This is a genomic window from Staphylococcus sp. 231237_7MaSpsaltlick, from assembly GCF_043107035.1.
In genome coordinates, this window is record NZ_JBICNX010000014.1 from 57672 (window position 1) to 115342 (window position 57671).

Consider the following 57671-nt stretch of genomic DNA (forward strand, 5'->3'; position numbering starts at 1 on the left):
GTTTAAATAAATTTTCTGAGAACAATGCTCGAAGTTATTATGCGCAATGACTATTTTCTTATGCATGACTTTATTGTAACTTTGAACTCTAATCGCTTCTTTCGTCATTGGCCCTATAAAGGTATTACGATAAATATTTAAATTTTCGCCTGCCTGCGTATTACATAGTCTCCCTGATAAATCTTGCGCATTTTTGCCATCTTTTACTGCTAAAAAACGAATACCTCCAACACAATTAATAAAATGATTATCATGAATATAAGTATCCTTCGCTTTCAAAGGAGTTAAAGCGTATTGATTCAATCCATCAAATGTATTATATCGTATATGAATATTCTGATAGAATTGATTAAATCGACTGGCATGCGAGCCGATAGCTCTATTCCATGCTTTCATTGTAGGTGTGGTAGAAGCACCAAAGTAACAATGCTCAATAATTACATTTTTAGTAACTGTTCCATCTGTCGCACCAAATTTTGGAAATGCGCCTTTAACTTGTAAATCAATTTGGATTGCCTCAGAAAAACTTCGTTCTCCATTATCATCATTAAATCCAAGAAATTGACACTGACTCATATATAATCCATTTATGCCACATGCATCTATTGCATGACCACCGACAATATCTTTAAAGGTAACGCCTACAATTTGGATATCTTGCGCATGTCCAATACTCATTGCTGTATTATTATATGGATATTCGTAACCATTCATATCAAATGTACCACCCGCAATATGAATATGACTATTTCCGTTATAACCGTAATAACGTTTCAACTTACGACCATTTTTTAACAGTGCATCTTTTCCTATTCGCTTCAAGACCGTTTCATCATCAAGTAACAATGTTGTACCTTCATATATTTTCAAAGATCTACGTATATGATATTCACCTTTTGGTATTTGTATCGTGACCTTCTCCTGTGTTTTTGCAATATCTAATGCATGTTGTAATGCTTTAGTATCAGCCCATTTACGCTTTCCTTTCAATCCAAAATTTGCCGCGTTGATTATCATTGAAAACTTCCTTTCTATCCTAACTACTATATATTAAACAAATTCTATTTAATTTAAACCCTATATATACACCTTTGATGTTTTTACGAGTTAGTATATAATGACTATTAACTTTATAATTAGGGAGTGAAAAAGGTTCATGAAAAATAGTGCACTGATTATCGTTGATTACTCAAATGATTTTGTTGCAGATAATGGCAAATTGACCTGTGGGGAGGCCGGTCAACAAATAGAAAACTATATCGTTGAAAGAATTGAAGCTTACAATAATAAAAAGCAACAAATCTTCTTTATGATGGATTTACATTACGAAGATAATCATTACCATCCTGAGAGTAAACTTTTTCCACCACATAATATTTTAGGTACGATTGGAAGAGAATTGTACGGTAAGGTTAATGATATTTATCAAAATATTCTGTTTAATGAACACGTACATTTTTTAGATAAAACACGTTACGATTCATTTTTCGGAACACCATTAGACATTATGTTGAGAGAACGAGGCGTTACACAACTTGAAATTGTAGGTGTATGTACTGATATTTGCGTCCTACATACTGCAATTTCCGCTTATAATTTAGGCTACGAATTATTTATCTCACATAAAGGTGTGGCCTCATTTAATCCAACCGGACATGAATGGGCGTTAACACATTTTAAAAATTCCTTGGGTGCAGTAGTAGAATAACGACTATTAATCATGATAAAATAAAATTAAATATAAAAATAAGGAGAATTTAAACATGGCAAAAACATATATTTTCGGTCATAAAAACCCAGACACTGATGCAATTTCATCAGCAATTATTATGGCAGACTTTGAACAACAAACTGGCAATACTGAAGCTACACCTTATCGTTTAGGTGACGTTAATGCTGAAACGCAATATGCTTTAGATCACTTTAAAGTAGACGCACCTGAATTATTAAATGATAATTTAGCTGATCAAGAAGTTATCTTAGTCGATCACAACGAATTCCAACAAAGTGCAGATTCAATTGCAGATGCACAAGTGAAGCATGTTGTAGATCATCACAGAATCGCTAACTTTGAAACAGCAGCACCATTGTATTACCGTGCTGAACCTGTAGGCTGTACTGCTACGATTTTATATAAAATGTATCAAGAGCGTGGTTTTGAAATCAAACCACATATTGCAGGATTAATGGTTTCAGCTATTATTTCTGACAGTTTACTATTTAAATCACCTACATGTACTGAAGAAGATGTTAATGCTGCAGAAGCATTAAAAGCGATTGCTGACGTAGATTTAGAATCTTATGGTCTAGAAATGCTTAAAGCTGGTGCTTCAACTTCAGATAAATCTGCAACAGACTTATTAACTGCAGATGCAAAATCATTCAACATGGGTGACTATACTACACGCATCGCTCAAGTTAACACTGTAGATATAGATGAAGTGTTCGAACGTCAAGATGAATTAGAAAAAGCTATGTTAGAAGCAAGCGCAAATGAAAAATATGATTTATTTGTACTTGTCATCACTGATATTATTAACAGTGATTCAAAAATCCTTGTTGTTGGTGCTGAAAAAGACCAAGTTGGCGTTGCATTTGATGTTAAACTTGAAAATGGTACTGCATTCTTACCAGGTGTTGTATCTCGTAAGAAACAAGTTGTGCCTCAAATTACAGAAACTTTAACTAAATAGTTTAATACGTTATATTAATTATAAATTAGCAATTATTGTTGTTATGTTATCAATATAGTAATCCTGGAACATATTTAAATATGTTCCAGTTTTTTATCCAAGTATACTTATCTAGTACTTGTCAGATTAGGAGGATTCCATTTGAATGTGATAGAACAGACTTTCCATAATAGTAAAAAATATTTTGATACTCACGAAACCAAAGATATTAAATTTAGAAGAAAGCAGCTCAAGCTGTTAAGTAAAAGTATACGTAATCATGAAGATGAATTACTCGACGCTTTTCAGAAAGATTTAGGAAAAAACAAAGTAGAGACTTATGCCTCAGAAATTGGTTTCACTTTAAAAAATATTAAAACTGCACGTAAAGAACTTAAAAATTGGGCGAAACCAAAGCAAGTCAACACCCCTATCTTTATGTTTCCAACCAAAAGTTATATTATGAAAGAGCCTTATGGAACAGTATTAATCATTGGTCCGTTTAACTATCCTTTTCAACTATTAATCGAACCTTTAATCGGGGCAATTGCTGCTGGGAATACTGTCATATTGAAACCTTCTGAATATACACCAACTGTTTCAACAGTCATTCAAAGTATTATTGAAGAAGTCTTCGATGCTGAATACGTAAGTATTTGTCAAGGCAACAGCGAAGTCACACAACAACTACTTGAATTGCCTTTTGATTATATCTTCTTTACTGGTAGCGAAAAGGTTGGCCGTATAGTCTATCAGGCAGCAAGTTCACATTTAACACCTGTCACGTTAGAATTAGGTGGTAAATCACCTGTTATTGTAGACGAGACAGCAAATATTAAAGTTGCCAGTGAACGTATTTGCTTTGGTAAATTTGCTAATGCTGGACAAACGTGTGTCGCACCAGATTATATTTTAGTTCATCGTAAAGTTCAAGATGCGCTTATCACTGCACTTAAACAAACGATCACTGAATTCTACGGCAAATCAATACAACAAAGTCCTGACTTTGGGCGAATTGTTAATTCGAAGCACTTCAATCGTTTGCATGACTTACTTACCATTCATCAGCAAGATATTATCTTTGGTGGTCAAACAGACGCGGATGAATGTTATGTGTCACCGACACTTTTAGAAGGCATTACCTTTGATTCCAAAATTATGGAGGATGAAATTTTCGGCCCACTACTTCCTATTATCACTTATGATGATTTTGACGAAGCCGTTTCATTAATCCGTTCTAAACCTAAGCCATTAAGTTTGTATTTATTTAGCGAAGATGAAAATGCTACTGAACGTGTATTAAAGGAAATTTCTTTCGGTGGTGGTGCTATCAATGATACTGTGATGCAACTTGCCAATCCTAATTTACCATTTGGCGGAGTTGGCGCTTCAGGCATTGGTCAATATCACGGCAAATATAGTTTCAATACCTTTAGTCATGATAAATCTTATATTTTCAAATCAACAAGATTAGAATCAAGCTTATTCTTCCCACCATATAAAGGAAAATTCAAATATATAAAAACGTTTTTTAATAATTAACAAGTTCTAAATATATCAATATCCAATCATATATTAGTTGCGCATTGTTATTTCATAATATAAGGTACTTCGTTCATTTAGTAATTATTTATTAAATGGGACGATGTGCCTTATTTTTTTACATTGATACCCTTTTTATAAAGACATCTAAGATAGCATGGCGCGAGTCTATGCCATATCTCAATGCAATACTTAAATCATCGAACAATTACGATACGAGAAATCATCAAAATAAAAAGTCAGTAAATGAATTTTCTGATACGTGTTCTTCAAGGTAGCATTTTAAAAAATGAAACCTTAAAGGATACGTACTATTTCATTTACTGACTTTTTCAGAATTTTTATATCAAACACGTTTGACTATTACTGTAAAAATTGTACACATACACCTTCAGGCGCTTGTTGTTGATGATCGACTTGAGTTAATTCTCCCGTCACTTTATTACGCTTAAACACAGCTAATGCGTAATCACCTTCTTGATGTGCACAAACTAGGTATTCATCTGAATTTGTAATATTAAAATCTCGTGGGAATTCTCCGCCACTTGACACAATATCTACAAATGAAATTGAAGAACCTTTTTCTCCTATTTTAAAGATGGCAATACTATCATGACCTCTATTACTAATATAAATAAATTTTTGGTCATTCGATAATCGAATACCTGCAAGTTTAGTTTCGCCTTCGAATGTAGCAGGTATTGTTGAGTGACGCTCTATTTCAGTAAATTTACCATCGTTATATGCAACAGTGCTTACCATATTAGAAATTTCATGTACTATATATGCATGCTTACCATCTTCATGGAATGCGATATGTCTTGGACCATCACCTGGCTCAAAATCACTAACAGCATATACTTTTAGACCTTCATCTCCATATTCATAAGTCACGACTTTATCTGTTCCTAAGTCTGCCGCCACAACATATTTTTCATCAGGCGTTGTCTTTAGAAAATGTACATGCGAGCTTTCTTGTCGTTCGTCTGGACCAGTAGGATAATCATGAGCTAACTCTTGTATTAAGCGTATGATTTCACCTGTTTCAGGATTCGCCTCATATATTCTAGCTAAGCCTGCACCATATACGGATTCAAAGATATACTTTCCATCTGGTGAAATATCTACATAACAACCAGTTCCCTCTGTCGATGCTAAACATTTATTAATTAATTTTAGTTCCCCATTTTCTAAAATCTCTAAACTAGCTATGCCACAATTTTCACCTTCACGATTAATAGCATATAAGAACTTATTATGTTGATTCACGTAAGTAGATGCTTCTAATTCAAATCCAGTGTCTACTTCTGTGACTTTTCCTGTTTGTTCATCTAATTCAAAGCGATATATACCTTTACCTTCTTTTTTAGTATATGTGCCTATGTAACCAATCGTCCTCATGTAAACCCCTCCATTTTCATATATCTTTATTCTAATAAATATCTACATAATAAACAATCAATTGAAAATATATTCTTTATAAATACTATGTTATTGACATTTTCAGAACGTTTCTTCAGTTAAAATATCACTTGCCAAAAACGAACATATGTTCTATTATTGTGGTGAGGTGATTTTATGATTCCTAAAGAATACCAAGATGAAACGGATTATAGAAAGATTCCTAGAGAGTTTCTCAATCCAAATATTCCCCAAGGACGAGGCATGGTAAAATGGGCGCCGTTTGCCACATTGCCAGAACAATTCGAGTCGATTCAACAATATATTATAGATCAAAATAAAATCGACCGTCCCTTGTTATCAGATGATCAATTAAACGAATTGAACAGCCAACTACATCAAGCATTACATAGAGACATTCCTGTCTCAATAGAATACTTCCAAGATGGTTGGTTAGAAACTGTTGAGCTACGAATCAAGCGTATCAATTTATTACAAATGAACTTGGAGGGTGAGATTACAAATTCAACACGCACGATGACATTATCTTTATTAGACATCACCAAGATACTCACCACTGATGGTCATACATCAATTGAATAGGTTATCTTGGCAGTAATTAACTGCTAAGATAACTACTATTTCCTCCCCTTTTTCGCAATTTTCAAATTCGCAAAAAAAAAAAATAGAACACTTAACGTGTTCTATCAATAAATTAATTATTTGTTTCGATATCTGAAACGATTTCTTTAGTTTTACTTTCGATTTCTTCAAAATCTTTTTTGAAGATATAGGCGAATGCTACAGCACCAACGCCAGCGATTAATGAAACGGTAAAGATTGTACCGAAAACAAATTTAAATAAACCTTTAATAAAATTCCACATTATTCTGTTCACCTCAATAATTTATTAACAATGTCTATACCTAATGATAGCACAATTAAAAGCATCAATAAATATATACCCACTTTTATAGCTTTTATTCTACAAAATTCTAAAGTAATTTTATGTTATTGATGTATAAATGCATCCATGCTTCCATTAAATGTCTCATAAATTTCTCACAACTATATAAGCACAATGTATATAGAATATCAAAATAAAAAAGACTAATAGCAATTGTATTAGCCTTTAATATAGTAAATTTAATTATTCCACCAAGTTGATACGGCGTCTTTAAATGAATCATAGTAGTTTGACATTATAATCACCTCATTAAACTAATTTTATTAGTTATTCGCTGATGTTATTATTATAATAACTATTCTACTTACATAATACAATTAATATGAAGTTACAAAAGAATTACAGTTCTGTAAGTTAATATATAATAAATTAGGAGTTTTGTTTATGCAAAATGTAAAATCAGATATTTTCACGCATCGCGGTTCTCACTTTGATTTAGGTATAGAGACTGCTAAATGGATGCAACAAACCCCACTATTGAAAAATAGAGAAAAAGAATGGAAAAAGCGTGTTCCACGTTTTGACATACATATAAAGGAAACATATGATATATTTCAAGTCTATGCACCACAAATATGGGAAGAGATTAATGGCATGCAAGAAGTATTAAATATCCCAACTAGCCAAATGATATTAAATTTTGCTCATTACCGCTTCACACCACTTAAGAATAGTGGCTGCACAGTGTTTCTAGGCAATGATTATATGGTTAGAAATTATGATTACCACCCTGCTACATATGACGGACGTTATTTATTGTTCCAACCAAATGATGGTGGACTAGCACATGTTGCCCCTACATCTAGAGTAACAGGTAGAATGGATGGCATGAATGAAGCTGGCCTAGCTATGGGTTATAATTTCATGCATAGAAAGCATCCAGGAAACGGATTTGTATGCTATATGATTGGTAGATTAATACTTCAATACTGTAAAGATGTTCCCGAAGCAATAAAATTACTAAAAGAAATACCTCACCGAAGTTCTTTCAGTTATATTGTTATGGATAAGCATTTAAATCATGCAATCATTGAAGTTTCACCACGTTCCATCGAGGTTCGCTATGATCGAACATGTACCAATCATTTTAAATTATTAACACATGAGAATAGAAATTACACCAAAGAATCGAAGGAGCGACTGTCGAGATTGTTAAAAAAAACACCACAACATCTTGATAAAATGGACGCATTCCAGATGTTCAATGATCCAAAATTTGAAATTTATAGTAAATTATTTAAAAGTTGGTCAGGGACGATACACACAAGTATGTATGAGCCCCAGTCACTAACAGCTTATATTGCTTTAGGTGAAAATCAATCCCCACTTAAGGTCGACTTTTCAAAATGGCTGACTGGATCATCATTAAATGAAACACAAATCACTGGAAATATTGATACTGATTTAACATTTGCCACTGAATAAATTATAAAAAGAACCGACAATAACACAAAATGTTAAACTCGGTTCTTTCATTTACGCTCTATTAATCTATATGAATATCACCATGATTGGTATAAAATTCCAAGACATTTTGTCCATCTCCAACTTTACCATCGATAAACATTTTATTGTTTACATGCGCATTGCCATTTTCGGGATTTAACTTTAACAACGTATTGTTCGGTTCTTTGTTATATCTCATGTGTATATTACCGTGTTGTGTAGAGGCTTTAAAATCAGATTTTACATCCATTTTATTCAACTCAATATTCCCTTTGTTCGCAAGCAACACTGAAGATTCAATTAGGGAATCATTAACTATGATGCTTTCATTTTTCGATTTAATATTTGCATGCTTTATATCACTTTTAGTTAAATGAATTGGAGAATTAGTCCCTCTATAAAACATATCATTTATCGTCGAATTTTTTACTGTAATACGCGCACCGCCAGTGTCATTAAATAAAATTTTTGCTGATTTAATATCCACATTATTTATAGTAGTCGCATTTGTTTCGCATGATAGTGTTAACTTATCTAATTGTTTATCTGGAACTATTATTGTCATCCGGTCATTTACTCGTCTAAATGGGTTGAAATTCAAACCATAATGATCTTCACTATTACTATTTTCTTGAATGCTTAATTCTTGATTAGAGTCATCGATGTTCAACTTTTTCTTACCACTATATTTAACTGCAAATTGTTTACCTTGTTTGATGTTGATCGAACTATTTTGACTATCTAACTTAAGACTATTTATCTTTTTAGAATCAAAGGTTTTATTTACAGAATTAAGTTTATTATTTTGTTGCTCAAATCCAAACCAAGTCAAGCAGCCTAAGAGGAAGCATACTATAAATAAGATTAATCCACTTATGAATAACTTCTTCATTCAACTGCACTCCCTCTAATCGTTTTGATATTCCAACGTAAATACTTCAAAATTAAACGATATACAAATTGAGCTAATTTAGCAATAGCAACGAAAAGTACAATGCCTAAGCCAGTATATGATATTGCAAACAAATAATTGCTAACTGCAAAGCTGATATTATGATTAAATATACCATTGATAATCAGTAACACTGGACTAAGTGTAAAGAATAGAGAACATAATAATAAGATAACCATAAAGAAACCTACAAATATCATTGGAATCAAGATAATCACTACAGACAAGATACCCATGCCCAATGATGCCATAATCGCACGAACAATGGTTCTTACATTAGGTTTATATTCAGCTGAGGCTATAGCACTCTTAGCCATAATCTCTTTACCAATTTTCTTTGGTGATTCTAATGCACCAATAATTTGGTACTCATTTCTACCTTCACTTTCTTGCTCGAAAAAGTAATCCTCATATTCATACATTACTTTATCTCTTTCACTTCTTGGTAAATTATCTAACTCTTGTTCTAATTCATTTAAAAAAGTGATTTTATCCAAAATATCTACCGCCATTCAAGTATAGAATTCAATCCACTTTATATGTTCAAATAGAAAAATGACACACCTGTTGGCAATGTCATTTTAAATTGTTATTTATTATGAATTTCAATCTTTTTTATTTTATTATTCTTATGTACAACAAACAACTTTATTTTATGTTTTTTATCAATAAAAATCAAAGACTTAAATCCATTATGTAGTGATTTCTCTCTATAATTTGCGTTTAAACTCGCCTTCACTTTTGAAATATCGTCACCGATTTTCCAACCATAATTTGTCTGTAGACTATTGTCATTTAATAACGACATCCCAACAATTTGATTACTACGCTTATTTACTAATACTATAAATTCAGGATGATCAACCATTGAATAAACATAAACCTTCTTTAATAAAACATCATCATCTAACTCAAATTTATGCTTATTCATTTTTGAACCAATCTTAAATTTATCAATTTTAAAGTTACTCAAATTAGTATTAGCATGTAACCTATTATGATTGACGAATATCACTACGGTGCCAATAGTAATAAGTATGAAAACAACTGTAATTATCCATTTAACATTTTTTAATAACTTCATTTTGTCACCACATTCCATATCACTTAATTAATATAGCATAGGAATTTCATACTTTCATCCATAAACTATACTTTTTAAAACATATTACTTTTATAAGTATTAAAAATTTTCTTTCATTTATATTTATTGATATAATAATACCTAATAAACTAAAGGGGGAAGTACTATGACAAGTTTAGAAACGTATTTCAACAACAGTCAACCACTTGATCAGTATATTGCAGCAATGACAGAAAACAAAGAGAATTTAGAGTCAATATATCATTCATTCTCTTTACCAAATAATGATCAAAGACTAGATCAACTCAAAACATCAAACTACAGCAAAGTCTTAGTAATTTCAGAAGATTGGTGTGGCGATGCTATGATGAACATTCCAATTTTAAAACATATCAGTGAAGCATTAAACTTGGAAGTTCGTGTCTTCCATCGTGATGAAAATACTGATTTAATAGATCAATATCTAACAAATGGAACTGCTAGGTCTATTCCAATTTTTGTCTTTTTAAATGATAATTTTGAACAAGTTTCAGTGTGGGGTCCACGTGCTAAGCAAGTACAGCATTTTGTAGACGAAACGCGTGCAAAGTTACCAGCTAAAGATGATCCTACATATGAAGATAAATCTGCAGAAACACATGTAATTATTAGTAACCGTTATAAGACAGATTCTCAAATGTGGAAACATGTTTATGATTCAATTTTAGACAAACTTATCACAATATAAAAAAGAGACGTATGAATAGGTTTTCTAACCGTTGATTCATACGTCTCTTTTTATTGTGAAATTCGGTTAAATCTTATATATCTTTTCTAGTTGCATAAAATAAATTGACGATAAATAACACAACTATAGATGCTGATGAAATGAACCATTGCCAATGCGTAAATGTATAATCACCTGATGTTGTTTTAGACGTTAAATAGCTAAATGGTACATATTTTAATGAATCTTTAATGTCGTCCCCAATTTTAGGAATCATTGGTAAGAATGGTTCAGCAAAAGGAACAATTAATACTAAAAAGATTCCTAATGTAAAGATTAATGCTGTTTTAGGAACGATTAATGAGAATAAATAAAGCAATAATCCATAGAATAAATGGAAAATAAAGAAAAACCATAAGAGTTCAAAGAATTTATCTGTTTTTACATTTTTACCATCTACAATACCTTGTACAATTAAGACAAATACAACCAGAGCGGCAGTTATCATAATTGAAATCAACAGTATAGAAATCACTTTGGCGATAACATAGCCAGCACGACTTGATTTCTTATTCATATATAATTGAATCGTACCTTGTGAGATATCTCTTGTGATTGTTTTAATAACAAACAGTAAACCCATTAATGAGAAGAACCAACTACCTGCCGATAGTAATGTATTACCATTCATTTGATCTGACTGTTGAACAAACAATACAGTAAACCCTATTAATGGAATAATAGTTAGCAGTAATGCTAAATAAGTCAAAGGACTTTTGAAAATACTATACATATCATATTTTACTAATTGTAAACTATTCATTATTTCCCGCCTTTCTGATTAATATTAAAGTAAGTATCACGTAAAGAACTCTTACGCGTTTCAATAAATTCTGGATAAATGCCGATTTCAGCTAATCCTTTTAATAGTGATTTGTAGTTCTTTTGAGCTTTCAATATTATTTCATTATTTTCTTTTAGTGATTGAATAACTTCATGGTGTTCGTTTAAATGTGCTAATGTTTTATCAAATTCGTCTGTTGCAACAATAACCACTGTAGAATCAGTAGGTGCACCTGATTTCATATCTACATCTTGCACGAAATTACCATCTCTTAAAAATACTGCTCTGTCACAAATCAACTCAATATCTTCTAATTTATGGCTAGAAATTAATATTTTCATTTCCAATTCTTTTACTAATGATTGAATTGTTTTCAATACATCTATAGAACCATCTGGATCCATGCCATTAGTAGGTTCATCTAAAATAAGATATTTGGGTTTGTTCATTAATGAAACTGCTATTGCTAATTTTTGTTTCATCCCCATTGAATATTTTTTAACTTTTTTCTTAATATACGGTCTCATACCAAATGCATCGATAATATAATCTGTATATTTTTTGTCAAAACCTTTTCCTAAGACATGTGCAAATAATTTCAAATTATATAGTCCTGATTTATTATCATATAATTTAGGATGTTCAATTAGATAACCGATATTTTCTTTATTTCCTAATTTTACTTCACCTTTATAATTAATAATATTTCCATTCATTACTTTCATTAAAGTCGTTTTTCCGACACCATTTTTACCAATTAAACCTACAATTTGGCTATGGCCAAAATCAAAATCTATATGATCCAGTACATTATTAGAACCATAGGTCTTAGTTATATCGTGTAATTGCATTAATTTGCCTCCTTTTGTTGGTTACTTATTTTTTTGTATTGTATAAAGTAGTTACTAATAAAGAAAATAATGCTAATAATTAAAAAACCATATTTATAGAGCAATTCTAAGTAATTCAAAAATATAGGTTGATGCCCTATCAAAGATTGTATGCCTACAGCAATGAGAATCATTAAAAATGGTATAAATAAAATCATTATCAGTAAGTAAACTAAGTATGAAATATTCTCGGATTTTTGTTCTAAATTTCTCTTAAATGCGATTGGTACAGCGAATAAATTAATCGCTATATAAGAAAATGGCAAGGTGATACTATACGAAATTCCCGTCTTAGAAACTGTTGAGCTAGGAATATTATATAAAGATAAAATACCTGCACCGATTAAAGTAAATAATAAAATAGTAATATATGTTGAATCCAATAATGCTTTCTTAGACACTGGTAAACTACCAAAGAAGTCTAGTGATTGTTTGTGACCCAATCTACTGTGAAAGCGAAAGGCATGACCAGAATCTAACAATGAAACAAAAAGAATAATCATTGCAACAATAGATGAAAGTATTCTAATGATCAACAAATCATTGTTAATCAGTAATTGAATTGGTGCAAAAATGAGCAAGAGACTATACAACACAATGGTTTTTTTACGTAATTTAAAGTTTCTAATAATTAAATTTTTCATCTAACGTCTCCTTCATTTATTCTCACTTTCATGTTCCAATGTTGTACTGTCACCTTTTTCCAAGTAAACCATTAATTCTTCTATCGTCGGCTTGGTAATTGCAACTTTATTACCAAATATTTCTTTGAAGACATTGGCTTGGTCAGTTAAGGCGACATATCCTGTTTTGTTTTTTTCATAGTAATGCATCAATCCAAACAACTCATCGTCTAGGTGTTCAGAATCACCTTTAACAACTTGATATTGATTCATAATTTGATCTAAATAATCATTCAATACAACTTTACCTTCTTTAAAGTAAATTAAGTAATCTGCAATTTTCTCTAAATCTGAAATAATATGTGTCGATAAAAAGACTGTTTTTTCCTCATTAATCAATTCTTGCTGTATTATATCTAGGACTTCGTTGCGTACGATTGGATCCAATCCAGAGGTTGGCTCATCTAAAATGAATAACTCAGCTTGATGACTGAAGGCAATCGCAATTGATAATTTCATCTTCATTCCAGTCGATAAAGTCTTAATCTTACTGTTATATGCTAAATTGAATTTTCTTAAGTAGCTGTTAAATAACTCATGATTCCAATCGTCATAAAAAGGAGCTACAACCGACTCAACCTTATTAATAGTCCATTTTTCATTTAAATATAAATCCGAGTAAACGAAACCAATTTTATTTTTCAACGCCACAGCATGTTTGCGCATTGACTTATCAAACACAAAGATTTCTCCACTACTTGGCTCAATTAAATCCATTATCATTCTAATCATGGTCGTCTTCCCAACACCATTGGAGCCGATAAAGCCTGTTACATACCCTTTTGGAACTTGAAAGTTAATATCTTTTAATGCAAAGCCACCATATTCGTAATTAACGGCATTAACTTCTATTGCATTCATTCCTCGTCCTCCTCATAAATCATTGCTAGGATATCTTGCAATTCAGAGAGAGACATACCAATCGTTTTAGCTTCTTTGCTAATTGACTTGGCTAAGGATTCAATCACAATAAATTGTTTTTCCTTCAATATCGAACTATCTTGTTCCTTTACAAAGGTGCCTTTCCCTCTAATAGTGAAGACGAATCCATCTTTCTCGAGATCTTCGTAAGCACGTTTGGTGGTAATTACACTAACACTTAAATCTTGTGCTAATTCACGCATTGAAGGTAAGTGTTCGCCGGGATCAACGTAGCCTTTTAAAATATTTTCTTTAATTTGCTGTTTAATTTGCTCATATATAGGGCTCTCACTATTATTTTTTAAAAGTATTTTCATTAACGTCCTCCCTTATCACTGTATATATACAATATACACAATATATCATTAGTTGTAAACATCTTTCTATTAAATATGAGATTAATAGATGGAAAAAGGCTTAATTGAGTATACAGCATATACACAGTTAAGCCTTAAAATTACTTATAAATTATTTTTTGTGGTGTTTATTTCGTTCTTTTCTATTATTATTTCGATTAATAAACGCGCAAATCATAAACATTATTGCAGCTATTAATAATTTAATACCAGATGATTCATTACCATTCGCCTGTAAATAATATCCTACAATAAATGAAATGATTGCTAAGCACACAAAAACTTTAGTTAAATGTCTCACCTAATCACCCCGAACATCGTAATTATAGCAAACAATAATTTAATTTTCTAAATATACTATTAAATTTATTAGTATATGAACAGTTCTAATTCTATTATATACAATAAAATATAATGTTTGCAGAGTTATACCATTGATGATAAAATTGTAAATGTATCCACGAATTATACTACACAACCCCAAGTCTGGTGTCGCAGACTTGGGGTTTTTTGTGTAGGGCCACCTATTTGTCTTTCCAATTATTTTCTAACCAAACACGGAAAATAACAAGTAAGCAACCCGTTATTAGCGTTCCTATAATTTCTTGCCACCACGATATCATACTACACCTCCCACAGTAAAAAGTGCCATGTGGAATTTGATGGCCTGTTCTTATTTTAACACAAATAGAACATATGTTCGATAAAGGTGTCAGTTTTTTTATAAATTTTATTTAAAATGTGGTCAGGACTTTAATTTTAAATGATTTCAAGATAATATAGGAAGTAACAATATGTAAAGAGAGGTAGACCATCCATGAATCCATTAGCTTTAGATTTAAATGAACAATTGTCTAAATCAAATCCAGAAATTGCAGATATGCTTTCAGATTTAGGTAAATTAATGTATTATCCGAAAGGTATTTTATCTCAATCTGCTGAAGCCAAAGCTACAAAATATAATGCCACAATTGGTATGGCAACTTATAGCAATAAAAAGATGTACGCAGACACTTTAAATAACGTTTTTGGCGAATTAGAACCTGATGAAATATTCCCTTACTCACCTCCTCAAGGTATCGAACCCTTACGTGATTTATGGCAAGAAAAAATGTTGAAAGAAAATCCAGATTTAAATAAAACGGATATGACTAGACCTATTATCACAAATGCATTGACTCATGGTTTATCATTAGTGGGCGATATGTTTGTAAACAGTGGTGATACAATATTATTGCCTACACATAACTGGGGTAACTATAAACTTGTTTATAGTACAAGACATAGTGCTGTTTTCGAAACATATGATATTTTTGATGAAAATGGTAATTACACTACTGATGCTTTAGTGAATACTTTAGCGAATTATAATAAAGATAAAGTAGTACTTATATTAAATTATCCAAACAACCCAACAGGTTACACACCTACTAAAGATCAAGTTAATCAAATCGTGACAGCTATCAAAGACTTAGCAGAACGAGGTACTAATGTCATCTCTCTTGTTGATGATGCATATTACGGATTATTCTATGAAGATGTCTATACTCAATCTTTATTTACTGCATTAACAAACTTACAGTTAAAAAATCTACTTCCTATACGTCTAGACGGTGCAACTAAAGAATTTTTTGCTTGGGGCTTAAGAGTTGGTTTCATTACATTTGGTGTAAATGATGAAACAGCAAAAGCTGTATTAGAAGCAAAGGTTAAAGGTATGATTAGAAGTAATATTTCTAGTGGTCCTATGCCTTCTCAAAGTGCAGTGAAATACGTGTTAGAACATAATGAAACGTTCGACCAAGAAATTCAACACAATATCGATACGTTACAAGCACGCTATGAAGTCACTAAAGATGTCGTTTATGATGAAAAATATAAACCATACTGGCAACCATATGAATTTAATTCAGGTTACTTCATGGCTGTACAAGTCAAAGGTGTAGATCCTGAGACACTACGCACACATTTAATTGAAAATTATTCAATCGGTATTATCGCTTTAAATAAGACAGATATCAGAATTGCATTTAGTTGTGTAGAAAAAGAAGACATACCGCATGTATTTGATTCTATCGCAAAAGCAATTGCAGAATTACAAAATTAATTAAACTAAAAAGGAACAAGCACTAAACTACAACGTCACTTTTATTAGTGAAACGTTAAATTAGTGTTTGTTCCTTTTATTTATTGTTGTTGTTTTAATACTCGTGACATTTCTTCAATTTTACCGGCATGTAATGGAATGTGTATCGCATTTAATACAAGCAACTCATCTAATGTATTACAACCTGCAATTGTTTCAGTCAATTCCTGTTCTAATTGTTGATCCGTTAAATTTCTCGCTCTATCAGGTACAGTTTTTAAATAATTAAAAATTTCATCAATTGATGGTATTTCTTTATCTCCCCATTCTGTTGGAGAACTACCATATCCGAATAATTCATTATATTTAACCACATCTACTTCGTTTTGTTCACATAGAGATAAGCCAGATTCAAATATCGTTAATACATGTCCGTATTGCCAATGAATTGTATTTGGAAACAGCTCAAATTTGTCATCTAAAACTTGATCGTTATCCCATTTTTCATATCCAGACAATAGATAATTAATTCCAGTATCAATAACCTCATAAACTGTTTTCTTTGTCATAATTATTCTCCCTTTCGTAAACAAGTTGAAAATCATACAAAGCATTACACCTTTGTAGCGAAACTATTTTCAACTCTACCCTAATATCAAATGTTTATTCAGTGCACAATAAATACTAGAATATTTATAAAATATCAATAGCTAATAAGTAGCATATCAAATTCATTCCTTATTAGAAATTAAATCAACTTATTAACACTAACATATGCTTTAATATTACGATGGAGTTAGACAAAGTATTAACCTTATTCAATAATTATTTCTGTAATATAGCTAATAATTGTAAAAAGGCAGGTGTACCTATATTGTCTTTACGATAAACAAAAGAAATAGGTACATCTTCAAAAATTTCATTTATTTCATAAAAATCAACATCAATATCAGGTCTGTTATGTAAAACAGACAATGGTAACATTGCAATGCCTATGCCAGCTTTCACACAACCTAAAATACCATCTAAAGTATTTAAAGTCATGACACTTTGAATAGCTATATGATTATAGTCCAACCAATGTTCAAAGTAACTTCTATAAAAACAACCTTGTTCAAAGACAATAATTGATTGCGGTAAGTTAGTCTGTAACAAGTCCTCACTACCCTTTTGAGAAATAACAATCATTTTTTCTACGTATAATGGGACTTGTATCAGTTCTTTTTCATTAACCTCTCCTGATAAAAATGCGCCGTCTAGATTTCTAGCTTTAATATACTCAATCAGCTGTTTAGTTGAACCAGTGGTAACATTTAATTTAGTGTTATTATCTGCTTTGCGAAAGGTTTCCAATATTTCAGGTAATCTTGTTGCTGCAATCGTTTCAATTGAACCAATTTTTAATGTGGATTGTTTCACTTTAACAATATCTGCTTCTGCTTTTGCTACAAGAGAAAGTATGTCATTAATATAAGTTAAGAGTACCTGACCTTTTGCTGTAGGTGTAATTTCTTTCTTATCTCTATAAAGTAGTTGCGCATCGTAATGTTTTTCTAAACGCTTAATCTTAGCAGTTACATTTGACTGTACGTAGTTTAATTCAACTGCAGCTTTGGTAAAACTTTTCATATCACATACCGTTTTAAATGTTTTTAAATCCTCAATTTGCATTTTTCATATCACTCCAATTTAACGCATCACGCTATAACTCTTAGCACTACTGATCAAACCAACCAATAAAATAACCGTTGCAAATCCTAAAGCTAAGTTATAATTTCCAGATTCACCTATCAAAACACCTGATATACTAGGCGCAATCATTTGTCCTACACTATAGATTACGGTTAACGCGGCAACAAAATTAGTCTTAGTATTAAAGCGATACATCATAGTTTGACCTTGAGATAAAAAGAGTGTAGTTAGACCTAAGAAAGTACCGCCAAATAATATAGAACTAATAATAATGCTAACTATATTATGGGAAAAGATTGGTAAACAAACACCAATTATCTGCAAAGTAAATGCTAAATATATTGCTTTCTCTCTAGTGATCTTATCAGCAATCATTGACCAAAGTACTGTTGAAGGAATTGCACCTAATCCAACAAACATCCAACTGAGCGAAGCAAAGTCTGCAAATTGCGGTATAGATTTCACAATAACAACTAAAAATGTACCTGTTATAATATATCCTGCCCCCTCACAGAAATATGCAATATAGAAATATCTTTTAAATTTAGCATTGATAGATTGTGTCGTTAAATGATTATGATCTTGTGCACTCTCCTTTTTCAAAGGTGTATTATCTTTCATTGTAAAAAAGACAAACATGGCTATAATCATTGAAAATATACCTAATGTAATCCATAACGTTTGCCATGATACATAATCCGTAGCGAAAAATATATAAATACTACTTACAAAGAGTCCCATTCCAACAGCACTATACAATAGACCAGAAATACTTTCTTTATGTGCTTGTCTTAATGCATCTAACACAATATTAGAAGCCAATACAAACACTGTCCCACTAGTAATACCGCCTATTAAACGTAAGACCAACCATACAACATAATGGTTCGATACTCCCATTAATACTGTACTAGCAATATTAATTAGTAAATATATTTTCAAATCGATTGCTTTTGATTTGAAAACAAACCAAATTGGTATAATAGCGCCAATCAGATAACCTAAATAATTGGAAGTTGCTAAATAACCTGAAGTTTGACTATTTAACGCTGTAGCTGATTGCATAATCGGTAATATTGGTGTAAATGCAAACCTACTGATTGCCATAACTATAAATAAGGCTATCATTCCTGATACTAATTGCTTGTGCGTTCTATCTAACATGCTTTGCCCTCTTTTCGAATCAGAATTATACTTTATATTATACGGCGAAACTACTATCAATAAAAATGATGATTTTTGATTAATTCAATCAATATTATTGATGATAATTCTTCTGATTTAAGTCAATTTCTCCTTATAATTCTATAAATTTATTTTTTCTATTATACGTATTTATCGTGTAATCATGTTAGGTGAATCATTTTATAAATTGGTGCCATAGACATTACAATTCATTCTACACGTTATGATGACGTAACTTAGAGTTAAAAACGATGTCTAAGTGACGTGTAGTTGTGCTTATGATAATATCAAAATATAATCAATAGTATTTAGCAATAGACAATCTTTCGTATAATAGGAGGCATGATCATGACTTCGAAATCGGAGACCAGCAAGGTAATTTTAGATTTGGCTATTACATTAGACGGATTTATCGAAGGAGAAAATGGTGAAGTTGATTGGTGCATCATGGATCCTGAGATGTCCTTTACAACGTTCCTAAATCAAATTGATACAATATTATATGGAAGAAAGAGTTACGCTTTATGGGGACAATTCACGCCAACGAATGACGCAACTGAAGATGAAAAGGAAATGTGGAATATAATTCACAGCAAAGTAAAATATGTATTTTCTAAATCGCAAACCTATCCAGAGGAAAATGTTCACGTTATCAGCGAAGATATTTCCAAAACAGTGAATCAATTAAAACAAGAATCTACAAAAAATCTATGGTTATATGGTGGTTCAAGCCTAATCACTACATTTATTGAATTAAATTTGATTGACGAATATAGACTCTCAATACACCCTGTTGTCTTGGGATCAGGAAAGCCACTATTCGATGATTTAAAGCATAGATTAAATTTAACATTGATTGAAACAAACACCTTTACTTCCGGTGTCGTTCAACTCATTTATCGTACCCACTAGATTTATAGAAATCTTGATGATAATATTATGCCAAACGTTTACTAAAAGTAAAATTAACATCAAAGTAATAAGACTACTAATAGAAATAAAATTACTTAAAAAGTAATGATATCCATAAAAATTTAATTAATGATAGCACTTTCTATTATGACTCATGCTTATAATCAATAAATTAACAACCTAACATCACCATAAACATATTAAATTGGTACAACAATACCACTGTTATTCACTTTATATAAAACAATCTATGCTAAAAATTATTCTAGCAGGAGTGATTTTATGAAAAAAGACGATAAACTAAATGTTTATGAAATGATATTTACTGTTATTGCTATTGTATTTCTAACCTTGGGAGCTTTAATCCTGTTTGATTATATACATATTAATAATCAATTTGGAAATTTATATTTTTTCGCCTTCTTTATAACCATGTTTATTATATATATTAGAAGATCGAAAATCATTGCGTTACTGTATTTAATAGCAGGTATTTTATATTTAATAAGTATAATAAATAATTAATGGCCATCTCTAAATTATAAATAGATGGTTACTTTGCTCTATTGCCAATTTAGTTATGTAAACAAAGACTAAGAGTCAGCGACTATAAATTATCTATTGAAATTTTTTATATTCCGCTACTAATCCAACTATTGCTTAAATACCTTAAAAAGAAATTAATAGTAGATCTTTACTTTTATACAATACAAATTACATTATATTCCATATAACAAAGACGCTTCCCAAAAGTTTAGAATACTCATGGAAAGCGTCTCAAAGGAATAATTTTAATGCCCGACAAGTTCAGCTGAACCTATCGGGCATTTATATTTTAAAATTTCTATGACCAAATTATGACCATTGAATAATCAGTTTAGCGTAATATCAACACTCATTGATTATTTTACATCATACCTGGCATGCCACCCATACCTGCTTGAGCATCATTGCCATTATTTTCTTCTGGAATATTAGCAACTACCGCTTCAGTAGTTAAGAACATTGCCGCAACACTTGCTGCGTGTTGTAATGAAGAACGTGAAACTTTTGTTGGATCAACGATACCTGCATCCAACATGTTAACCCATTCATTTGTAGCTGCATTAAATCCTACACTGACTTCTGCATTTTTCAATCTTTCAACAATAACTGATCCTTCTAAACCAGCATTTTCAGCAATTTGGCGTACAGGTGCTTCTAACGCTTTCAATACGATGTTAACGCCAGTAGCTACATCACCTTCAGCATCAATTTGCGCCACTTTATCATAGATATTCATGAATGCAGTTCCACCACCTGCAACAATACCTTCTTCGACGGCAGCTCTTGTTGAGTTTAATGCATCTTCAATACGTAATTTACGTTCTTTTAATTCAGTTTCACTAGCTGCACCAACTTTGATTACTGCTACACCACCTGCTAATTTAGCAAGACGCTCTTGTAATTTTTCTCTATCAAAGTCTGAATCTGTTTCTTCAATTTGAGCTTTGATTTGACTGACACGTGCATCGATATTGTTTTGGTCTCCATTTCCATCTACAACAGTAGTGTTATCTTTAGTAATTTCTGCTTTATTAGCAGTACCTAACATATCTATTGTCGCATCTTTCAGCTCTAACCCAAGGTCGTCTGTAATCACTTGTGCACCTGTTAAGATTGCTAAATCTTCTAACATTGCTTTACGACGGTCACCAAAGCCAGGTGCTTTGACTGCTACAGCAGTAAATGTACCGCGCATACGGTTTAAGACGATATTTGTTAATGCGTCGCCTTCAACGTCATCTGCAACAATTAAGATTGGTCTGCTTGCTTGCACTACTTGCTCAAGTAATGGCAAGATATCTTGGAATGATGAAATTTTCTTATCAGTGATTAAAATGTACGGTCTTTCAAGATCTGCAATCATTTTATCTGAATCAGTAACCATATATGGAGATTGATATCCTCTATCAAATTGCATACCTTCAACGACTTCTAATTCTGTATTGAAACCACTTGATTCTTCAATAGTTATAACTCCGTCATTACCTACTTTTTCCATAGCTTCAGAAATATATTTACCAATTTCTTCGTCAGCTGCAGAAATTGAACCAACTTGTGCGATTTCATTTTTATTTTCTACTTTTTGAGAAATATCATGTAAAGCCGTTATTGCAACTTCAACAGCTTTATCAATTCCTTGACGTAAACCAACTGGGTTAGCACCACTTGTAACGTTTTTAAGTCCTTCTTGAATCATCGCTTGCGCTAGAACCGTTGCAGTTGTTGTACCATCACCAGCTATTTCATTGGTTTTGTTTGCTACTTCTTGTACTAATTTCGCCCCCATATTTTCGTATGGATCTTCTAGTTCAATTTCTTTAGCGATTGTTACACCATCATTAGTAATAAGTGGTGAAGTATATTCTTTATCTAAAACAACATTACGACCTTTTGGCCCAATTGTTACTTTGACTGCGTTGGCTAATTTATCTACACCTCGTAGCATTGCTTGACGTGCATCTTCTGAAAACTTCAAATCTTTCGCCATAATTTTCTTACCCCCGTGCTGTAATTTTTATTGTTAAAATTTATATATATAAGGTCTTTATTCTTCAATAATTGCTAAAATGTCATCTTCATTAACGATTAAGTATGTTTCGTCTCCACGTTTAACTTCTGTACCAGCATATTGTTGAAACACTACTTTATCGCCTTTATTAACTTCAGGAACAACTCGAGTACCATTTTCTAAAGTACGTCCTGCACCTACTTCTACAACAGTTCCTTCGTTAGATTTTTCTTTAGCGCTATCTGTTAATACGATTCCGCTTTTCGTTGTTTGTTCTTGTTCTGTTTTTTGTATAATCACTCGACTACCTAATGGCTTTAACATTGACTGTTCCTCCTCAAAATAGTAAATCGTTAGCACTTAATGTACTTGAGTGCTAATACACTTTCTATAATAATCAAATTTGGTCAATAATTCAAGTTAAAACTATTCATCGTAAATTTTGTACATGTCTGATATTTACGATAGAATAAATACTATACTTATTATTGGAGGTTCAGCATGTCTCGATTATGGGCGTCAATTTTGACATTATTAATTTATGGACTAGCACAATTCGGCGTAGTCATACTTCAATTGTTAGGCCTTTTTGACAATCTTTCTGGGAAAGAATTGCTTTTTGCTAGTATATATTCTCAGGTAGCTTGCTTTATTGTAGCTGCAATACTCATCATACTTATTAATCTTTTTATAAAAAATCCTTCCTACATTGAACGTCAAACCAAGGAAAAGAAAAGATATGTAATATTGTGGGCAGTTGTTGGTTTTGCTGTAGTAATGATATATCAAATTATTGCTGGTGCAATAAATATGTACGTATTTGGAGCACCAAATAAAAGCCCTAATACTGCAAGATTAATGAAAGTCGCACAAGAAATACCTTTATTTATAATCTTAATATCAACAGTAGGTCCCATTCTAGAAGAGTTTGTATTTAGAAAAGTTATATTCGGGGAAATATATAACTTAATCAAAGGAAATAAAGTAGTAAGCTTTCTTATAGCAGCAATCGTTAGTTCTATAATCTTTAGTGCTGCTCACGGCGATCCTTCATTCTTTATTATTTATTTTGGTATGGGATTTATCTTTTCTGCATTATATGCATATACAAAGCGCATTTGGGTTCCTATTTTAGTACATATTATGCAAAATAGTTTAGTGGTCATTATCCAAATTGTTATTGGACCTGAAAAAATAAAACAACTACAAGAAACAACATCATTTATCATTCATTTCATTTGTTGATATTGACTAAAAAAAAATAGAGCTAATCTATTATGATTAGCTCTATTTTTTAGCAATTATTTAAGACTTCACAATTTTCTTTTTAACATCCTATCTTAATGGTTCATTTTATTTACATAAGTAGCGAATAGTTTATTTTCTTCTATGAACAAAGTAACCAATCACCATTCCTAAGAATATAACTATCATTGCAGTTATTAATGCAAATAATGTTCTTTCAAATTTGATATCAATCGCTGAACTTTCATTCTTTTCTTTTGTATCTGTCAGCTCTTCTTCACTACTTGAATGATATTCATACTTACCTGAAGATGCTTTCGTTTTAGGATTTTTCAAATCAGGCATTGAACCAATATCCCCTGTAATTAATGCTAATACTTGTTTATCTAAATTTTTATAATACGTACTTGATTTTAGAGGATTAAAATATTCAAATTTAAAATAGTTTGTTCCTTTTTGCAATGAATTTAAATATGCATTATCTTCAAATCTCTGCTTTTTTAAAACTGCAGAGATTTCTTTATCAGTGACACTTGCGGCTTTGTTGTTTAATTCTCGAACCTGATTTAACACAAATGGATTATATTTAAACGATCCACTAGACATTTGTTTAAAACGATTCACAACTCTTGTATCACCATTATTATGATTAACTTGTTGTTCCTTATTTGCTGACAATTCGCCATAGGTTACACCATTATTTTCACCTGAACTATATTGTGGTGTAGCTGTATTCACTGGATGTTCAGAACCATGATTATCTTGGTTGTGATTTACTGTTGTAGTATCTGTGTTGACCGAATGGTGACTCGATTGATTTCCTGTATTACTACTAGCTGTCGTATTATCTGGACGCGTATTCTGAGTCATATGGGTATCATCTGGAGTTATCGTCGATGCATCATCATCATGTGTTGGTTGTTCGGCTGATTGATGCCCTGAATTGTCTGGTTCATTCGAACTTGGCATCTGTCCTGTACTATCATCCTCTGATTTATCCGGTGATGTTGGTTGGTGCGGTTTATCCGTATTATTAGGTTTACTTGGTGGCTGCATATCACCTGTTTGAGAATCATCATCTCCAGTTTTATCAGGATTCGTATTATCACCTGAATTATCAGGTTGCGTTGTACTATTAGAATCATCTGATCCTGTACCATCTGTTTGCCCTGAATTGTCTGTTGAATCACCAGTTGATGAGCCATCTGATCCTGTACCATCTGTTTGATCTGAATTGTCTGTTGAATCATCACCATTTGAGTCATGTGAATTATCTGGAGCATTTGGTTTTGAATCGTCCGAAGTATCTCCAGTATGACTAGGTGGTGGTTTCACATCACTATTCGGTTGATTTGTGTCATCTGGATTTTCTGATGAATTGTCTCCATCTGCTTGAGAATTATCATCATCTCCAGTGTTATCAGGATACGCATTATCATCTGAATTATCAGGTTGCGTCGTACTATTAGAATCATCTGATCCTGTACCATCCGTTTGCCCTGAATTGTCTGTTGAATCACCAGTTGATGAGCCATCTGATCCTGTACCATCTGTTTGATCTGAATTGCCTGTTGAATCATCACCATTTGAGTCTTTTGAATTATCTGTAGTATTTGGTTTTGAATCGTCTGATGCATCTCCTGAATTCGTGGTACTGTCTGAGCCATCCTGTGGCGTTGAATTATTTGATGTATCGTTATTCGTCCCATCTGTCTGGTTTGGATTAGTGTTATCAGTTGGAACATTAGAGTTTGATTGATCATCAGAATTTGGAATTGAATTATCAATACGATCTGTATCGGTTGGATTTTCAGTACTCGGCTCATTGTTATTATCTGAATGACTTGGCTCACCGTTATTATTAGGTTCCCCACTATCTGAATCATCCGTACTATAATCTGGCAAAGTCTCTCCTGTACCATCATCTGAATTTGAATCATTTGTCTCAGAATCATTTGATTGTTTTGTCGTATTATCTTCTTGCGGTATCGCATCTGTTTGATTCGAATTATTATCTTGCGTTAATAACGCATCTTGCGATTTACTATCGTCAGCTGTCGAGTTTGTATTCGTTGGTTGTTCTGTCACATCTTGATAAGTTGTTGTGCCCTTATCTCTGTTTAAGGTGTTTTGACTATTATTATCACTCGTGTTTGTAACCTCTTCATTATTATTTGTTTCCGGATATTTAACATTTCTCATTAAACTGTCTCGTTGATTTGTATCTCTATTTTCTATATTATCTACACTTTTATATTGTGAATCATTATTTTGTTGTATTGCACCATATGTCGGCTTTGTAACTAACACAGTACTAAGTGCAAATACAAAGCTTGAAACGACCATTTTTTGTGAAAAAGGATGCTTCATTAATTCGCCTCCCTAAATTTTCTCATATCAATTTCAGTATATTAGAATTCATCTATTATTTCATTAAAAGTTAGTTATTGAAAGATAATATTAATATCTTTGAAATTTTATGTAAAAACCTATTTACAAACTAAGATATAATTATTATACTTAATATATAATTTAAATCGGATAAGGAGTTTTAGCCATGGGTTTATTTAATAAAAACACAAAAACATTAGATAGTTTTCAAAATGCAGTCGAAACACGACGCACAATTTATAGTTTAGAAAAAGAAATTTCAATTTCAGATAAAGAAGTAGAATCAATCATTGAACATGCAATCAAACATGTCCCATCTTCATTTAACTCACAATCTACTCGTATTGTCTTATTATTAAATGATAAACATGATGCGTTTTGGGATATTACAAAAAATGAATTGAAAAAAGTTATGGGTGACGACAGAGACTTCCAACCTACATCTGATAAAATTGATAACTTTAAACATGCATATGGTACAATTCTTTACTTTGAAGACACAGAAGTTGTTGAGGGATTACAACAGCAAATGCCAAGTTATGCTGAAAACTTCGCAATTTGGTCTAATCAAACTAATGCAATGCATCAATTTGCAGTATGGACTGCTTTAAGCACTGAAGGTATAGGCGCGTCATTACAACACTATAACCCATTAGTAGATGAAGCTACACAAGAAGCTTTTGATATTCCTAAAACATGGAAATTAATTGCTCAAATGCCATTTGGTAACATTCGTGAAGCTGCTGGAGAAAAAGAATTCCAAGATGTTAACGCTCGTTTCTTAGTAAGAAAATAACTCTAAATTAATATAGAAGTTAATCAATAGTATATAGTAATAAAAAGTAAGTATTTTGATTGAATCATAATACTTACTTTTTTTGGATGATATTATTTTTACTATATGTATATTAGATTAACTTCTTTTTTATTGGTTATATTTGAATAATTTTGAATTATCTATATTTATTTAGTATATTAACTCTAACAACAAATTAAGGGGCGATTTAAATGAATATAGAGATCTTTCAATTTAAAGTAGAACCTGCAAACGTAACTTTAAATGAAGAAACTATCTTAAATTGGTTTGAAAAATATGTTTCCAATGACACTGACCTGGTTGTTTTACCAGAAATGTGGAACAACGGCTATGCTCTTCCCCAATTACATCAACTCGCTGATAAAAATTTAACACGCAGTTATGCTTTTATTAGTAAATTAGCTAAACAATTTCAAGTAGATATTGTAGCTGGTTCAGTGTCAAATTCTAAAAATGATCATATTTATAATAGTGCTTTTACAGTGACAAAAGATGGTACTTTAGTAAATAGTTATGACAAAGTGCATCTAGTCCCTATGCTAGACGAACCTAGATTTATGACGCCTGGCACAACTGTACCAGAGAAATTCAAACTTTCTAATGGTATCGAAGCTACACAAATCATTTGTTATGATTTGCGCTTCCCTGAATTATTGAGATATCCAGCAAAAAATGGCGCACAAATTGCATTTTATGTAGCACAATGGCCTGAAGTAAGAGCAAATCATTGGTTAGCATTATTACAGGCTCGCGCTATTGAAAATAATATCTTTATTGTTGCATGTAATGGCTGTGGAGATGACGGCAATACATTATATGCTGGAAAGTCAGCAGTGATTAATCCAAACGGTGAAATTGTAGAACAGCTCAAAGAAAAAGAAGGACATATAACATGCGAGATAGATTTAAACGAAGTTGAACAGCAAAGAGCTGCCATACCTGTATTTGATAATTTAAGAACTGATTTATATAAACACTAAAAAACATAAAAAACCGTGAGCTTGGGAGGGGCTCACGGTTTTTTGTAACTTATTATTAAGGGAATGTTTTTACAGTTAATTCTCTATCTATTTTTTGGGGATGTTATTAATTATGAAAAAATTTTTAGTGAATTTACCGTTAATTAATGATAAATTGAATGATGTTTACGATAGCTTACATGTTAACATTCCAAACATCTCTGTTATAGATGTTTGAATATTGATTTCAGACTGGGAAAGGTCTGTCCTCAATGTTTAATACCCTTTGCTTAAAGACTGGGAAAATCTTTATCACAAAAGTATTAATTGCACTCATCTGAGACTGGGAATTGGTCTCATGTTTGAGTGATTAATTGATACTTGATTTAAAGACTGGGAATGATCTTAAATCAATGTAATAGCTCGTACTTAATTCGTGACTGGGAAAGGTCAATGATATTAAGTACTTTAAACTACTCATTTTGAGACTGGGAATGGTCTATTAAGTATGAGTAATAAATGATACGCATTCGAGATTGGGAAAGATCTACGAATGTGTTACTGTTGATTTGCGACTGGGAATAATCATCAAATCAAAAAAACTGATAAAACAATATTCTGACATATAGAATTGGGAATATTCTATAACATCAAAATAACTTTGCTTATTCTATTGAATAAAACAAAATTGTGCTATTTTACAAAGTCACTAACTAATGCTGAAAAGTAATTTGTCACTACATCAGCCTCCTTTGTTTGTATTCAAAGAATTGAAAAACGACCACTATTTCCAGTATTTCACTCAACTATACAAAAGTAAACTTACCTTTAATAGTTAATTAATTGAACCCCTGCTCTTAAGTTCAATCAATCATAATCATTACAAACAAAATGATTAATGATTTGTAAAATGTTTATCACTTCTTTGTGATACATGACCATTTAACCATGAATTAAAAGTGACTTGGTCATTTTTTCTTAACTTGTCAAAATTTATTCCAAACTGCAAAAATATATATGTTAAAATTAAACAGATAGGTAAATGAAACAGTTAGGAACTCAAAAAGTACAGTTGAGCAATAAGACGCTCAAAACTTAATTAAATTTGTATAATACAAGCAAGGAGAGAAGCGTAATGTCTAAGCTTATTGATAATAAAATCGAACAATTTTCACGTTATTTGCAACAACGCAATAATTTAGATCACATTGAATTTTTAAAGGTGCGATTGGGAATGCAAGTTGTTGCTATTAATTTCTTTAAAGCATTAGTTACTTATGGCGTTTCTATCCTCTGTCATCTCTTTTTATACACTTTAACTGTACATTTAACTTATTTTTTTATTAGGATTTTTGCACATGGTGCACATGCGAAATCATCATTTTTGTGTCACGTGCAAAATTTATTGCTTTTTGTTTTATTACCATGGTTTATCGGGTATATACAAATGTCTCCAATAATAATGTATATACTTGTAATATTGGGATTTATTATTCTTGTTATTTATGCTCCGGCTGCAACCAAGAAGCAACCTATACCTGAAAGACTTCGCAAAGGTAAAAAAATAAAAACAATTGTAGTAACTTTATTATTAGTAGTAATTTCAGTATTTTTCTCTGAACCCTATCAACAATTAATACTGTTGGGTATTGTATTAATTTCAGCGGTTCAATTACCAATATTTTTCCCTAAGGAGGATGTTTCACAATGAGTATTTTAGAATCTTTAGTTAGTTTAGCAACAAAATTATTTTCAGCGTTAGGTACTGCTGCAAAAGCTTCACCATGTGGCGGTTTCTTTGATGAACCAGAAGTACCTGCAGAATTAACAGAATTACACAAATAATTGTACAGTAGAAAGTGTGTAAAGAATGACCATTTTAAATTCAATTTTTCTAACTTTATTACAAGCTATAATTTTATTTGTAATTATAACGATAATAAATAGAATTCGGTATAGTTTCTGGGATTATATTGCCATGATTGGGATTATAATCCCTTCTACTGTTGTATATTATTTTTTTCATGCAAGAGCAATGATATTCTTATTATTTTGCTCTGCTATTTTTATGTATTTTAAAAATAGAATCATTGGTTTAGTATCTGTATTAATTAGTTTTTTTATTTTATATATAGCAAATTTTTTAACCATAGGAATTGCAACATTATTTTATAATTTAATTAAGCTAGACATAGTGTTCAATTCTCTTTATTTAATAATTTTCACATTATTAACTATAGGGCTATCTTACGTTTCTCGTTACTTTATAAAAAAACTACTAAATTCTGATTTATCCTTTAATAAAGTTTACCTTACTCTTGTATCAATATTTTTATTTAGTGTTCTTTTATTGTTATATTTCAATTTGCCAACTAAATTGATGTCATTTGCGGATACAAAATTTTTAGTAGTGTTATACACAATTTTCATCATTACGCTAGCTATTCTAATTATCACAATTTCATTTAGTATTGTAAGGCAGATTCAGTATAAACGTAATATGCAAGAAATTGAAAATTATTACAAATATACACTGCAAATTGAAAACATTAATAATGAAATGCGTAAGTTTAGACATGATTATGTAAATATTTTGTCCACTATGTCAGAATTTATTAGAGAAAATGATATGGACGGTTTAAAAAAATACTTCAATGAAGAAATTTTACCAATGCAAGATAGTATGCAAATGAATGCCATTAAGATCAATGGTATTGAAAATTTAAAAGTACGAGAGATAAAAGGTTTGTTAACAACTAAAATATTACAAGCTCAAGAGAAAAATATTCGTATCAGTATTGAAGTTCCAGAACCAATTGACAAAATAGACATGCCTATCGTTAATTTAAGTCGAGCCATTGGCATAATTTTAGATAATGCAATTGAAGCATCAGAAAAAATTGAAGATGATCCCTTGATTCGCATTGCCTTTATCAAAAATAATGATGATTCTGTTATGTTTATTGTTATGAATAAATGTGAGCCTGATATGCCTAGAGTACACACCCTCTTTAAAGAAAACTTTTCTACAAAAGGGAAAAATCGTGGATTAGGTCTTTCTACCTTAAAGGAATTGACAGATACAACTTCTAATGTTTTATTAGATACAACAATTGATAATAATTACTTTATTCAAAAAGTGGAAATTTTAAATTCTAATTCATAAGGACGTGGAAACATGAAGATATTCATTTGTGAAGATGACCCAAGACAACGCGAGAATATGATTTCAATTATAAACAATTACATCATGATTGAAGAAAAACCTATGGAAATTGAAGTTGCTACAGATGATCCTTATGAAATTTTAGAGCGTTCTAAAGATTTAAATGACATTGGTTGTTATTTTTTAGATATTCAACTTGAAGCGGATATTAATGGAATAAAGTTAGCAAGTGAGATTCGAAAGCATGACCCAGTGGGAAATATTATTTTTGTGACAAGTCATAGTGAGTTAACTTATTTAACTTTTGTTTATAAAGTTGCTGCAATGGATTTTATCTTTAAAGATGACCCAGATGAACTCAAATCAAGAATAATAGACTGTTTAGAAACTTCAGAATCTAGATTAAAATTATTATCTAAAGAAAGTAATGTCGAAACAATTGAGTTAAAGCGTGGTAGTAATTCGGTTTATGTGCAATATGATGATGTCATGTTTTTCGAGTCTTCATCAAAATCACATCGGTTGATAGCACATTTGGATAATCGTCAAATTGAATTTTATGGCAACTTAAAGGAAATTGATCAATTAGATGAAAGATTTTTCCGTTGTCATAATAGCTTTGTCGTAAATCGACACAACATAGAATCCATAGACTCTAAATCTCGTATCGTATATTTTAAAAATAGTGAACATTGTTATGCATCAGTAAGGAACGTTAAAAAAATATAATTCATAAATAGTAAACGCCATATAAAGTACCCTTTCATAGTGAAAGCTTTATATGGCGTTTTATTTTGTTATTTATTTAATGCTGCATTAACTTCTTCTGAATTTGGTAAACTATCAATTGCTCCGTATTTCGTAGTAACCATAGCTGCTACATAGTTACTGAAATTAAGAATCGATTGTCCTTCCTCTTTTAACTGAATTACTGCATCAGTACTATCTGATATTAACAATCTGCTGATTAATGCACCGATAAATGCATCACCAGCGCCAGTTGTATCGATGGCTTTTACTTTAATGCCTTGTTGTTCTATAATAGTCCCATCTTTAAAGTATAACACTGCTCCGTCTGGGCCTTTCGTATAAATAACAACTTCAACATCGCCTTGAAATAACCCTTGAATAGCTTGTTTTTCATTTTCCTCGCCTGTCACAAATGTTAATTCTTCATCCGAAATTTTAATAATGTTAGCTAGTGATAGAAATTCATGAATTGCGTTTTTGCAGTCCGCTTCACTATCCCATAATGGTAATCTAACATTTGGATCAAAGACTATTGTGCCGCCTGCTGATTTAACCTTATCAATCAATGCTTTATGTGCTTTTTTCATAGGACTTTCTACTAGATCAACTGAACAAAAGTGTAGTATATCCTTATTAGTTACTTCAATATTTGTGACATCTTCCTCAGATAACAACATATCTGCAGATGGTTTACGATAAAATGAAAAATCACGTTCTCCATCTTTAGTTAAGCTTACAAATGCTAGAGCAGTGTTTGCCTCATGTGTTCGCTTTAAATAACTTGTCTGAACACCGATTGTTTCAATCGTTTCGACTATTAAATCACCAAATGCATCATCACCTAATTGCGTAATCATTTCAGCATTACCACCTAACTTAGTCGCTGTACAAGCAACGTTACATGGCGCGCCACCTACTTGGCGAGAAAATCCTTCTACATCCTTTAATTTAGAATCTGTTGTATTAGGTATAAAATCTATAAGTGCTTCTCCAATTGCTAGTAAACGTTTCATAACTTATTTATCATCCTTCAAATCATATTTAGTAAATCTTAAGTATGCTTGTCCTGATTCTGTTGATGTTTTAATACCTGTAGCATTTTCATCAGTAAAAATCCTAGATGTTAATACACTTTCTCCATCATTACAAAATATTTCAATGCTTGATGTATCAACATATATTCTTAATTGTGTTAAATCTTGATTTAGTGTTGTTGTACGAGTAGTTCCCTCAACTGGATCAGGTAACAGACCACTTTCACTACGATCTAGAGTTAACGTTCTAGATTTGGTGTCGTAAGTTATAAGTGTTGAATGTTGCTTTGAAGTTCTTAATTCGAAATAAATAGCAGTTGCATCATTTTCTAAAATATCAATTATTAATTCATATTGTGTACCTTCATAAGGATGAAGCTGTCTTGGGAATTTATTAGCATACCCAAGTGCTGTCTCTTCATTAGTTCTTAATGATTCTAATGCAGGAATAGGTCTTTGTTTGAGCTTACCTTCCTCTATCGTTAATACACGAGGAATAGTTAAGCAATGTGCCCAGCCATCTTCGTCCGATGGATAATTTGTATCAGGTAATCCCATCCAACCAATTAAGATGCGTCTACCTTGTTCATCTATAAATGTTTGTGGTGCATAAAAATCAAACCCATGATCTAATTCGTGAAAATCTCCATGATTCATAGTTAAATTATCAATATCATATTGCCCCATAATATAACCAGACTGATATATGTTTTTAAAATGGTCGCCTTTCGATGCTAATCCTTGTGGGCAAAACATTAAGATATCATAGCCATTTAAGTTAAAGTAATCAGGACATTCCCACATGTAGCCAAATTCATCTAATTTTGTTTCAATCTCACCTTGGAATTCCCAATTCACAATATCATTAGAGCGATATTGTAATACTCTACCTTGTTCTAAATCATTTTGTGCTGCAATGATGGCATAATAGACCCCATCCTTTGTAAATACCTTCGGATCTCTAAAATGCTGAGTATAACCAGCTGGAGGTTCAGCAATAACAGCTTTAGGGAATTTCTCAACCTTACCATCTGCATCAACTTTTGCTATATGTTGACTTGATGAACGAGCCCAATCTTTATCACGATGATTTGCAGTATACATATAATATAAATGTTGATTATATTCAAAGGCACTTCCGCTATAGACTCCATGACTATCATCTTTTGTATCGGGTTTTAATGTAGGACCAATTGGTTCAAAGTGTACCAAATCATCGCTTGTATATGTATACCAATATTTCAATCCATGTACAGGTCCTAAAGGGAACCATTGATGAGAAATATAATACTTACCATCAAAATAAATTAAACCATTAGGATCATTTAGTAATCCCGTTGTAGGTTGTATATGATATCTTTGTCTATATTTTGATGCATCTACTTGTTCCGTCAATGCATCTATTGTTTGTTGATCTACATCTTCAATTCTTTGATAACGCTGTTCTCTTGTCCACTCCGTCATTTTTTATCCTCCTAAATAATTTTGGTACCGGTTCCACAATATACTTTTACATCATATCATCTTTCTACTAAGATTTAAATGATAGGCTGACATCAATAGTTAACCTTTGTTCAATTGGTTGTTGTTTAATCATATGATTTAATTGTGTCATTGCTACTTCCCCCGCTTGTTCAAAGTGATATATAACTGTACTAATCGATGGTGACACAATTTCTGTAACAGGATCTCCGCCAAAGCCAACAATTCGTTGATTTTTCACTTGTTGATAATGTTCTGAAATATATTTATGCACAGCTAAGGCTATTGAGTCAGTAGCGCCAACAACTGCATCATAATGTGGATGTGCATCTAATTCAGAAATAACATCTTCCATCGCTTCTTGATAATTAAATGAAGTTAATGAAATATTTGGCTCAAGACCATACGCTTTCAATCCTGCAATAAGCCCTGATTTTCTATCAATACCAACTGCAATATCGCTTTCGGTTACACCGAAAAATTTAATATTTTTATAATTTTGCTGACCTAATTTTTCACCAACAATATACCCAGCGTGATAATCGTTATGTATGACACAATGTAAAGATTCATGCTCTTGTCCAACAATAATTACAGGGACTTGAATCTTGTTAATAATAGCTAAATGACGATCTGTAATTTCAGTAGCCATTAACACAATGCCATCAACCTTACTACGGTAAAATGTTTCTAAAGCTTCTAGTTCCTTTTCTGAATTTAAGTTAGTGTAATTTAACAATAAACTATAATTTAATTCATCACATATTGTTTTAATTCCCTTGACTGTTTCATCCACAGCATAAGAATTCATTCTCGGAATAATTGCGCCTATCATATTTGTTCTATGGGCACGTAAACTTTGAGCAAATTGATTAGGTTGATAATCATTTTCTTGAATAATCTTATCTAGTTTTTGTTTTGTCTTTAGACTAACTGATCCATTGTTTAGATACCTAGAAACAGTACTCTTGGATACGCCTGCAATTTTTGCAATATCAGCAATATTTTTCATATACTCTCACTCTCATTATTTAGCTATTGTAAACATTACTATTCTACCATATTGGAACCGCTTTAAATACCATTTAAAGTAAAAACCATCTTGAATTGACGCATTATTTTATGCCTGTCCAAGATGGTTCTTCTTTAATTTATTTATTAAGCTTTTTTAATAGTAATTGTCCAAGAAGCATCGTCTAGTTGTTCATAATTTGTAACTGGATAACCTTGTTCAGCAGCCCAATTTGGTAGTGCTTCTGTTGCTTGCGTACAATCGAAATCAATTTTCAATTCATCACCATTATCTAATGTGTCCATTTTTTTCTGAGCTTCAATTAATGGGAACGGACAAACCATACCTACTGTACCTAATTCATATACCATAGTTATTATCTCCTTTAACTTTAAGTCATTTGTGTTCCTGAAGTAACTGTATTTTTATTATTTACTTGTGATTTTTGTGCTTTTTTCATAGGTCTTATAAATAAAAAGTAACTCATTGTCCATGCGCCTAATATCATCGATGCCAATGCAATCCAGCCTTTCCAAGACATTGTCGCTGTCTCTACTAAGCCATTACCAATTGAGCATCCACCAGCTACTGACGCACCAAATCCCATCAGCACACCACCGATAACACTATTACGTATTGTCGCTTTATCTGGAAGTCTCCATTTAAATTCTCTTGATCCTCTAGCTGCAATATAAGAACCTAGGAAAATTCCTAAAACTAAGAATACACCCCAGTCTAGTAACTTTGTATCACCTGTAACGAGAAATTGAACAATATTTGCTGATGGTGTCGTTATACCTAAACCATACATTCTACCTGTTGTCTCACTGACTGGCCATGCCAATAATGCAATTAATCCAACAGCAATTGCGGCAACAAAAGGATGGTATTTCTTTTCAAATAGTAAATGTCTAACTCCAGTGAATTTTTGTTTTAATTGTGGTACTGCAAATTTAGGTTTTGGCTTACGTAATGTCTTAACCACTACAAATACAGTAATAATTGTTAATATTAACACCCAAATCCAAGTTGGAATGCCTGTTGTTTGTGCCATACTTGTATTGACATTAGTTGGTTTATTTAAGCCATTCATTAATGGCAATAAAATCCCAAATTTAGTTGCTGCTGATGTAAATGCATATGCTGCAAGTGCTAACCAACTACCGATTAAACCTTCACCCGCTCTGTACCATGTACCTGTTGCACATCCGCCAGATAAGATAATCCCTATACCAAATATAAATGATCCAATAATAGTACCTATTAATGGGTATGATGCTGTTGGTATTTCAACAATTCCAGTTGACGTAAGAATCAATAGACCTATACTTTGAACCGTAATTGCGATTAATAATGCATAAAACATTTTATTGTTTTTTTGTACATACATATCTCTAAAGCCACCTGCTAAACAAAACCGTGTGCGTTGCATTACAAAACCTAATAGTGCACCCACAATGAGCCCACTAAAAATTAACCAAGTCATTCAATAACCTCTTTCCCCGATAAAATCAATAAGATTAATAATATTAGAATCAGAGTAACTTTTCAACCTCTTAGCTCATTTTATATATTTAATATATTTAGAAATAGAAATTTTAGTAAATAATCGATGATTTATGATTTTATTTAAATCTTCATCACTTAATTTGTTTTTTATTTTTTGTTTTATCTCAGGGGTAATTTCTGTTTCAATTAATTCATTTTAAAGTGTCTTATTTATTGTAGTAATTACATTTAAGAACTGCGAATTGTTTGCGAGACACCTGAGGGAGTAAGATGAGTGTCGAGACCGGGACTCGCTTCCTTAGGAAAGCAAGCAATAACAAGCCCATCAAAAATCTTTGATGGGCTTAATGCTAGGTATTTATGTTCTAGAGGCTTGATTAGTATATATTTGGTTTTTATATATAAAGTTAACTTACTTTTTTTATTTTTCTATTCATCGTAATTTTTTGATAATCTATTTTATCATTACTCATTAATAAAGCACCTAGACAAACAAGGACAACAATAATTAGCGACATAACAATATAAGTGTTTTGAAAACCGATAATTACATAAAGTTTCCCCATTACTAAAGAGAAAAATGCCACCCCTAATTGCTTCGCTACATTAAATGCAAGCATGTAAACTGTAGCAGATAGCCTAATATCAAATGTACCTACGATATATTTCATTATAGAAACTAACATTAGTGGCATTTCTATCGCTGCTAATAGTCTAAAGAATGATAGTAACCAAACTTCATCTGTGAATGCCGTACCTATGACCCTCAAAAATAAAATAATACCAAATAAGAATAAGCCATTCTTAGAACCTATTTTATTAATTATCCATGGCATAAAGATCATAACAACCGCTTCAATAAAAATTTGAGTTGAAGTTAATTTACTAAATAATGATTCTCCATTACTTTGATTTGTAAAAAATTTAACAAAATAATTAGGAAACTGTTGATCAAATACATCATATAAACTGGCACTACCAATAATTAATAAACACAATCCCCAAAAACTTTTATTTTTAAATAACTTTAGAATTGTATTTTTATTTACATATGCTCTTTCATTTTTCGTTTTATCATCCTTTTGATATTTAAATGCGTTGACTTTAACAGACCAGAGAATAATACCAAGTAATAACGCTGCTATAGTACATACCCAAAATATACTATTGGGCTGTTTCACAAACATAATGCCACCAATAAATGCGAACGAACCACCAGCAATTGAACCAAACAATCTTGCGTGGCCGTATTCAAAGGTATTTGCTCGGCTCGACTTTTCACAATATGATTCGACGACCCCCACACCACTATACAAACACAAACTAATAAATGAACCACCTAATACACTACCTAACAGCACATTCATATTGATTAGTGGAATAAAAGCATATTCAAAAAATGGTCCTATTAACAGTAAGCAAAAAATAACAAATGCAAACAAATACTTTTTTAATCCTAATTTATCTTGTATGACGCCATAAATTGGTTCAAGTACTATCGCCACAATAGACATTGTTGAAAATACAATTCCAGCTTCTGCTGTGTTTAAATGTGCTACTCTATTTAACCACAGTGGTAAAAATGTAATGATTAATGTCCAGATAGCAAAATAAGAGAAATTAATGCCACCAAATCTCCAAAATGTAATACGCTTTAAATTAATCAATGGCATCACTTCCAATTATCTTGGTAGAATGAGGTGTTGAACGCGTATCACGAACAGGTGAACCAAAATCCGGCCAACCATTATACCATTCTATAAATTGTGCACGTGCATGACGATTTGGATCATACAATGGATCGCCCTCAATCTCTGTATAATTTCTAGCATGATAGACCAACACATCATGCAAGTCATCTTTAGATTTTGTAAATGAATTATGTCCTGGACCGTATTGTCCATTTTCAATAGCACTTGTAAATACAGGTTCTTCAACTTTATTCCAAGCATTAACATCTAATAGATTACTATCTACAGAAGCAACAAGCATTCCCATACAGTAATCAATACCTGTTGCACTCGCAGAATATGTTAAAAATATACGTTGCTCTTTTATTAAAATGGCTGGCCCTTCATTCACCCAAAAACCCTTACACTCCCAGTCATATTCGGGTATCGTTAACATTGTTGGTGACCCTTTTAATGTCCATGGATTTTCCATTTCAGAAATATAGATATTTGAGTGTCCTGGTATCTCTATATCTTGTTGTGCCCAAACATAATACAAACGCCCATTTAATTCAAAAACGGTTGCATCCAGCGAAAATGTTTCCCATCCTGTATCTATTTTCCCTTTATCTATCCAGTTATCTGTAAGTGGGTCATCATTACTATTCTCTAAGACGAACATTCTATGATTAAATGTATCATCCTCAATGTAATCATTTGGTGCTGCTGCATAATAGATATACCATTTATCATTTATTTTATGAATTTCAGGTGCCCAAATCAATGCGCTTTTTTCTCCATCTAAATCTTTAGTCCATACAACATGTTCTTTTGCTTCATTTAGCTCATTCAATGACGATGCTTTCCTCAAAACAATACGGTCATATTTCGGATAAGAACCAGTAAAATAATATGTTCCTGATTCCTTAAAAACAAACGGATCTGCTCTCTGTATTACAATTGGATTGTTTATCTGCTCCATAAAATCCCCCTTAACCCCTTTTTATGAAAACGTTTACAATTACAATGTATTATATTTGTCCATATAAGTCAATATATTTTAATTTTTGTCCGTACAAATAAAACGATAATATTGAAATCTTTCTTTAACAAAAGTAAGTCAAAAATAAACGAGTTTACTTATCTCTATTAAATAAGTAAACTCGTTTGTTAAAATTATTTGTTACTATAATTTTTCATAAAAAATAATAATGATTGTAATTCTATACCTAAATCAATATGATGAACTTGCACATCAGATGGCGTAGATACACGACTTGGTGTAAAGTTTAATATTCCCTTCACTCCAACATCTACTAACTTATCTGTTACTTGCTGCGCAACATCTTCAGGTGTAGTAAGGATTACGATATCTATTTGTTCACGTTCTAGAACCTCGGTAATATCTGCATAATTACTAACACTTACTTGACCGATTTCAGTACCTATCACATCTTCTCGTATATCAAAAGCTTCCGTTATTGTCATTTCATCATGGATTGAGAAATTGTAAGTTAACAATGCTTTACCTAAGTTCCCAACACCAACAATGGCAATTTTAATTTCATCATTTTCACTAATTTCATTTTTGAAAAAATGTAATAAGCTATCTATATTATAGCCATAACCCTTTTTTCCTAGTTCTCCAAAATATGAAAAATCACGACGAATAGTTGCAGAATCTATATTCAATCCTTCGCTGATTGCCTTTGAATTCACTCTATCTATACCTTTTGATTTTAATGTGTTGACGAATCTGTAGTATAACGGTAAACGTTTCAACGTTGCACGAGGAATCTTATCGCTTTGATTAGCCAAGATCATGTCCCCCTAATTTAAATAATAATACTAAATAATCTAATAATTACTACAACATTATACATTAATGATATATAAAAATAAACACTGATAGTTTTATCCATACGCTTTATACGGTAAAATAGATTTTGAATAGAGAGGTGCAAATTCGAATGATATTATTACAATTAAACGATATTACAAAATCATTCGACGGGGATGATATTTTCAACAACGTAGATTTAGAAGTTAAGACAGGGGAACGTATCGGTATTGTTGGACGTAACGGAGCTGGTAAATCTACATTAATGAAAATTATTGCAGGTGTCGAAGATTATGATTCTGGACATATATCAAAAATTAAAAATTTAAAAATGGGTTATTTAACACAACAAATGACTTTAAATACCAATCAAACGGTAATCGCAGAAATGACGAAGCCCTTTGAACATATTAAAGAAATGCAAGAACAAATGAAATTTGAAACAGATTGGTTAGCTAAACATGCAGAGGAATATGATACTGACGAATATAAAGCACATATTGCGCGCTATGAAAGTATCTCAAACCAATTTGAGCAACAAGAAGGCTATCAATATGAAAGTAAAATTAAAACTGTATTACATGGATTAAACTTTACAGAAGATGATTTCAACCGACCAATTAACGATTTCAGTGGTGGACAAAAGACTAGATTATCTTTAGCTCAAATGTTATTGAATGAACCTGACCTGCTACTATTAGATGAACCTACTAACCACTTAGATATGGAGACGACGCAATGGCTTGAAAGTTACTTAAATTACTTTAAAGGCGCTATTATCATAATCAGCCATGATAGGTACTTCTTAGACAAAATTGTTAATCAAATATATGATGTCGCACTTGGTGATGTACAACATTATGTTGGAAATTATGGTCAATTCATTGAACAAAGAGATAAATATTACCAAAAAAAGATGCAAGAGTATGAAAGTCAGCAAGCAGAAATTAAAAAATTAGAGACATTCGTAGAAAAAAATATCGCTCGTGCATCAACTTCGGGTATGGCAAAAAGCCGACGTAAAATGTTAGAAAAGATCGAACTTATTAATAAGCCTATCTTAGATGCTAAAAGTGCAAATATTGAATTTGATTTTGAACGCAATACGGGTAACGATGTTTTTCATATTAAAAATCTAGCCATTGGTTACGACGAACCAATCACTTCAAATATCAATTTAGAAATTACCAAAGGTGATCATATCGCAATCATTGGACCAAATGGTATTGGTAAATCTACGCTGATCAAAACTATAGCAGAACGCCAACCAAAAATTTCAGGCGACATCACTAAAGGTGCAAACTTAAAAATTGGCTATTATGATCAAAAGCAAGCAGAATTTAAATCAACAAAATCAATTCTTGATTATATTTGGGATCAATACCCTACCATGAATGAAAAAGATGTTCGAGCAGTATTAGGCAGATTTTTATTTGTACAAGATGACGTAAAAAAAGTTATCAATGATTTATCAGGTGGAGAAAAAGCACGTCTACAACTTGCACTATTAATGCTGGAACGTAATAATGTATTAATTTTGGATGAACCGACTAACCATTTAGATATTGATTCTAAAGAAATGTTAGAGCAAGCTTTATTAAATTTCGATGGTACATTGTTATTTGTTTCCCACGATCGCTATTTTATCAATCAATTAGCTAACAAAGTATTTGATTTAGACACAACGGGAGGCACGCTCTATTTAGGTGACTATCAATATTATGTTGATAAACTAGAAGAAACTGAAGCATTAAAATCTAAGCATGAACAATCACAGGTAGAACAACAAATAGACAATACAGCTAAAACAAATAATTACATTGATCAAAAGCAACAAAAGAAAGCACAGCGACAAATCACTCGTAAAATAGAACAATGTGAATTAGCAATTGAAGATTACGAAGCACAAATCGATGATTTAAACGTTCAACTCACTAAACCTGAAATTTATTCAAATCCAGATAAAGCAAATGATATTGCAATAGCAAAAGCAGAAACCGAACAAAAATTAGAACAGGTTATGTCAGAATGGGCAGAATTACAAGAATCATTACAATAATATCCTGATTTTCACTTAAGCCAATGTATATTTTATTACATTGGCTTTTTTTCATAGGATATATTTTACACTTTTTTATACACAATTAAATTCCTTGAATTGTAAGCTATCCACAAAGTTATCCTAGTTATACACAGGTAAAAAGTAACTTTTATTGCTGTGATTTTTTGGAAATACACTCCATATCCACATTAATCCTCTGATTTATCCACAACTTATACACTTATTGTTAATAAGTACGCACGTTCCCTATTGACATTGTTCAGACGTTTTAATATTAAGAATCCACATTGTTATCTCTTTATATGAATGTCATAATAAAAAAGGACTACACTATATAGAGAGAAAGGACTGTGTTTCACCATGCCCACGATTTTGTGGTTCTTTATTGCTTTTGTTCTAGCTAGTTTAATTATTGCGATTATTTCTAATATCGTAATTAATTACCGTCTTAAGAATGATATTAAAAACTTATGGTATAGACAAAAACCACTAGAGCGCTTTATTCGTCCATACCATCGTTATCATTATCAATATGATACATTCAAGCATCAGCATCAATCAGATAAATTAATCGATGATAAAACATGGTCTGATTTAAATATGGACCAGTTATTTCAAAATATAAACTTTAATTTCACTTCTATTGGTGAAATGCGTTTATACGCTACTCTAAGGCAAATGTATCAAGTGAAGAATGAATCATTAATCAAGCGATTTAAATCAAATGTATCATTCAGAGAAAGCGTCTCTATTCACTTAGCAAAATTAGGTAAATCAATTTATCCATTGTTTCCTAATCAGTTAGCATACATACAGCGAAATAATTTTTATATGGCCTGTACTTATCTACCATTTATCTTTCTCATATTATCTATATTCAATGCTAAATATGGATTATTACTTACCATAGCTTCACTATTATTTAATATGATATTGAGCGGAACAATTCGCAAAACATTTGACCAAGATTTAAATTCTATATTCTATACTTCAAATGTAATTAAACGTGCTTATGATATTCACAAAATAGATGGTACACCAGAAACAGCTGTGAATTTTACACACTTTGTAGTAGCACGAAAGTTCAGTGGTTTATTAGGGAGAGCTAATTCTAATGATGATACCTTTGTACTTATTATGTTAATTAAGTTAATATTTATGTTTGATTATCATGTATTCCATCTCATTCAAAATAGCTTTAAAAAATATGAATCCGAAGTCATGGCATGCTATGACTATGTTGCAGAAGTAGATAATCATTATGCAGTAGCATTGTGGCGAGAAACGTTAGATGAATATTGCTTACCTCAAGTTGTAAATCATCAAGAAGTGACCTTTGAAGGATTGACCCACCCCTTAATTCCAAATGCTGTACCAAATACTTTGAATGTTGATAATCATATTTTATTAACTGGTTCAAATGCTTCAGGAAAATCAACATTTATGAAGGCAATCGCCTTAAACCTAATTACAGCTCAAACTATTCAAACCGCAACAGCAACTAAATTTAAATATCAACCAGGTTATGTCTATACATCAATGGTTAACCAAGATGATATTCTTTCTGGTGACAGTTACTTTATGACCGAAATAAAGTCAATCAAACGCCTATTTGATTTAACACTAACTGACCATATTTATTGCTTTATAGATGAAATATTTAAAGGAACAAATACCACTGAACGTATAGCAGCGTCTGAAGCAGTACTCAATTATTTTGACCAACAAGATGGTTATACGGTTATTGCTGCAACGCACGATATTGAATTATCTGAACTATTAGATCATCAATATTCCAATTACCATTTCAATGAATCCATTTCAGGTAACACAATAGATTTTGATTATAAGATTAAATCTGGAAAAGCTGACACACGAAATGCTATTGAATTATTACGTATCACTGACTTTCCAAATTCTATTTATGAACGCGCAAAATCGACAACACAATAACTTTACTTTGTATAAATAATTACGCTACACTTAGTTGAAATTGCCACATACTTCTTACCTAAGTTCAAAGTTAAGACGGTGTACTTACTTAATACAACACGACACTCTATTGCAAAATATAAAAATCCAGCAAATGAGCCATTTCATTTGCTGGATTTTGATTTAAATTTTTATGTTCATATTTCAACTTGCAACTGAATTTAATTCCTTAAATAGTAAGATCGACGCAAGATCAAATTAAGGTTATTCAGCATTAATCATCCAAGTAACCCCAAATGGATCATTAAACATACCATATAATTCTGACCACTCTGTCTTACCTAAAGGCATCGTTGCTTCACATCCCGCTTCTACTGCCTTATTAAAGAAGTCTACTGCACGTTTTTTCGCTTCTTCATCTGATTGATCAAATGTGAATGCAACAATCGCACCACTATTATCAATTTTTTTATTTTTCCATGTATCACTACAATAAAATGTTTCACCAAATACTTCAAATGAGGCATGCATAGTGAAATCCGCATCTACTTTATATTCATCTGGCATGTCGTTAAACATCTCATTGTCTCCACCTAAGCGTTGGATATTTGTTGCTCCTAAATGCTTTTCATAGAAATTTAAAGCCGCTAAGCTATTTTGAAAATTAAAATATTGAACTGCTTTCATAAATAAGTCCCCCCTAATTTTTATCCTTTGCTATAGTTTATATCTTTGCTATGTTTTTTATATTTTGATACTAAAATGTTTATACCCATTTTAACTAAATTTAAATATTACAATTCTTTGCATAAATTAAAAAGATAGTTCGCAACAAAGGCAAACTATCTTATCTAGCATACAAATTCTATTAAAAAACTTATTGTGAAAAGAGTTCAATATCCATATTACCAAAGCCATTTAGCGCTAGGTCAGCAGTCGCACGCTCTTTATATAGATAATACCCTGCTGCTCCTATCATCGCAGCATTGTCTGTACATAACTTAGGACTCGGTATAGCTAAACTAATATTATTTTCTTTACAGGCTTCATTTAAAGACTGTCGTAATCCTTTATTACTAGCGACTCCGCCAGCAACGATTAAGTTTTGTACGTGATATGCATTACATGCAGCTATTGTTTTACCAACAAGTACCTCGACAACACTGTTTTGGAAACTTGTTGCCACATCTGCATTATTTATAGTTTCACCCTTTTGCTTCAAATTATGAAGTTTATTGATGACTGCACTTTTCAGACCACTAAAACTAAAATCATAGCTATCTTTTTCTAGCCATACACGCGGAAATTCATATACATCCGCACCTTGTGCAGCTAATTTATCTACTTGTGGACCACCAGGGTAGCTTAAACCAATTGTTCTTGCTACTTTGTCATATGCCTCACCAACTGCATCATCCCTCGTTTCACCTATCACTTCAAAGTTCAAATGATCCTTCATATAAATTAATTCAGTGTGACCACCAGAAACAATAAGTGCAATAAGTGGAAACTGAAGCGGCTCTTCTAAGTGATTGGCATAAATATGTCCTGCAATATGATGGACAGGTATAAGTGGTTTATCATATGCAAAGGCTAGTGCTTTAGCAGCATTAATGCCCACTAATAGTGCACCTATTAATCCAGGACCCTGTGTAACTGCTATCGCATCTACATTTTCCATGTTGATACCTGCTTCCAACAACGCTTCATCAACAGTTGTAGTTATACCTTCTACATGGTGCCTACTAGCTACTTCAGGTACAACACCACCAAAACGCTTATGGCTGTCAATTTGACTTAATACGATGTTACTCATTATTTGTGTGCCATTTTTTATAATACTGACACTTGTTTCATCACAGCTTGATTCAATTGCTAATATAACCGTATCTTTATTCATTTAAATTCACCCACATGACTAACGCATCCTCACCTTCACCGTAATAATTTTTGCGCTTTCCTCCATATTGAAAACCCAAATTTGTGTACACATGTTGTGCTACCGTATTTTCTACTCTTACTTCCAAACTCATAACATCGCATTTTGATTGTGCATAATTCATGGCGTATTTTAATAATAATTGTCCTAAGCCATAACCTCTAAAGTCTTTATCTATAGCTACAGTAGTAATTTGCGCTTGATCAATAACTATCCAAATGCCTATATATCCAATGATTTGTGCATCATATTCAATTATGAAATAATTTGCAAATTCATTCTTTTCAATTTCATGGAAAAAAGCATCAATTGACCAACTACTATCATTAAAACTAGCCCGCTCTATATCAAATACTTGTGGTACATCGTCCTTTGTCATAAATCGTATATTTAATTCTTGTTCTGTTGGTTTAACCAATTTCTCTCAGCCTCTGATAATTTAATATAGTTTGGTGTGAATTCATGCACATTTTCGGGTGACTCGAGCATTTCTATCATATATTTTGCTTGGGGTATATTTGCAACACATTTACCATCTAGATGTATCTGCAAATGGTCTGTGTCAGGTCCAACAAACGTATAATCTTCCCCCAGTTCATGTAATGCTTGTAGTAATTGAGTAATTGGCAAATATTGATCTTCAATAACCGTTACAAGTTGTTGATTAACATATTTATACACACCTGTATAGACCGCTTCTCGTCTCGCATCAAACACAGGTACAATAAGACCTTGTTCATTTTTTGCAGTTGCTGCAAGCGCCTTTAATGAAGAAACACCATATAATTTAGCATTCATTGCATAGGCTAACGTTTTAGCAACTGTTACTCCAATTCTTAATCCGGTATAAGAACCAGGGCCTTTTGCTACAACGATACCATCTATTGCACTTTTGTCTAAACCACTATCTGCTATCACTTGCTTAATCGACGGCATTAATTGTATGGAATGATTCTTTTTAATATTCGTATTAATCTCACTGAGCGTTTCTTTATCTTGTACCACTGCCACTGATAATGGTTGATTCGATGTATCAATCAAAAGATAGTTCACGTTCAACTGCCTCCTTTATTTTTTGATAATGCGTACCGTGCCCTTCTATCGTAATTGCTCTTTCATGTTCTGAGATTGTATGAATATTAATTGTTAAAAATTCTGATGGGAGAAATTCTGCAATAAATTGACTCCACTCGATAATGACTACAGCATTATCCTCAAAGTATTCATCAAACCCTAAATCTTCATCGGATTCTTCTAATCTATAACAATCCATATGATGTAATTTAACATCGGTTCCTTGATAAGACTTAATAATATTAAATGTTGGTGAATTGATATTTCTACGAACACCGAGTCCTTTACCAATAAATTGTGTAAGTGTTGTTTTGCCGGCACCTAAATCGCCATTAAGCAAAATTATATCTTTTGCACTTACATGTTTCACTAATACTTTAGCAAAATGTTCCATTTCGTCTAAATTTTTTATCTTAATCATCGTTAAACTCCTTTACACGTCAGTAACGCATGGTTATTCGCACTTTGTATTTCAAAATAAAAATATACTGACATTTACATCTGAGCGCATTTTAACTATTATGCTCCATGAATTAAATGACTTACCTATAATAAATTACATTATTGATTTTTCTGATCAGCTTGTACATCACATGCTAAATTTAGATTAAGTACATCCGTCTAGATAATAGAAAATGTGTATTACGCGTTAACCTCTAGTCAATCATAGGAATTAGCAAGCATAATGTCTAATAAATTAACTCCTATATTTTAACAAATTTTAAGTCACTTTACTTCAACATAATATAACTAATTCAATAAATTGTAGTTATTTGAATTGTAAGAAAATTACAAATAGTTATTGACATCATCACATCGATGTAGTAAATTTAATTTATCAAATTTTTAGATATTTCTAACAAATCAAAAAATAAACCATTCTATCGAAAGGAGCATAATAAAATGATGCAAAGTACAATGCAATATCAACCGACAACTTCAAATATTTTAGTCATTTTATTATGCTCGTAGGACTGGAACTTTAGTAAAGAAATTACTAAGAGTTTAAGTCCTCTTTCTAGTTGAATGGGACTTAAGAACGTCCCAATTATTATTGGGACGTTTTTTTATTTTCAATTTTATGGGGGAATCAAACATGAGAAGCGATATGATCAAAAAAGGAGATCATCAAGCTCCAGCAAGAAGTCTTTTACACGCTACGGGCGCTTTAAAACAGCCTACCGATATGAATAAACCTTTCGTAGCAATCTGTAATTCCTATATTGATATTGTCCCTGGACATGTTCACTTACGAGAATTAGGAGATATTGCTAAGGAAGCAATTAGAGAAGCAGGTGCGATTCCTTTCGAATTTAACACTATTGGTGTTGATGATGGTATTGCCATGGGACACATTGGCATGAGATATTCACTTCCATCACGAGAAATCATCGCAGACGCTGCTGAAACAGTTATCAATGCACACTGGTTTGATGGCGTATTTTATATTCCAAATTGTGACAAGATCACTCCAGGAATGTTGTTAGCATCTGTAAGAACAAACGTACCAGCAATCTTTTGCTCAGGTGGTCCAATGAAAGCTGGATTATCTTCTCAGGGTAAAGCCTTAACATTATCTTCAATGTTCGAAGCTGTTGGTGCATTTAAAGATGGCTCAATTTCAAAAGATGAATTTTTAGATATGGAACAAAATGCTTGCCCTACTTGTGGTTCTTGTTCAGGAATGTTCACAGCTAACTCAATGAACTGTTTAATGGAAGTATTAGGATTAGCATTACCTTATAACGGTACTGCATTAGCAGTCAGCGAACAACGCCGTGAAATGATAAGAGAAGCAGCATTCAAATTAGTAGATAACATTAAAAATGATTTAAAACCAAGAGATATCATCACTGAAGAAGCAATTGATGATGCATTCGCATTAGACATGGCTATGGGTGGTTCTACAAATACTGTATTGCACACATTAGCAATCGCTAATGAAGCAGGTATTGATTATGATTTAACAAGAATTAATGAAATTGCTAAAAAGACACCTTATTTATCAAAAATAGCTCCAAGTTCATCATATTCAATGCACGATGTTCATGAAGCTGGTGGTGTTCCTGCAATCATCAATGAGTTGTTTAAAAAAGAAGGTACATTACATCCTGATAGAATAACTGCAACTGGTCAAACATTACGACAAAATAATGAAAATAAAGAAATTTTAAATAGCGACGTAATTAGACATCTAGACAATCCGTATGACAAACAAGGTGGACTATCAATCTTATACGGAAATATAGCTCCTAAAGGTGCAGTCATAAAAGTTGGTGGTGTTGATCCATCTATCAAAGTATTTAAAGGAAAAGCTATTTGTTTCGATTCACATGACGAAGCTGTTGAAGCAATCGACAATCATACTGTTAGAGAAGGACATGTCGTAGTCATTAGATATGAAGGACCTAAAGGTGGACCTGGAATGCCTGAAATGCTAGCTCCTACTTCTTCAATCGTTGGTCGTGGGTTAGGTAAAGACGTTGCCTTAATTACAGATGGTCGTTTCTCAGGTGCAACAAGAGGTATTGCTGTAGGACATGTATCACCTGAAGCAGCAGCTGGTGGACCTATCGGATTAATCAACGATGGTGATGAAATTACAATTGATTTAACCAATCGTACATTAGATGTTGATGTATCTACTGAAACATTAGAAGCTAGAAAGCAAGACTTAAAACCATTTAAAGCAAAAGTTAAATCTGGTTACCTTGCACGTTATACAGCATTAGTTACAAGTGCAAATACGGGTGGAATTATGCAAGTACCTGAAAACCTTATCTAAGGAGTGAGAACAATGTCTAAACAAATTGAAACACTTGAGTATGAAAAGTCAGAAAATTTTGATTCTTTGGAAGCAGCACATTCAGTAGAGCCCGAAGTTGAACTCGAGCAAGACACAGTAGATGAAATGCGTTCTGGTTCTGAATTATTAGTTGAGTCTTTAGCAAATGAAAATGTTGACTTTATCTTTGGTTATCCAGGAGGTGCTGTCCTTCCCCTCTATGACACATTTTATGATGGTAAAATCAAACACATTCTAGCTAGACATGAGCAAGGTGCAACACATGCAGCCGAAGGATATGCACGTGTATCAGGAAACACAGGTGTGGTTGTTGTTACAAGCGGTCCTGGAGCTACAAATGCTATCACTGGCATTGCAGATGCATATAGTGATTCGTTACCACTTGTTGTAATTACAGGTCAAGTTGCAACAGCAGGAATTGGAAAAGATGCTTTCCAAGAAGCAGATTTACTTTCTATGACAACACCGATTACAAAACACAATTATCAAGTCAAAAATGTAAATGAAATTCCTAAGATTATTCATGAAGCATTTCATATTGCAAACACAGGTCGTAAAGGTCCAGTTGTAATAGATTTCCCTAAAGATATGGGTATTCTTTCAACAAATGCACAGACGACAGACGAATTAGAATTACCTGGATACCACGTAGCTGATAAACCAGCTGAAAATGAAATTCAAAAATTGCGTGATTATTTAAAATCAGCAAAAAAACCGATTGTATTATCAGGAGCAGGTATAAATCATGCAAAAGCAAATGATGTATTCACTGAATTTGTGACTAGACATCAATTACCTGTAGTAAGTACATTGCTTGGCCTAGGCGCTATACCATATGAACATCCCCTCTTCTTAGGAATGGGAGGCATGCATGGATCATACGCTAGTAATATGGCACTAACGGAATGCGACTTACTCATCAACTTTGGTAGCAGATTTGACGATAGACTAGCAAGTAAACCTGATGAATTTGCGCCAAACGCAAAAATCGTACACGTAGACATTGATCCTTCTGAAATCAATAAGATTATCAAAGTTGATTTAGGTATCGTTGCTGATTGTAAAGCTACATTAGAAGCTTTGTTAGACTATGAAAGCTACTCAATAAAACACGATGATTGGTTAGCATACTGTAATAGTAATAAAGAAAAGCATCCATTTTCGTATAGTAAAGATGAAGACGAATCATTTTCAAAACCACAGCGTGCGATCGAGTATATCGGTGAAATCACAGATGGTGATGCAATTGTTACTACGGATGTTGGTCAACACCAAATGTGGACAGCTCAATACTATCCATTTAAATCTCATGGACAGTTAGTAACAAGTGGCGGTTTAGGAACGATGGGCTTTGGTATTCCAGCTGCAATTGGTGCAAAATTAGCATCTCCGGATAAAACAGTTGTATCTATTGTTGGTGATGGTGGATTCCAAATGACAAATCAAGAAATGGCAATACTTGAAGAATATGGTTTAGACATTAAAGTAGTTCTAATAAATAACGGGACACTTGGTATGGTTAAACAATGGCAGGATAAGTTCTTTAACAAACGTTTTTCACACTCTGTATTCAATGATCAACCAGATTTCTTGAAATTAGCAGAAGCCTATAATGTTAAAGGATTCTTAATCGATGATCCTACACAATTAGAACAACAAATCGATGCAGCATTTAATCATGACGGTCCAGCACTTATTGAAGTACGTATTTCACCGATAGAGCCTGTAACACCTATGGTACCTAGTGGCAAAGCGAACCATGAGATGGAGGGACTATCATGAGAAGAACATTTAGAACGAAAGTAAGAGATAAAGCAGGAACATTAAATAGATTAACGAGTATCTTTGTACGTCGACAATTTAATATCGTCACACTTTCTGCAACACCTACATTAGAAGATGGTGTATCAGATATAACATTTGTAGCAGAAGTGCCTGACACAGATGTATTAAGAAATTTAATTCAACAACTAGAGAAACAAATAAACATTATACACGTCGAAGATATTACTGATACTAATACTTATAATAGAGAATTAGTATTAGTGAAATTACAAACACCATCTAATAATGCACAGTTAGAAAAAGTAATAAAACCGTATGATGCGCTAATCTCTATATTAAAGAAAGAAGATGATTATACTTATCTTCAAGCATCTGGTCCTCAATATACAATGGACAACTTATTAGACGATTTATCATCATATGGTATTGCACAAGTTTCTAGAACTGGTTCAGCAGCTATTATTTAGTTGAGTTTTTAGAAAATTTAAAAAATTTATTTAAAACATGGAGGATTTTATTATGACAACAGTTTATTATGACCAATCAGTTACAAAAGACGCATTACAAGGTAAAAAAGTAGCAATCGTGGGATATGGTTCTCAAGGACATGCTCATGCACAAAACTTAAAAGATAACGGCTATGATGTAATCATCGGTATCAGACCAGGAAGTTCTTTTGATAAAGCTAAAGACGATGGTTTCGAAGTTTACCCTGTAAATGAGGCAGCAAAACAAGCTGATGTCATCATGATCTTATTACCAGATGAAATTCAAGGCCAAGTATATAAAGAAGAAATCGAACCTAATTTAGAAGCAAACAATGCATTAGTGTTTGCACATGGATTTAATATTCATTTCGACGTAATTCAACCACCAGCAGATGTAGATGTATTCTTAGTAGCTCCTAAAGGTCCAGGTCACTTAGTTCGTCGTACATTCGCTGAAGGTAGTGCAGTCCCTGCCCTATTTGCAGTTCAACAAGATGCTAGTGGTGAAGCTAGAGACTTAGCTTTAAGTTATGCTAAAGGCATCGGTGCAACACGTGCTGGTGTATTAGAAACATCATTCAAAGAAGAAACTGAAACAGATTTATTTGGTGAACAAGCAGTACTTTGTGGTGGTGCTACAAAATTAATTCAATCAGGTTTCGAAACATTAGTAGAAGCTGGTTATCAACCAGAGATCGCTTATTTCGAAGTTTTACATGAAATGAAATTAATCGTTGACCTAATGTATGAAGGCGGTATGGAAAACATGCGTTATTCAATTTCGAATACTGCTGAGTTTGGAGATTATGTATCAGGACCACGTGTAATTACACCAGATGTTAAAGATAATATGAAAGCTGTATTAGAAGATATTCAAAAAGGTAACTTTAGTGATCGTTTCATTAAAGATAATGAAAATAACTTTGAAGAATTCCATAGATTACGTGAAGAACAACACGGCCATCAAATCGAAGCTGTTGGTAAAGACCTACGCGAAATGATGCCATTCATTAAATCAAAAAGTATTCAAAAATAATTTGATTCTTAAATAGCTAACCATCGTAATTAAAGCATTATAAGTCATTTTATATTTAAATTCATAACAATATAAATCACTTATGATGCTTTATACATTACGATTGAATAAAGCGACTATAAAACCTTCAGGGGATGCTATTTAATTATCAATAATTACAACAAATGTTAGGAGATGTTTAAAATGAGTAGCCATATTCAAATTTTTGATACAACACTAAGAGACGGCGAGCAAACACCTGGGGTTAACTTCTCTTTCGACGAACGACTAAAGATTGCAAAGCAATTAGAAAAATGGGGCGTCGATATAATTGAAGCAGGATTTCCTGCATCAAGTTCAGGCAGTTTTGCATCAGTTGAAGCTATTTCAAAAGCTTTAACAACAACAGCAGTTTGTGGACTAGCACGTTGCGTAAAATCCGATATAGACGCAGTTTATGAAGCAACTAAAGAAGCCGCTAAACCAAGAATACACATATTTATCGCAACTAGCCCCATCCACCGCGACTCAAAACTAATGATGACTAAAGAAGAAGTATTAGCTTCTATTAAAGAACATGTAACTTACGCAAAGCAATTCTTCGAAGTTGTTCAATTTTCACCTGAGGACGCGACAAGAACAGAGTTACCATTCTTAATCGAATGTGTACAAACAGCTGTTGATTCTGGTGCCACTGTTATCAATATCCCAGATACTGTAGGTTTCAGTTATCCTTCAGAATATGGTCAAATTTTTAAAACACTTCTAGATCAAATTAAAACAAATCAAGATGTAATTTACAGTGCACATTGCCATGATGACTTAGGTTTAGCTGTTGCTAACAGTATGGCCGCTATTGAAAATGGTGCTAAACGAATTGAAGGCACCTTAAATGGTATTGGGGAACGTGCAGGTAATACAGCTTTAGAAGAAGTTGCACTTGGCCTTTACGTTCGACAAGATCATTACAATAACCAAACACAAATTAAACTTGCTGAAACTAAACAAACTTCAGATTTAATTTCAAGATTTGCCGGTATTCGAGTCCCAAGAAACAAAGCAATTGTTGGTCAAAATGCATTTAGCCATGAATCAGGAATCCATCAAGACGGTGTTCTAAAGAATCCTGAAACATACGAAATTATGACACCACAATTAGTTGGCGTTGATACTACAGAACTTCCACTTGGAAAGCTTTCAGGTAAGCATGCATTTGCAGAAAAATTAATTGCGCTTGGATATGACGTTTCTCCTGAAGAACAAAAAGTATTATTTAAGCAGTTCAAAGCAATTGCTGACAAGAAAAAATCTGTTACCGATAGAGATATCCACGCATTAATTCAAGGTACTGAGCACGAACAAAATGCAATTTATCAAGTCGAGACATTGCAATTACAATTTGTCTCAAGTGGATTACAAAGTGCAGTAGTAGTCATTAAAGACAACGAAGGTAATACCTATCAAGATTCAAGTATTGGTACAGGTTCAATCGTTTCCATCTATAATGCAGTTGATAGAATATTTAAGAAGGAAACAGAACTAATTGATTATACTATCGATTCTGTTACAGAAGGTACTGATGCACAAGGTGAAGTACACGTACAACTTAAAATTAATGACCAGATTGTCACTGGTGTTGGCATCGACCATGATATCCTACTTGCATCATGTAAAGCTTATGTAGAAGCTCATGCAAAATATGCAGCTAATACATCTAAGAAAGAAGGTATACATTCATGAGTTACAAAATAGTAGCATTGCCAGGTGACGGAATTGGTCCTGAAATTTTAAATGGTTCATTAGAAGTCTTAGAAAAATTAAGTGAACAATTCAATTTCGATTATGAGATCGAAAGTCACGACTTTGGTGGTATCGCTATCGATAATCATGGCAAACCACTTCCAGAAACAACATTAACCGCTTGTAAAAATGCAGATGCAATCTTACTAGGTGCTGTGGGGGGACCTAAGTGGACAGATCCAAATAATAGGCCTGAGCAAGGTTTATTAGGTATACGTAAAGCATTGGGTCTATTTGCTAATATTCGCCCCACTACAGTAACAAATGGCACAAGCCATTTATCCCCTATCAAAGAAGAACGCGTAGCAGGAACAGATTTTATTTTAGTAAGAGAGCTAACTGGAGGTATCTACTTCGGTGAGCCAAAACATTGGAATGACGAATCAGCACTAGACTCTTTAACTTATAGTCGTGATGAAATTGAGCGCATTGCTAGAGTTGGATTTGATTTAGCACAGAAACGTCATAAAAAACTTACTTCTGTAGATAAAGAAAATGTTTTATCTTCTAGTAAATTGTGGCGTAAAGTCATAGATGAAGTGGCGAAAGATTATCCTGAGGTTGAAGTAAATCATTTATTAGTGGATGCTTGCGCAATGCATTTAATTACCAACCCATCTCAATTTGATGTCATCGTTACTGAAAACTTATTCGGTGATATTTTAAGTGATGAAGCTTCAGTTATTCCTGGTTCTTTAGGTCTTTCACCTTCTGCTAGCTTTAGTGAACAAGGCCCAAGACTTTATGAACCCATTCATGGTTCAGCGCCTGATATCGCCAATCAAGATAAGGCTAATCCATTTGGAATGCTACTTTCAGTTGTAATGTGTTTACGAGAGAGTCTTAATGAAAATGAAGCAGCTACAAAACTTGAAACTGTAATTTATCAATTGATTAAAGAAGGCAAGACAACCCAAGACCTAAATGGTCATTATAAAACATCTGAAATATTTAATTTTGTAAAAGAAAATCTATAAAAGGAGGAGATGTCATATGGGTAAAACACTATTTGATAAAGTTTGGAATAAACATGTCTTAACTGGTAAAGAAGGTGACCCACAGTTATTATACATTGATTTACATCTAATACATGAAGTTACATCTCCTCAGGCATTTGAAGGTTTGCGTCTTCAAAATCGTAAACTACGTCGTCCGGATTTAACGTACGCGACACTTGATCATAACGTACCAACAATAGATATTTTTAACATTAAGGATGAGATTGCAAACAAACAAATTACAACTTTGCAAAAAAATGCTAAAGAGTTTGGTGTTCATATATTTGATATGGGTTCTGACGAACAAGGTATAGTGCATATGGTTGGACCAGAAACAGGATTAACTCAACCTGGTAAAACAATCGTATGTGGCGATTCTCACACTGCAACACATGGTGCATTTGGCGCTATTGCATTTGGAATCGGTACAAGTGAAGTTGAACATGTTTTTGCAACTCAAACACTTTGGCAAACTAAACCAAAAAATTTAAAAATTGACGTTACAGGGAAACTTCCTACTGGTGTTTATGCTAAGGATATCATTCTCTATCTTATTAGTCAGTACGGTGTTGACTTTGGAACGGGTTATGCATTGGAATTTACTGGTGAGACAATTCGATCACTTTCTATGGAAGCGCGTATGACGATTTGTAACATGGCCATTGAGGCCGGTGCAAAATATGGCATGATGCAACCAGATGATATTACTTTTGAATATGTAAAAGGTCGTCCTTATGCAACTAATTATGAATATTCAATAGATGAGTGGAAAGAGCTTTACACAGATGATGATGCACAATTTGACAAAGTTATCACTTTAGATGTTACAAATTTAGAACCACAAGTTACTTGGGGAACAAATCCAGAAATGGGAGTGAGTTTCAATGAACCTTTCCCAGAAATTCAAAATGTTAACGATGAACGTGCATATAATTATATGGATTTGAAACCAGGTCAAAAAGCTGAAGATATTGAACTTGGTTATGTGTTCTTAGGTTCATGTA

57 protein-coding genes (2 of these 57 cut by a window edge) are annotated in these 57671 nt (G+C 32.4%); 25 read left to right on the top strand and 32 right to left on the bottom strand.

All coding sequences use genetic code 11. The annotated features are described in order from the left end of the window. On the bottom strand, positions 1–1017 hold the 5' portion of the coding sequence (locus tag ACF91D_RS21275) for a glycosyl hydrolase family 28-related protein (protein ID WP_392437676.1). 66 nt of this gene lie to the left of the window's left edge; 1017 of the gene's 1083 nt are visible here — the first part of the coding sequence; its start codon is at positions 1015–1017; the stop codon falls past the left edge of the window. Positions 1018–1156: 139 nt separating this feature from the next. On the opposite strand from ACF91D_RS21275, the gene ACF91D_RS21280 reads away from it, so the two are divergent. From ACF91D_RS21280 to ACF91D_RS21290, 3 genes are all read left to right on the top strand, one after another. Beyond that, positions 1157–1708, top strand: coding sequence for a cysteine hydrolase family protein (locus ACF91D_RS21280; RefSeq protein ID WP_042739377.1), 552 nt, complete (start codon positions 1157–1159; stop codon positions 1706–1708). Between the two features lie 55 nt (positions 1709–1763). Then, a complete protein-coding gene (locus tag ACF91D_RS21285; RefSeq protein WP_042739378.1) occupies positions 1764–2693 on the top strand; it encodes a manganese-dependent inorganic pyrophosphatase in 930 nt (309 codons plus the stop codon). A 141-nt stretch (positions 2694–2834) separates the two neighbouring features. Continuing rightward, the gene (locus ACF91D_RS21290) at positions 2835–4214 is read left to right on the top strand and encodes an aldehyde dehydrogenase (protein ID WP_107526947.1); all 1380 of its coding nucleotides are present in this window, start codon (positions 2835–2837) and stop codon (positions 4212–4214) included. Positions 4215–4577: 363 nt separating this feature from the next. Here ACF91D_RS21290 and pglS read toward each other — a convergent pair whose 3' ends face one another. Then, entirely contained in the window at positions 4578–5615 is a 1038-nt protein-coding gene (pglS, locus tag ACF91D_RS21295; protein WP_107526948.1) for a 6-phosphogluconolactonase, read from the bottom strand. Positions 5616–5792: 177 nt separating this feature from the next. Here pglS and ACF91D_RS21300 point away from each other — a divergent pair, with 177 nt between their 5' ends. Further along, the gene (locus ACF91D_RS21300) at positions 5793–6218 is read left to right on the top strand and encodes a YolD-like family protein (RefSeq protein ID WP_107526949.1); all 426 of its coding nucleotides are present in this window, start codon (positions 5793–5795) and stop codon (positions 6216–6218) included. Positions 6219–6330: 112 nt separating this feature from the next. On the opposite strand, the gene ACF91D_RS21305 is transcribed toward ACF91D_RS21300, so the two are convergent. Next, positions 6331–6501 carry a hypothetical protein gene (locus ACF91D_RS21305; RefSeq protein ID WP_107512689.1) on the bottom strand — a complete coding sequence of 57 codons (171 nt, stop codon included), beginning with the start codon at positions 6499–6501 and terminating at the stop codon, positions 6331–6333. A gap of 465 nt (positions 6502–6966) precedes the next feature. Here ACF91D_RS21305 and ACF91D_RS21310 point away from each other — a divergent pair, with 465 nt between their 5' ends. Then, positions 6967–8007, top strand: coding sequence for a C45 family autoproteolytic acyltransferase/hydrolase (locus tag ACF91D_RS21310; RefSeq protein WP_107528025.1), 1041 nt, complete (start codon positions 6967–6969; stop codon positions 8005–8007). A 61-nt stretch (positions 8008–8068) separates the two neighbouring features. On the opposite strand, the gene ACF91D_RS21315 is transcribed toward ACF91D_RS21310, so the two are convergent. From ACF91D_RS21315 to ACF91D_RS21325, 3 genes are all read right to left on the bottom strand, one after another. Further along, positions 8069–8920, bottom strand: coding sequence for a DUF4097 family beta strand repeat-containing protein (locus ACF91D_RS21315; protein WP_107528024.1), 852 nt, complete (start codon positions 8918–8920; stop codon positions 8069–8071). Continuing rightward, positions 8917–9477: an HAAS signaling domain-containing protein gene (locus ACF91D_RS21320; protein ID WP_042739429.1), complete on the bottom strand. Its 561-nt coding sequence runs from the start codon at positions 9475–9477 to the stop codon at positions 8917–8919. The genes ACF91D_RS21315 and ACF91D_RS21320 overlap by 4 nt, the downstream gene beginning before the upstream one ends. Positions 9478–9569: 92 nt before the next feature. Beyond that, the gene (locus ACF91D_RS21325) at positions 9570–10064 is read right to left on the bottom strand and encodes a hypothetical protein (protein WP_107512692.1); all 495 of its coding nucleotides are present in this window, start codon (positions 10062–10064) and stop codon (positions 9570–9572) included. 166 nt (positions 10065–10230) lie between these two features. Between ACF91D_RS21325 and ACF91D_RS21330 the strand changes: the two genes are divergently transcribed. Further along, positions 10231–10791: a thioredoxin family protein gene (locus tag ACF91D_RS21330; protein ID WP_042739383.1), complete on the top strand. Its 561-nt coding sequence runs from the start codon at positions 10231–10233 to the stop codon at positions 10789–10791. A 73-nt stretch (positions 10792–10864) separates the two neighbouring features. Here the strand turns inward: ACF91D_RS21330 and pmtD are convergent, their stop codons facing one another. From pmtD to ACF91D_RS21365, 7 genes are all read right to left on the bottom strand, one after another. Continuing rightward, positions 10865–11593: a phenol-soluble modulin export ABC transporter permease subunit PmtD gene (pmtD, locus tag ACF91D_RS21335; RefSeq protein ID WP_042739384.1), complete on the bottom strand. Its 729-nt coding sequence runs from the start codon at positions 11591–11593 to the stop codon at positions 10865–10867. Further along, on the bottom strand, positions 11593–12465 hold the full coding sequence (pmtC, locus tag ACF91D_RS21340; RefSeq protein WP_107590076.1) for a phenol-soluble modulin export ABC transporter ATP-binding protein PmtC: 873 nt from the start codon (positions 12463–12465) through the stop codon (positions 11593–11595). The genes pmtD and pmtC overlap by 1 nt, the downstream gene beginning before the upstream one ends. Continuing rightward, positions 12465–13148: a phenol-soluble modulin export ABC transporter permease subunit PmtB gene (gene pmtB / locus ACF91D_RS21345; protein WP_042739386.1), complete on the bottom strand. Its 684-nt coding sequence runs from the start codon at positions 13146–13148 to the stop codon at positions 12465–12467. The genes pmtC and pmtB overlap by 1 nt, the downstream gene beginning before the upstream one ends. Before the next feature lie 12 nt (positions 13149–13160). Then, positions 13161–14048 carry a phenol-soluble modulin export ABC transporter ATP-binding protein PmtA gene (pmtA, locus tag ACF91D_RS21350; protein ID WP_107528034.1) on the bottom strand — a complete coding sequence of 296 codons (888 nt, stop codon included), beginning with the start codon at positions 14046–14048 and terminating at the stop codon, positions 13161–13163. Next, positions 14045–14425 carry a PSM export ABC transporter transcriptional regulator PmtR gene (gene pmtR / locus ACF91D_RS21355; protein WP_042739388.1) on the bottom strand — a complete coding sequence of 127 codons (381 nt, stop codon included), beginning with the start codon at positions 14423–14425 and terminating at the stop codon, positions 14045–14047. Before pmtR ends, pmtA begins: the two co-directional genes overlap by 4 nt. Positions 14426–14576: 151 nt before the next feature. After that, positions 14577–14765, bottom strand: coding sequence for an SE1626 family protein (locus ACF91D_RS21360; RefSeq protein WP_042739389.1), 189 nt, complete (start codon positions 14763–14765; stop codon positions 14577–14579). Between the two features lie 223 nt (positions 14766–14988). Then, complete coding sequence (locus tag ACF91D_RS21365; RefSeq protein WP_229367409.1) at positions 14989–15084, bottom strand: Trp-rich small protein; 96 nt, start codon at positions 15082–15084, stop codon at positions 14989–14991. A gap of 197 nt (positions 15085–15281) precedes the next feature. Between ACF91D_RS21365 and ACF91D_RS21370 the strand changes: the two genes are divergently transcribed. After that, the gene (locus ACF91D_RS21370; protein ID WP_107527852.1) at positions 15282–16571 is read left to right on the top strand and encodes an aminotransferase class I/II-fold pyridoxal phosphate-dependent enzyme; all 1290 of its coding nucleotides are present in this window, start codon (positions 15282–15284) and stop codon (positions 16569–16571) included. Positions 16572–16651: 80 nt separating this feature from the next. Here the strand turns inward: ACF91D_RS21370 and ACF91D_RS21375 are convergent, their stop codons facing one another. The 3 genes from ACF91D_RS21375 to ACF91D_RS21385 form a co-directional block, all read right to left on the bottom strand. Then, positions 16652–17119, bottom strand: coding sequence for a DinB family protein (locus ACF91D_RS21375; protein WP_042739391.1), 468 nt, complete (start codon positions 17117–17119; stop codon positions 16652–16654). Positions 17120–17375: 256 nt separating this feature from the next. Continuing rightward, on the bottom strand, positions 17376–18221 hold the full coding sequence (locus ACF91D_RS21380; protein WP_107527853.1) for a LysR family transcriptional regulator: 846 nt from the start codon (positions 18219–18221) through the stop codon (positions 17376–17378). A gap of 18 nt (positions 18222–18239) precedes the next feature. Further along, a complete protein-coding gene (locus tag ACF91D_RS21385; protein WP_119624578.1) occupies positions 18240–19406 on the bottom strand; it encodes a YbfB/YjiJ family MFS transporter in 1167 nt (388 codons plus the stop codon). A gap of 369 nt (positions 19407–19775) precedes the next feature. On the opposite strand from ACF91D_RS21385, the gene ACF91D_RS21390 reads away from it, so the two are divergent. Further along, positions 19776–20339: a dihydrofolate reductase family protein gene (locus tag ACF91D_RS21390; RefSeq protein ID WP_107527855.1), complete on the top strand. Its 564-nt coding sequence runs from the start codon at positions 19776–19778 to the stop codon at positions 20337–20339. 282 nt (positions 20340–20621) lie between these two features. After that, positions 20622–20864, top strand: a complete 243-nt coding sequence (locus tag ACF91D_RS21395) for a hypothetical protein (RefSeq protein WP_042739395.1) — start codon at positions 20622–20624, stop codon at positions 20862–20864. A 382-nt stretch (positions 20865–21246) separates the two neighbouring features. Here the strand turns inward: ACF91D_RS21395 and groL are convergent, their stop codons facing one another. Further along, on the bottom strand, positions 21247–22872 hold the full coding sequence (groL, locus tag ACF91D_RS21400; protein WP_042739396.1) for a chaperonin GroEL: 1626 nt from the start codon (positions 22870–22872) through the stop codon (positions 21247–21249). A gap of 57 nt (positions 22873–22929) precedes the next feature. Further along, positions 22930–23217 (bottom strand): co-chaperone GroES, encoded by a 288-nt coding sequence (gene groES / locus ACF91D_RS21405; protein ID WP_042739397.1) that lies wholly within the window; start codon positions 23215–23217, stop codon positions 22930–22932. Between the two features lie 177 nt (positions 23218–23394). On the opposite strand from groES, the gene mroQ reads away from it, so the two are divergent. Further along, positions 23395–24138 (top strand): intramembrane glutamic endopeptidase MroQ, encoded by a 744-nt coding sequence (gene mroQ / locus ACF91D_RS21410; RefSeq protein ID WP_107527827.1) that lies wholly within the window; start codon positions 23395–23397, stop codon positions 24136–24138. Between the two features lie 132 nt (positions 24139–24270). On the opposite strand, the gene ACF91D_RS21415 is transcribed toward mroQ, so the two are convergent. Further along, positions 24271–26508 carry an SdrH family protein gene (locus ACF91D_RS21415; RefSeq protein WP_107527826.1) on the bottom strand — a complete coding sequence of 746 codons (2238 nt, stop codon included), beginning with the start codon at positions 26506–26508 and terminating at the stop codon, positions 24271–24273. Positions 26509–26695: 187 nt separating this feature from the next. Here ACF91D_RS21415 and ACF91D_RS21420 point away from each other — a divergent pair, with 187 nt between their 5' ends. The 6 genes from ACF91D_RS21420 (at position 26696) to agrA (ending at position 32200) form a co-directional block, all read left to right on the top strand. After that, positions 26696–27325 carry a nitroreductase family protein gene (locus tag ACF91D_RS21420; RefSeq protein WP_042739399.1) on the top strand — a complete coding sequence of 210 codons (630 nt, stop codon included), beginning with the start codon at positions 26696–26698 and terminating at the stop codon, positions 27323–27325. A 212-nt stretch (positions 27326–27537) separates the two neighbouring features. Then, positions 27538–28326, top strand: a complete 789-nt coding sequence (locus ACF91D_RS21425) for a carbon-nitrogen family hydrolase (RefSeq protein ID WP_107513041.1) — start codon at positions 27538–27540, stop codon at positions 28324–28326. A 1114-nt stretch (positions 28327–29440) separates the two neighbouring features. Further along, the gene (locus ACF91D_RS21430) at positions 29441–30016 is read left to right on the top strand and encodes an accessory gene regulator AgrB (protein ID WP_107528000.1); all 576 of its coding nucleotides are present in this window, start codon (positions 29441–29443) and stop codon (positions 30014–30016) included. Then, positions 30013–30150, top strand: a complete 138-nt coding sequence (gene agrD, locus ACF91D_RS21435; protein WP_107527999.1) for a cyclic lactone autoinducer peptide AgrD — start codon at positions 30013–30015, stop codon at positions 30148–30150. Before ACF91D_RS21430 ends, agrD begins: the two co-directional genes overlap by 4 nt. Positions 30151–30175: 25 nt before the next feature. Then, positions 30176–31471: a quorum-sensing sensor histidine kinase AgrC gene (agrC, locus tag ACF91D_RS21440; protein ID WP_119624579.1), complete on the top strand. Its 1296-nt coding sequence runs from the start codon at positions 30176–30178 to the stop codon at positions 31469–31471. A 12-nt stretch (positions 31472–31483) separates the two neighbouring features. Next, positions 31484–32200, top strand: a complete 717-nt coding sequence (gene agrA, locus ACF91D_RS21445) for a quorum-sensing response regulator AgrA (protein ID WP_107512827.1) — start codon at positions 31484–31486, stop codon at positions 32198–32200. A 68-nt stretch (positions 32201–32268) separates the two neighbouring features. Here the strand turns inward: agrA and ACF91D_RS21450 are convergent, their stop codons facing one another. The 8 genes from ACF91D_RS21450 to ACF91D_RS21485 form a co-directional block, all read right to left on the bottom strand. Then, positions 32269–33234, bottom strand: a complete 966-nt coding sequence (locus tag ACF91D_RS21450) for a carbohydrate kinase family protein (RefSeq protein ID WP_392437687.1) — start codon at positions 33232–33234, stop codon at positions 32269–32271. 3 nt (positions 33235–33237) lie between these two features. Next, complete coding sequence (locus ACF91D_RS21455; protein WP_107527105.1) at positions 33238–34719, bottom strand: sucrose-6-phosphate hydrolase; 1482 nt, start codon at positions 34717–34719, stop codon at positions 33238–33240. Positions 34720–34786: 67 nt separating this feature from the next. Continuing rightward, positions 34787–35749 carry a LacI family DNA-binding transcriptional regulator gene (locus ACF91D_RS21460; protein ID WP_107527106.1) on the bottom strand — a complete coding sequence of 321 codons (963 nt, stop codon included), beginning with the start codon at positions 35747–35749 and terminating at the stop codon, positions 34787–34789. A 146-nt stretch (positions 35750–35895) separates the two neighbouring features. Then, positions 35896–36120 carry a sulfurtransferase TusA family protein gene (locus ACF91D_RS21465; RefSeq protein ID WP_042739407.1) on the bottom strand — a complete coding sequence of 75 codons (225 nt, stop codon included), beginning with the start codon at positions 36118–36120 and terminating at the stop codon, positions 35896–35898. Between the two features lie 20 nt (positions 36121–36140). Then, on the bottom strand, positions 36141–37235 hold the full coding sequence (locus ACF91D_RS21470) for a YeeE/YedE family protein (RefSeq protein ID WP_107527107.1): 1095 nt from the start codon (positions 37233–37235) through the stop codon (positions 36141–36143). A gap of 430 nt (positions 37236–37665) precedes the next feature. After that, positions 37666–38925, bottom strand: a complete 1260-nt coding sequence (locus ACF91D_RS21475; protein WP_232161492.1) for an oligosaccharide MFS transporter — start codon at positions 38923–38925, stop codon at positions 37666–37668. Continuing rightward, positions 38918–39910 (bottom strand): glycoside hydrolase family 43 protein, encoded by a 993-nt coding sequence (locus ACF91D_RS21480; protein WP_107527109.1) that lies wholly within the window; start codon positions 39908–39910, stop codon positions 38918–38920. The genes ACF91D_RS21475 and ACF91D_RS21480 overlap by 8 nt, the downstream gene beginning before the upstream one ends. Before the next feature lie 194 nt (positions 39911–40104). Next, positions 40105–40752 (bottom strand): redox-sensing transcriptional repressor Rex, encoded by a 648-nt coding sequence (locus tag ACF91D_RS21485; RefSeq protein WP_107512835.1) that lies wholly within the window; start codon positions 40750–40752, stop codon positions 40105–40107. A gap of 146 nt (positions 40753–40898) precedes the next feature. Here ACF91D_RS21485 and ACF91D_RS21490 point away from each other — a divergent pair, with 146 nt between their 5' ends. Both ACF91D_RS21490 and ACF91D_RS21495 read left to right on the top strand, forming a co-directional pair. Continuing rightward, entirely contained in the window at positions 40899–42827 is a 1929-nt protein-coding gene (locus ACF91D_RS21490; protein ID WP_107527110.1) for an ABC-F family ATP-binding cassette domain-containing protein, read from the top strand. Positions 42828–43190: 363 nt separating this feature from the next. Further along, positions 43191–44783, top strand: a complete 1593-nt coding sequence (locus ACF91D_RS21495) for a MutS-related protein (RefSeq protein WP_107527111.1) — start codon at positions 43191–43193, stop codon at positions 44781–44783. Between the two features lie 243 nt (positions 44784–45026). On the opposite strand, the gene ACF91D_RS21500 is transcribed toward ACF91D_RS21495, so the two are convergent. The 5 genes from ACF91D_RS21500 to tsaE form a co-directional block, all read right to left on the bottom strand. Beyond that, positions 45027–45449, bottom strand: coding sequence for a VOC family protein (locus ACF91D_RS21500; RefSeq protein WP_107527112.1), 423 nt, complete (start codon positions 45447–45449; stop codon positions 45027–45029). A 190-nt stretch (positions 45450–45639) separates the two neighbouring features. After that, positions 45640–46662, bottom strand: coding sequence for a tRNA (adenosine(37)-N6)-threonylcarbamoyltransferase complex transferase subunit TsaD (gene tsaD / locus ACF91D_RS21505; protein WP_107527113.1), 1023 nt, complete (start codon positions 46660–46662; stop codon positions 45640–45642). Then, entirely contained in the window at positions 46655–47080 is a 426-nt protein-coding gene (gene rimI, locus ACF91D_RS21510; RefSeq protein WP_392437695.1) for a ribosomal protein S18-alanine N-acetyltransferase, read from the bottom strand. The genes tsaD and rimI overlap by 8 nt, the downstream gene beginning before the upstream one ends. An 11-nt stretch (positions 47081–47091) precedes the next feature. Further along, the gene (gene tsaB / locus ACF91D_RS21515; protein WP_107590057.1) at positions 47092–47754 is read right to left on the bottom strand and encodes a tRNA (adenosine(37)-N6)-threonylcarbamoyltransferase complex dimerization subunit type 1 TsaB; all 663 of its coding nucleotides are present in this window, start codon (positions 47752–47754) and stop codon (positions 47092–47094) included. Beyond that, a complete protein-coding gene (gene tsaE, locus ACF91D_RS21520) occupies positions 47735–48196 on the bottom strand; it encodes a tRNA (adenosine(37)-N6)-threonylcarbamoyltransferase complex ATPase subunit type 1 TsaE (RefSeq protein ID WP_107527116.1) in 462 nt (153 codons plus the stop codon). Before tsaE ends, tsaB begins: the two co-directional genes overlap by 20 nt. A gap of 675 nt (positions 48197–48871) precedes the next feature. On the opposite strand from tsaE, the gene ilvD reads away from it, so the two are divergent. The 7 genes from ilvD to leuC form a co-directional block, all read left to right on the top strand. Then, positions 48872–50560: a dihydroxy-acid dehydratase gene (ilvD, locus tag ACF91D_RS21525; protein ID WP_042739418.1), complete on the top strand. Its 1689-nt coding sequence runs from the start codon at positions 48872–48874 to the stop codon at positions 50558–50560. 12 nt (positions 50561–50572) lie between these two features. Continuing rightward, positions 50573–52363 carry a biosynthetic-type acetolactate synthase large subunit gene (gene ilvB, locus ACF91D_RS21530; protein WP_042739419.1) on the top strand — a complete coding sequence of 597 codons (1791 nt, stop codon included), beginning with the start codon at positions 50573–50575 and terminating at the stop codon, positions 52361–52363. Beyond that, complete coding sequence (ilvN, locus tag ACF91D_RS21535) at positions 52360–52833, top strand: acetolactate synthase small subunit (RefSeq protein WP_107527507.1); 474 nt, start codon at positions 52360–52362, stop codon at positions 52831–52833. Before ilvB ends, ilvN begins: the two co-directional genes overlap by 4 nt. Before the next feature lie 52 nt (positions 52834–52885). Next, positions 52886–53890 carry a ketol-acid reductoisomerase gene (gene ilvC / locus ACF91D_RS21540; RefSeq protein WP_107513073.1) on the top strand — a complete coding sequence of 335 codons (1005 nt, stop codon included), beginning with the start codon at positions 52886–52888 and terminating at the stop codon, positions 53888–53890. Positions 53891–54073: 183 nt separating this feature from the next. Further along, a complete protein-coding gene (locus tag ACF91D_RS21545; protein WP_107527506.1) occupies positions 54074–55609 on the top strand; it encodes a 2-isopropylmalate synthase in 1536 nt (511 codons plus the stop codon). Continuing rightward, entirely contained in the window at positions 55606–56646 is a 1041-nt protein-coding gene (gene leuB / locus ACF91D_RS21550; RefSeq protein ID WP_042739423.1) for a 3-isopropylmalate dehydrogenase, read from the top strand. The genes ACF91D_RS21545 and leuB overlap by 4 nt, the downstream gene beginning before the upstream one ends. A gap of 16 nt (positions 56647–56662) precedes the next feature. Beyond that, on the top strand, positions 56663–57671 hold the 5' portion of the coding sequence (gene leuC / locus ACF91D_RS21555; RefSeq protein WP_042739424.1) for a 3-isopropylmalate dehydratase large subunit. 362 nt of this gene lie beyond the right edge of the window; 1009 of the gene's 1371 nt are visible here — the first part of the coding sequence; its start codon is at positions 56663–56665; its stop codon lies beyond the right edge, outside the window.

What these genes read in the sequence shown, in the direction of transcription:
- pglS (WP_107526948.1), bottom strand. Translation starts at nt 5,615, where the DNA reads ATGAGGACGATTGGTTACATAGGCACATATACTAAAAAAGAAGGTAAA.
- agrA (WP_107512827.1), top strand. Translation starts at nt 31,484, where the DNA reads ATGAAGATATTCATTTGTGAAGATGACCCAAGACAACGCGAGAATATG.
- ACF91D_RS21480 (WP_107527109.1), bottom strand. Translation starts at nt 39,910, where the DNA reads ATGGAGCAGATAAACAATCCAATTGTAATACAGAGAGCAGATCCGTTT.
- ACF91D_RS21460 (WP_107527106.1), bottom strand. Translation starts at nt 35,749, where the DNA reads ATGAAAAATATTGCTGATATTGCAAAAATTGCAGGCGTATCCAAGAGT.
- ACF91D_RS21500 (WP_107527112.1), bottom strand. Translation starts at nt 45,449, where the DNA reads ATGAAAGCAGTTCAATATTTTAATTTTCAAAATAGCTTAGCGGCTTTA.
- mroQ (WP_107527827.1), top strand. Translation starts at nt 23,395, where the DNA reads ATGTCTCGATTATGGGCGTCAATTTTGACATTATTAATTTATGGACTA.
- ACF91D_RS21380 (WP_107527853.1), bottom strand. Translation starts at nt 18,221, where the DNA reads ATGCAAATTGAGGATTTAAAAACATTTAAAACGGTATGTGATATGAAA.
- ACF91D_RS21495 (WP_107527111.1), top strand. Translation starts at nt 43,191, where the DNA reads ATGCCCACGATTTTGTGGTTCTTTATTGCTTTTGTTCTAGCTAGTTTA.
- ACF91D_RS21305 (WP_107512689.1), bottom strand. Translation starts at nt 6,501, where the DNA reads ATGTGGAATTTTATTAAAGGTTTATTTAAATTTGTTTTCGGTACAATC.
- ACF91D_RS21370 (WP_107527852.1), top strand. Translation starts at nt 15,282, where the DNA reads ATGAATCCATTAGCTTTAGATTTAAATGAACAATTGTCTAAATCAAAT.
- groL (WP_042739396.1), bottom strand. Translation starts at nt 22,872, where the DNA reads ATGGCGAAAGATTTGAAGTTTTCAGAAGATGCACGTCAAGCAATGCTA.
- ilvD (WP_042739418.1), top strand. Translation starts at nt 48,872, where the DNA reads ATGAGAAGCGATATGATCAAAAAAGGAGATCATCAAGCTCCAGCAAGA.
- ilvN (WP_107527507.1), top strand. Translation starts at nt 52,360, where the DNA reads ATGAGAAGAACATTTAGAACGAAAGTAAGAGATAAAGCAGGAACATTA.
- tsaE (WP_107527116.1), bottom strand. Translation starts at nt 48,196, where the DNA reads ATGATTAAGATAAAAAATTTAGACGAAATGGAACATTTTGCTAAAGTA.
- tsaD (WP_107527113.1), bottom strand. Translation starts at nt 46,662, where the DNA reads ATGAATAAAGATACGGTTATATTAGCAATTGAATCAAGCTGTGATGAA.
- agrD (WP_107527999.1), top strand. Translation starts at nt 30,013, where the DNA reads ATGAGTATTTTAGAATCTTTAGTTAGTTTAGCAACAAAATTATTTTCA.
- ACF91D_RS21455 (WP_107527105.1), bottom strand. Translation starts at nt 34,719, where the DNA reads ATGACGGAGTGGACAAGAGAACAGCGTTATCAAAGAATTGAAGATGTA.
- pmtC (WP_107590076.1), bottom strand. Translation starts at nt 12,465, where the DNA reads ATGCAATTACACGATATAACTAAGACCTATGGTTCTAATAATGTACTG.
- ACF91D_RS21430 (WP_107528000.1), top strand. Translation starts at nt 29,441, where the DNA reads ATGTCTAAGCTTATTGATAATAAAATCGAACAATTTTCACGTTATTTG.
- ACF91D_RS21300 (WP_107526949.1), top strand. Translation starts at nt 5,793, where the DNA reads ATGATTCCTAAAGAATACCAAGATGAAACGGATTATAGAAAGATTCCT.
- pmtB (WP_042739386.1), bottom strand. Translation starts at nt 13,148, where the DNA reads ATGAAAAATTTAATTATTAGAAACTTTAAATTACGTAAAAAAACCATT.
- groES (WP_042739397.1), bottom strand. Translation starts at nt 23,217, where the DNA reads ATGTTAAAGCCATTAGGTAGTCGAGTGATTATACAAAAAACAGAACAA.
- ACF91D_RS21375 (WP_042739391.1), bottom strand. Translation starts at nt 17,119, where the DNA reads ATGACAAAGAAAACAGTTTATGAGGTTATTGATACTGGAATTAATTAT.
- ACF91D_RS21420 (WP_042739399.1), top strand. Translation starts at nt 26,696, where the DNA reads ATGGGTTTATTTAATAAAAACACAAAAACATTAGATAGTTTTCAAAAT.
- ACF91D_RS21395 (WP_042739395.1), top strand. Translation starts at nt 20,622, where the DNA reads ATGAAAAAAGACGATAAACTAAATGTTTATGAAATGATATTTACTGTT.
- ACF91D_RS21330 (WP_042739383.1), top strand. Translation starts at nt 10,231, where the DNA reads ATGACAAGTTTAGAAACGTATTTCAACAACAGTCAACCACTTGATCAG.
- ACF91D_RS21385 (WP_119624578.1), bottom strand. Translation starts at nt 19,406, where the DNA reads ATGTTAGATAGAACGCACAAGCAATTAGTATCAGGAATGATAGCCTTA.
- ACF91D_RS21390 (WP_107527855.1), top strand. Translation starts at nt 19,776, where the DNA reads ATGACTTCGAAATCGGAGACCAGCAAGGTAATTTTAGATTTGGCTATT.
- ACF91D_RS21470 (WP_107527107.1), bottom strand. Translation starts at nt 37,235, where the DNA reads ATGACTTGGTTAATTTTTAGTGGGCTCATTGTGGGTGCACTATTAGGT.
- agrC (WP_119624579.1), top strand. Translation starts at nt 30,176, where the DNA reads ATGACCATTTTAAATTCAATTTTTCTAACTTTATTACAAGCTATAATT.
- ACF91D_RS21450 (WP_392437687.1), bottom strand. Translation starts at nt 33,234, where the DNA reads ATGAAACGTTTACTAGCAATTGGAGAAGCACTTATAGATTTTATACCT.
- leuB (WP_042739423.1), top strand. Translation starts at nt 55,606, where the DNA reads ATGAGTTACAAAATAGTAGCATTGCCAGGTGACGGAATTGGTCCTGAA.
- ACF91D_RS21285 (WP_042739378.1), top strand. Translation starts at nt 1,764, where the DNA reads ATGGCAAAAACATATATTTTCGGTCATAAAAACCCAGACACTGATGCA.
- ACF91D_RS21310 (WP_107528025.1), top strand. Translation starts at nt 6,967, where the DNA reads ATGCAAAATGTAAAATCAGATATTTTCACGCATCGCGGTTCTCACTTT.
- ilvB (WP_042739419.1), top strand. Translation starts at nt 50,573, where the DNA reads ATGTCTAAACAAATTGAAACACTTGAGTATGAAAAGTCAGAAAATTTT.
- ACF91D_RS21465 (WP_042739407.1), bottom strand. Translation starts at nt 36,120, where the DNA reads ATGGTATATGAATTAGGTACAGTAGGTATGGTTTGTCCGTTCCCATTA.
- ACF91D_RS21490 (WP_107527110.1), top strand. Translation starts at nt 40,899, where the DNA reads ATGATATTATTACAATTAAACGATATTACAAAATCATTCGACGGGGAT.
- ACF91D_RS21415 (WP_107527826.1), bottom strand. Translation starts at nt 26,508, where the DNA reads ATGAAGCATCCTTTTTCACAAAAAATGGTCGTTTCAAGCTTTGTATTT.
- rimI (WP_392437695.1), bottom strand. Translation starts at nt 47,080, where the DNA reads ATGACAAAGGACGATGTACCACAAGTATTTGATATAGAGCGGGCTAGT.
- ACF91D_RS21545 (WP_107527506.1), top strand. Translation starts at nt 54,074, where the DNA reads ATGAGTAGCCATATTCAAATTTTTGATACAACACTAAGAGACGGCGAG.
- pmtD (WP_042739384.1), bottom strand. Translation starts at nt 11,593, where the DNA reads ATGAATAGTTTACAATTAGTAAAATATGATATGTATAGTATTTTCAAA.
- ACF91D_RS21280 (WP_042739377.1), top strand. Translation starts at nt 1,157, where the DNA reads ATGAAAAATAGTGCACTGATTATCGTTGATTACTCAAATGATTTTGTT.
- ACF91D_RS21425 (WP_107513041.1), top strand. Translation starts at nt 27,538, where the DNA reads ATGAATATAGAGATCTTTCAATTTAAAGTAGAACCTGCAAACGTAACT.
- pmtA (WP_107528034.1), bottom strand. Translation starts at nt 14,048, where the DNA reads ATGAATGCAATAGAAGTTAATGCCGTTAATTACGAATATGGTGGCTTT.
- ACF91D_RS21315 (WP_107528024.1), bottom strand. Translation starts at nt 8,920, where the DNA reads ATGAAGAAGTTATTCATAAGTGGATTAATCTTATTTATAGTATGCTTC.
- ACF91D_RS21325 (WP_107512692.1), bottom strand. Translation starts at nt 10,064, where the DNA reads ATGAAGTTATTAAAAAATGTTAAATGGATAATTACAGTTGTTTTCATA.
- ilvC (WP_107513073.1), top strand. Translation starts at nt 52,886, where the DNA reads ATGACAACAGTTTATTATGACCAATCAGTTACAAAAGACGCATTACAA.
- ACF91D_RS21485 (WP_107512835.1), bottom strand. Translation starts at nt 40,752, where the DNA reads ATGATCTTGGCTAATCAAAGCGATAAGATTCCTCGTGCAACGTTGAAA.
- pmtR (WP_042739388.1), bottom strand. Translation starts at nt 14,425, where the DNA reads ATGAAAATACTTTTAAAAAATAATAGTGAGAGCCCTATATATGAGCAA.